The sequence below is a fragment of the Amycolatopsis sp. NPDC004079 genome (genome assembly GCF_040610415.1).
GTDB lineage: Bacteria > Actinomycetota > Actinomycetes > Mycobacteriales > Pseudonocardiaceae > Amycolatopsis > Amycolatopsis halotolerans.
The window spans coordinates 56646-111371 of the sequence record NZ_JBEXMH010000012.1 but is presented as its reverse complement, the minus strand read 5'-3'; the positions used below and the strand labels follow the sequence as shown (position 1 = coordinate 111371).

Sequence of the window (54726 nt, the reverse complement as noted above, 5' to 3'; positions counted from 1 at the left end):
GCCGCCCCGGAGGAAGACGAACTGGCCCGGCGGCCTCGGAGTCACGCTCGGCCTCGCCGCGGCCGGTGTCGCGTTCCTGCCGGATTGGGGTTTCCTCGCCTGGCCGCTCGCCGGCGTCGGACTCGTCGGCGGAATTGCGGGAATCGTACTTTCCTCCCAGGGCACAATGCGCGGATTGGGTGTCGCACTCACCGGAACCGCGCTTTCCGCACTCGCCGTCCTGTTGTGCGGCGCGATGGCGCTGTACCCGTCGATGTTCGGCACCGCACGGGCGGGCGACCTGCACATCCCGCCGCAGCCGGGCGAGAAGCATTCGGTCGACTTCGTGGTGACCTCGGCGGGCGGCGCGACCGTTCGCTACGGCACGCTGAACGACCAGCGCACCGCGTCCACCCCGCCGAGCACCGACGACTGGCACGGGCACGCCTCCTACAGCGGCGGCGCGCCGATCCTTTCGCTGACCGCGGACACCGCCAACGCGGGCGTGACCAACCAGATCAGCTGCCAGATCCTCGTCGACGGCAAGAAGGTCGCCGAGAGCAGCGGCAGTTCGATCGCGCTCTGCACGTCGAACGTCGAATAGAGCCTGGCGGCCGGCCGGCCTACCCCCATCTCGGCCGGCCAACCGCCACCGAGCCGCTCCTGGCGGCTCTTCCAGGTCCGCGCGGTGCTTGCCGCGGTCCCGTCGCCGGCTTCACAGCCTGCCCCTCCCCTAGGGCTCCGCCAGCGTCGCGGCCGACCCTACGCGCGCTGACCGCCCGATGGCTAAGAATCCGCTAAGCGGACGCGATTATTACCATGCAGACCTGCGAAAACACAGCTGAACGTTGTACAAGAGCCGGGCCCGCCGACTGCCCGCTCACTCCCCATGCCAGGAACTTGAGCCGCGCGACGCCGGACCGCTGATCGTCCACAAAGGACGCCAATGGTGGCGGAATGCCCGATTTGTCACCACGTGTCCGGGTCTTGAAGTCCGTGAAGGACTCCTTGAGGGAATCAGATTCCTTCAAGGAGTCCTTCACGGACCACAACCCGGCTTCCGTTCCCAGGTCCGGGGCCCACCGCGACGTGCGCTCAACCGGATCAAGTCAGCTGAGCTGCGGAAACACGCCGGAATCGCGTCCGCATCGCAGCCTTAAGTTCCTGGCATTGACTCTGATTCCCCCACGGACCTGGGGGACGCAGCGCCGCCTTGAGGTCCAGGCATCGCCGCTCACCCCAGGTCGGCCGCTTCCTTCCGCAAGTCCTCGACCTGCCGAGGGTTCATCCGCTCGTACAGCGCCACCGCCCGCCAGTACTGCTCCTTCGCCGGGTCCAGCCGCTCCTGGGCGCGCAGGATCCGGGCCAAAGTCATGCGCAGGATGCCCTCCTGCAGCTCGAACTGCCGCGCGACAGCCAGCGACACGGCCTCCCGCGCGTAGCCTTCGGCCGCGGCCAGATCGCCGATGTCCAGGTGCAGCTCAGCGAGGTTGTTCAGGGACACCACGGCGTAGCTGTCATCGCCGAGTTCGCGATCAATCTTCAACGAGGCCAGTTGGTGGGTGATCGCCTCGGCGGGACGACCGGCGCGCTTCTCCGTCTCGGCGCAGTTGTTGAGCGCCTGGCCGCGCAGTTCGAGGTCACCGGTGCGTTCGGTCTCCGCGACCGCCTCCAGCAGCCGTTCGATCGCCTCGCCGTAGCGGCCGAGCAGGGTCAGCACGCTGCCGAGGTGGATTTTGGCGACGATGAGCGAACGTCCGTCGAGCACCGCCGCCAGACCGACCGCGCGTTCGGCGTCCGCGATGCTGCCGTGGGCCAGCTCGAAGGTGAGCGCGATGGCGCAGCGCGAGATCAACATCCAGCACTGGCCGAGCGGTTCGTCGGCGGCCTCAGCGGCAGCCAGGCCGAGGTCGACCAGCCGGATCCATTCCTCGTACAGCGGGCAGACGACCCGGTAGGTGTGCGCGACCCGGGCGAGCCGCCAGACGTCGGCGTAGCGGCCGTCGGCGTGTGCGGCGTCCAGGACGGCCAGCAGGTTCGGCCATTCCGCGGCGAACCAGTCCTGCGCCTGGGCGAAGGTTTCCAGCGGCGGCAGCGCGTCCGGCGGCACGAGGCCAGTCAGGTCGAGCGGGTCGACGATCCGCAGCATCTTCCGGCGCGCGGTGTCCGAGGCGGCCTGGTGGTAGCGGATCGCCCGGTCGAGCACCGCCGCGCGTTCCGCCGGGTCCAGTTCGGTTTCCGCGAGTTCGCGCAGATAGAGCCGGACCAGGTCGTGCGGGGCGAAGGCGTCGCGCGAGGTTTCGGCGATCAGGTTGTGCGCGGCGAGCGTGCGGAGTTCGCGGCGGGCCTGCGCCACCGGGATCTCCGCGATGGCCGCCGTCAGGTGCGGTCCGGTGTGCCGGGCGGGCACCGCGCCGAGCCGCAGCAGGGTCCGGGCGAGGCTGTCCGGCAGGCCGCGGAACGAGACGTCGAACGCGGCCCGCACGCCGTCCTCGGCTCCGGTGACATCCAGGCCCGCCAGCCGGGTGCGTTCGTTCCCCAGCTCGCCGACGAGGTCCTTGAGTGTCCATTGTGGACTGGCGGCGAGCCGGGCCCCGGCGATCCGCAGCGCGAGCGGCAGGTAGCCGCACAGCCGGGCCAGCGCGTGGTTGAGGTCGAAGTCGGCGGGCCCGGCCAATTCCTCGATCACGCTCACCGCGGCTTCCGGCGCGAGCGTGCCGAGCACGCGCAGCTTCGCCGCGTGGGACACCGCCAGCGCTTCCAGCCGCGACCGGCTGGTCACCACCGTCATCGACCGCGCGCCCGGCGGCAGCAACGGACGCACCTGTTCGGCCGAACGCGCGTCGTCGAGCAGCACGAGCATCCGCCGTCCGGCGATCAGCGAGCGGTACAGCGCGACGCGCTCGTGCACTCGCTCCGGCACCTCGTCGGCGGGCACGCCGAGGCCGAGCAGGAACTGCGACAGCAGATCGCCCGGTTCCAGCGGCGGCTGGTGCGGGTCAAAGCCTTGCAACGCCGCGTACAGCACGCCGTCCGGGAACAGCCGGGCCGCGCGATGCGCCCACCAGATGACCAGCGCGCTCTTGCCGACCCCGGCGGTGCCGGACACGATCACGGTGCTGTCGCCGCGTTCAGCGAGCCCGTCGAGCCACTCCACCTCCGCCTCGCGCCCGGCCAGCGTCGGCAGCGCAGGCGGCAGCTGAGACGGCGCGACGGCCTGCTCCGGCACCGCGCTCTCGTGCGCGGCGAGATCGTCGTTGAGCACCCGCTCGTGCAGCGAACGCAGATCGGCTCCGGGTTCGACGCCGAGCGAGCCGAGCGTGGCCCGCGAGACGGTGCGGTACAGCTCGAGCGCTTCCCCGCGCCGCCCGGCGTGGTAGAGCGCGCGCATCAGCTGCCCGGCGATGCGTTCGGCGAGCGGGTCGGCGCGAACCAGCGGGCTCAGCTCCACGATCAGCTCGTCGTAGCGGCCGAGGTCGAGATCCGCGTTGACCCGGGCGTAGCGGATCGCGTGCCGCAACTCGTCCAATTCGGGCGCCCGCACCGAATCGGGCACGCCGGACAGCGTCGGGCCCTGCCACAGCGAGAGCGCTTCGGCGAGCAGCTTCGAGGCGCTCTCCGGCGGTTCCAGCGCGGCCTGGTCGAGCAGCGCCCGCGCGCGGTGCGCGTCGATCCGCTCCGGGGCGAGGGAAAGCTGGTAGCCGGGCGGGCGGGTGTTGATCACCGCGACCGGTTCGGCCATCTCCCGCAGCAGACGGCGCAGCTGCGACACGTTGCCGTGCACGATGGTGCGGGCGGTGGCGGGCGGATCGTGGCCCCACAGCGCGTCGATGATCTCCTCGAGTGGCACCACCTTGCCCACGCGCAGCGCGAGCAGCGCCAGCAGCCCCCGCACCCCGGGGCCGCCGACGGGAACCGCTTGGCTGCCGTCGAGCAGCCGCACCGGGCCGAGCAGTTCGACCCGCGCGCCGGCATCGGCCATGCTCGCGCGCACCTCCCAGGCTCTCCCCCAGCCAGACAGGCCAACTTACCGTCAGCGGCAGCTCACAGAAACCGCTCTTTCGTGAATTTGCTCATCCGACCAAAGGCAGGCCGTCCCTCACCCCGGCACGTAACCGTTGCTACGAAGCTGTTAGGCCGTGGCTGTGGTCGGATTGGCAACGATCGGCACAGCCGCCCCCTGAACAGACGAGTCCGGCCCCCGCACCATCAGTCCCGATCTGATGGTGCGGGGGCCGGACTCAATGATCGTCGGCCGGGCCGCCAGGGGGCGCGGTCCACCCGTGCATCGCGGCCGTCCGCCCGCGGTTCGGGGGGCTCACCCCGAGCAAGAACCCGGACCGCCGCGGACAACCATGCCTCCGCAGACGAGCTGCGAGGTGGCGACAACGTAACAGGGCGCACATTCTTCGTTACGAGCGACCCGCCGGTTGGCGAAGGTAACGCTGGTCACCGCGCGATCGGCGCGGGGTTGCGGCCCGCGATGAACGACGGCCGCCGCTCGCCGGCGGCGAACGGCTCCTGCAACGCGTTCTCCACGCTGTTGAACACCAGGAAGATGTTCGAGCGCGGATACGGCGTGATGTTGTTCGACGACCCGTGCATGATGTTCGAGTCGAACCACAGCGCCGAACCGGCCGACCCGGTGAACTGGTCGATGCTGTAGTCGGCGGCGAGCTTCGTGATGTCGTCCGGCGACGGCACCCCCACCCGCTGGTCCTTGAGCGAGCTCTTGTAGTTGGCGTCCGGGGTCTCGCCGACGCACTGCACGAACGTGCGCTGGGAGCCCGGCATGACCATGAGCCCGCCGTTGTAGGGGTAGTTGTCGGTGAGCGCGATCGAGCAGCTCACCGCACGCGGCGACGGCATGCCGTCCTCCGCGTGCCAGGTCTCGAAATCGGAATGCCAGTAGAAGCCGGTGCCCTTGAAGCCCGGCATGTAGTTGATCCGGCTCTGGTGGATGTAGACATCCGAGCCGAGGATCTGCCGGGCCCGGTCGAGCACCCGCGGATCTCGGATCAGCTCGGCGATCAGGCCGGAGATCTCGTGCACGTCGAAGATCGAGCGGACCTCACCGGTACGGGACTCGGTGATGACGCGCTCGTCGTCGCGCAGCGACTCGTCCGACGACAGCCGGACGACCTCCTGCCAGTACGTCTGGACCTCACCGGGCGAGAGCAGTCCGTCCACGACCGTGTAGCCCTTGGCGTCGTGATTCGCCAGGGTCGCGGCGTCGATCGGGCCGTCAGCCTCGGTACCCCACACAGTGGGGTGCACGCGCGGAAGGTGCTCCGGCGTACCGGTGATCCGGGTCGGGTAACCGTCGTCGACCCGGGTGTCCATGATCGTCACAGTGGCTCGCCTCCAGTTCTTCTGGCGTTTCTTCTTTCTCGGGGTGGTGGTGGGAGCGGCGCAGCGTCAGGAGTCTTCGGTGACGAGCGGGTAGACCCCGTTCTCGTCGTGCACCTCGCGGCCGGTGACCGGCGGGTTGAACACGCACACGCACTTGATCTCGGTCTTCGGCCGGACCTGGTGCTTGTCGTGGTCGTTCAGCAGGTACAGCGTGCCCGGCTTGAGCGGGTGCACCTCGCCGGTGGCGAGGTCTTCGATCTCGCCTTCACCGGAAGTGATGAAAACGGCCTCGATGTGGTTGGCGTACCAGAAGTCGTTCACCGTGCCCGCGTACAGCGTGGTCTCGTGCACCGAGAAGCCGACGCCCTCCTTCGCGAGGATGATGCGCTTGCTTCGCCAGTTCTCGGTCTTGATGTCGGCGTCGGTGTCGGTGATCTCGTCGAGCGTGCGGACCAGCAAGTGAAGGGCTCCTTCTTGTTCTTCGGGGCGGTTACTTCAGAACGGCGGCGATGGATTCCTCGATGATCGCGAGGCCTTCGCTCAGTTCGTCGTCGGTGAGGGTAAGCGGCGGCAGCAGTTTCATCACTTCGCCGTCCGGACCGGAGGTCTCCATCAGCAGGCCCCGCTCGAAGGCCTCCTTGCAGACCGCGCCCGCGAGGTCGCCGTTCTCGAACTCGAGGCCGCGCGCCAGACCGCGGCCCTTCGCCACGAGATTCGCCTCCGGGTAGCGCTCCACGAGGTCCTTGAAGGTGCTCGCGATCCGCTCGCCCTTGGCCTTGGTGGACTTCTCCAGCTCGTCGTCGCTCCAGTAGACGCGCAGCGCCTCGGTCGCGGTGACGAACGCCGGGCTGATGCCGCGGAAGGTGCCGTTGTGCTCGCCCGGCTCCCAGACGTCCAGCTCGGGCTTGATCAGCGTGAGCGCCATCGGGAGGCCGTAGCCGCCGATCGACTTCGACAGGCAGACGATGTCCGGCGAGATGCCGGCGTCCTCGAAGCTGAAGAACGGGCCGGTGCGGCCGCAGCCCATCTGCACGTCGTCGAGGATGAGCAGGATGTTGTGCCGCTTGCACAGGTCGTCGAGGCCCTTGAGCCATTCCAGGCGCGCGGCGTTGATGCCGCCCTCGCCCTGCACGCCCTCCACGATCACCGCGGCGGGTTCGTTCAGGCCGCTGCCGGAGTCTTCGAGCAGCTTCTCGAAGTACATGAAGTCCGGCATCGCGCCGTCGAAGTACTTGTCGTAGGGCATCGGCGTGGCGTGCACCAGCGGGACGCCCGCGCCGCCGCGCTTCATCGAGTTGCCGGTGACCGACAGCGCGCCGAGCGTCATGCCGTGGAACGCGTTGGTGAAGTTGATGACCGATTCCTTGCCGGTCACCTTGCGCGCCAGCTTCAGCGCGGCCTCCACGGCGTTCGCGCCGCCGGGGCCGGGGAAGACGATCTTGTAGTCCAATTCGCGCGGGGCGAGGATCTTCTCCTGGAAGGTCTCCAGGAAGTCCCGCTTCGCGACGGTGAACATGTCCAGCGCGTGCGTGACGCCGTCGCGCTGGATGTAGTCGACGAGCGCCTTCTTGAGGTACGGGTTGTTGTGCCCGTAGTTCAGCGCGCCGGCGCCGGCGAAGAAGTCGAGGTAGGCCTTGCCGTCCTCGCTGTAGATCCGGCTGCCCTGCGCCCGGTCGAAGACGACCGGCCACCCCCTGCTGTAACTGCGGACTTCTGATTCGAGCTCTTCGAAGATGCTCATAACGATTTCTTTCGCTCCTACTCGGCGAAATTGACGGGTTATTAGCGACGCAACGGCCCGATGCGGTAAAGATCCTCGGGTTCGTGCGCCTCCCCCTGCGGAAAATCAGCGACTTCGAACAACCGGCGGTGTTCCAGATCCGCGTTCCAGCGCTTCGCGAACGACTCGAACAGCCGGATGGAGGCTTGGTTGTCCGGAGTGATCGTGGTTTCCAGGTACCGCACGCCCTCGCCGACCAGACGCGTGTACAGGCTGTCCAGCAACTGCCCGGCCAGGCCTTTTCCGCGTTGCGACGCGTCGACGGCGACCTGCCACACGAGCGCGACGTCCGGTGCGGACGGCCTTCGGTAAGCGATCACGAATCCGACTGGCTCGCCGTCGACGCGGGCCACGACCGAGGTCTCCGCGAAATCCTTGCACCACAACAGGTACGCATACGGCGAGTTGAGATCAAGCTTCTGCGAATCGCGTGCGATTCGCCAGAGAGCGGCACCATCGGCCTTGGTCGGGATTTCGATCAAGTGCTTTCCGGACATACTTTGGAAACGTAACAGAGAATTTTCGCGCCGCCAGCGATCCATGCCACGTCCACCGCCCTCACCAGGGATGACGTGGATACCCCGGTGAGGAGGACCACAAACATGTTTAGCGGCGCCGAGTTCTGGGCACGCGTCCGCCTGGGCCGCACACCTTCGGTATGCCACCTGTGACACCAGACCATGGGCCCTCGTCGGCGCTACCGCAACTCCAGCGCCGGAAATCGTCTTCTACCTGGGGCTCAGCGTGGACTGTCCGCACGCGACCGCCGCTTCTTGCGGCCGCGCCGCCCGAGCCCGGACAGCGGCGTCCACACCGCGGGCAGCAGGAGCAGCGCGACGACGGCGAGCCACCACAGCGGAGCCTGCCCGCGCCGCCATCCGTCCACAACGGCGCCGAGCCAGCCGAACAACGGCTGCGCGATCGGCGGCAGGAAGGCCGCGAACAGCAACGCGGCTATCACCAGCACGCCCAGCACGGTGAGCACCATTCGCCACGTGCGCCTCAACGTCAGCAGACTCACCACAAGGAACACGAGCGCACCGCCGGCGACCGGCAGGCCGAGCCACTGCAGGACGGATCCGCCTTCGCCGCCGAGCACGAATCCGGCGATCGCGGTGATGGCGGCGGCGAGCAGGTTCCAGGGTCGGCCCAGCCGGGTCGCGCCTTGGGTGACCCACCACGAACTACGACTGCTGAGCTGCGCGAATTTCGCCAGCGGCTGGAGGGTTTTCGGGACCCGCGTGGCGGTGGAAGCGGCGTTGAGACCGGCGGCTCCGGCTTTGACAATGGTTTTGGCGAGCAGAGTACTGCCGAGTTCGTCTTCGAAGCGTTCGGCGGAGACCTGGCAGGCTTGGAAAGCGCGCTGAGCCGCGTCCTGCTGACCGGAGTTTTCCGGCTGGGCGGCGGCATTCTGAGTTTCTTGTTCGAGCGGCCGGGAAACCATCAGCTTCCGGAAACTCTCCGACGCTTTTCCGTTGCCCTCCTTCGCGTCCGCCTCGGCCTGGTGCGCGAGCACCGGCAGTTCCTCCCGCGCGATGGCCAGCTGCCGCGACTTCGCCAGCACCATCGACGTCACCGGAAGGCTGGTCGGCGCCTCTTTCCCGAAGTCGACCGGCGACAGATTCGCGTCCAGGCCAAGAAAAGCCAGCTCGTCGCCCAGCTGTGCGAGCAACGCGGGCAGGTCCGCGGGCATCCCGTTGTCCGCCGGAGAAGGCGGCTGCCAGCCGATCTCGCGGAACGTCGTCCGCACCTGCTCCCGGAATTCCTCCGGGCCCACGATGTCGCGCAGCACCCGCAGGCGTTTCGGGTCGAGCAGGCACTGCATCAGCCAGCCCGCGCCGTCGATCCGGCCCCACATCCAGTCGTTCGCGCGCCAGGACGCCTTGTAGAACCCACCGAAGTTGCTCGCCTGCGTGCCGGTCAGCTTGTCCCGGCCGCGCGGCCTCGCCAGATCCAGCAGGGTGCGGCTGTCCGCGCTCATCTGCACCAGGTCGACGCGCTGGTCCACCGCCGGGGCTTCGGCCAGGAGCCCGCGCGTTGCCATGTGCAGCACCAGGAACCGCGCCATCACGAACCCGTCGGCGACGTCCGCGTTGTCCAGGCCGAACCAGTCGAGCAGCGTCGTCACCGTGTCCGCGGCGTCTGCCGACCACTGGTTTTCCTTGCCCGACAACGCTTGCAGCACCGGAGCCGCCGACCGCAGCGCACCGGTCAGCTCCGGCCACGCCTCGCGTACCGCGTCCGATGCTCCGAGATCCGCCCACTCGATGGCGAGCTGGCCGATCCAGTCCGGCATCGCCGTGCCTGCCCGCGGCGGCTCGTGTCGCGCCACCCACGCGGACAGCCGGGCTTCCCGAGCCGCGCTCCGGCGGGCGGCGTGCATCTTCGCGCGCGCCTCGTTGAGCTGAGTCGCCTGTTCGAGATCCGGACCCATCCGGAAGCCCGCGTTGATCAGCTGGATGCCGGTGGCGACCGCGTCCTCCAGCGTCGAGGTGCGGTAGCGGACCATCTCGCCGACCGTGACCGACTCGCCGGGCAGCGTGTCCGGGATCCCGCGACGCAGACCGTCGGCGGCAATGTCTTGCAGCAGCGCCGAATTCCCGGCCGCCCATCCACCGTCCTCATCGGACAGTTCGTAGCGGCGGGTGACCGCTCGCACCAGGTCGGCCGCGTCGAGGGCGACCCGGCGGTCGAGGTACGCGCGGTGCACGCGGTCGTCCACCAGCTGTCCGCCGCGCAGGCCGAGCGAGGCGAGCGCGACCCGCGTGTCCCGGGTGCGCGTGACGGAAGAGTTGTGCCGGCTCAATTCCTCCAGCTCGACGCTGATGGTCTGGCTCATGATCGTCGACGCGACCTTCGCCAGCGCGGTGCCGAGCATCGGCGGCTCGGCCGGATCACAAGCGATCGGCTTGGCCTCCCCGTCGATCTTCGGGACGACGTACAGCAGCAGCCGTCGCACATCCGTCGAGGACGAGCGTTCGAAAATCTCTCGCAGCGCCGGTCGCAGCGGCTTGTTCACCAGCACGCCGCCGTCGGCGAGCCAGTGCGAACGCACCAGCTCCGTGTAGTCGGTCATGTCCGGATGCAGCCGGTCCGCCGCCTCGGGGCCGATCGGCATGCGCGACAGCTCGAAGGCGCCGGGGAAGGACGCGCTCGACCGCGCGGCGAGCGCGAGCGGGCCGTGCACCTGGTTGTTCCACAATGGACCGTCGAAGCGGAACAGCATGCGATGTTCGGTGTCCCGCACGCGGTTTCCGAGCGCGTCGTCGTACTGCGTGGTCTCGCCGTCGATCATGGTCCCGGTGAGCAGCACGGTCACGTCCGGCGGCTCGGTGGGCACGACGCCGGACCCGGTGATGTCGTGCATCGCCTGGACCAGGCCGCTCAGCAGCACCTTGTCGCCGTTCAGCACCGAACGCGGCTGCGACTCGCCGGGGTCGCGGATCAGGTTTTCCAGCGACCCGGCGGAGAACCAGGTGTCGCGCAAAATCGCCGGCGTCGACCGGTACGCCTCCGCCAAGCCGAGGCACGCGGCGTTGATGCCGCCCGCGCTCGTGCCGGTGAGCACGTCGAGGCGCACCGAAGCGTGCAAAAGGTCGAGAAGTTTCCGGTAACCGTTACTCTCGTCCGGCGTGCGCGAAGCGTGCAGCAACGCCGACGTCTCGGTAGCGACTCCCCCCATCCACACTGCCAGGCTGGATCCCCCCACCATGGCCATCGCGATCCGGATTTCCTGCGGCCACGGCACCGCCGTCTCACCCATGAGGGTCAGTCTCCCGGCCGAAGCCGCTCCTCCACAAGGGGGAGGCGTCACACGGCGAGATGCTCCAGCACGAGTACCTGCGCCTCGCCGACCGCGAACCCGAGCACCGCGCCGGTCGCGATGAGAATCCATTCGTCCTGCTGGAAAGCCGGGCGCAGCAGCTGCTCGAACTCCTCGGGCGACAATTCCTTCATCTTGCCGACCAGAACGTTCCGGATGTCCATCGCGTCGGTGGCGTAATCCTCGATGTAGCTCATCGTCTCCGGCAGCCGGGTCATGATCTGCTCCGAGATGGCCAGCTTCATGTCCTGGTAGCGGCGGCTGCCGATGGCGAAGACCAGCAACGGTTTCGCGACGTTCGCCGCCCGGCCCAGCTCGCGGTCGAGCTGCCGCTGGATGAGCGCGAGCACGCGGTCGGAAAGCGGGCCCTGCAGCACCGCCTGGATGACGTTGTGCGGCGTGATGATTTCTTTCGCGATCAGCTCGCCGTAGGCCTCGGCGACCTCCGCGCGCCGCTTGAGGAACAGGCCCTGCCAGGTGACGCCGAAGTATTTCTTCGGCTCCAGCGGGTAGAAAATCATCCGCAGCGCGAGCCAGTCGGTGAACCAGCCGGTGAAGAGACCGAACAGCGGCATGATCGGCGGGAATTTGAACAGCACCCACGCGACCATCTGGATCACGCCGATCAGGCCGCCGAACACCAGTCCGGAGCGGGCGATGAACTTGAACTCCTCCGCGCCGGCTTCCTGGAAGATCCGGTTCAGCAGCCGTTTGTCCTTGACAAGGCTGGTCACCACCATGCCCTTGAGGTCGAACACACTGTCCACATCGGACTGGATGAGTTCGAGCACGGCCTTGACCATGTGCGGCGATTCGGCCTGCACGCGCTGGATCACCAGCCGCTGCACGCCGACCGGCAGCGATTCCCAGAGACCGGGCTGATAGTGCCCGGCCACCTCGCGCACGATGTCCTCGACTGCCGCGAGCAGCGGTTTCTCGATTTCCTTCGCGATCCGGTCGGCGTCGAGCCGGGCGACGACCTCGGCCGGTTTGATCAGCTGCTCGGTCATCGTGTCGCAGGCGATGCTCGCCATCCGCGCGGCCCGTTTGGGCACGATGCCCTGCCAGCCGAAGACCGGCTTGACGCCGATGAACTCGACCGGCTGGAACATCATCCGGATCGCGACCAGCTTCGTGCCGTACCCGATCAGCGCGGCGACGATCGGGATGGAGACATAGAGCGGCCAGTGCCGGACGAAGTCGTCGAGGATGCCCGAGACGAACTCGCCCATCGGGGTCAGCCCAGGCTCGGGTCGCAGGCCTGCCAGAACTGCGCGCCGAGCCGCGAGACGTGGATGGTGTGACGGATGATCTTGATCCGCTTCACCTGCTTCTCCACCTCGCGGACCGACTCGTCGGTCAGCAGGATCTCGTACTGCGTCTCGAGCGAGGGCACCTCCTCGTCGAGTTCGACCAGCCCGAGGCCGATCAGCCGGGTCACGTAGCCGGGCACCTGGTCCGGCAGCGACACCCCGGCCGCCTTGCCGACCGTCGAGGCGTTGCGCAGCACGATCCGGCCGGTCCCGCCCATGGCGCTGCGCTCGGCGACGTCGATCGCGGGGAACGGGGAGCCGTCCGACAGCGCGGAGAGGATGCGCGCCTCGTCGGGGGTGAGCTGGCGGAGAATGATCGCGTACAGGTACTCGCGGGCGCGCTCGCGGCCGAAGCCGATGGAGTGGTTGAGCAGTTCGGCCATCGCCGCGCGCAGCGGTTCGACGTGATCGCGGGCGGGCACCAGCGTGACGGTCGTTTCGACGGCGCGGCTGCCGATGTCCGCCCGATTCATCGCGGACGCCGCGGTGAGCGCCGCGTGATAGGGATCGTCCACCTCGTCGAGGCGGCGGCGCAGCTCGCTCAGCAGCCCGCGTTCGACCTGCTTGAGGCCGCGTTCGGCGGTGTCGATCCCCGGGAGTTTGCGAGTCAGGTCGAAGCCGGTGCGCGCCGCCCATCCGGCGAGCTGGCCGGCCCGGCGGGCCAGGTTGGCCACGTCCTCGGCGGTGCCCCGGCCGTTCGGTCGCTGGTAGTCCACGGGCTGCTCCCCTCACTGTTCGCGCTGATGCTACCTGCGAGTAGGCCGGATGGCCCTGTGATGCCTGGCCGGTGGGTGTTGGATGACGCGCATGACCGCGCCGTGGGGACCGCCGATCGACGTGCTGCCGCTGCTCGTCCGCGAAGAACAGGCGCTGATCGGAGTTCTCTCCGACCTCCGGACGCCGGAGTGGGCGTCGCCCGCGCTGGGCGAATGGACGGTGCACGACCTCACCGCACACATCCTCGGCCTGAAGCTCACGCGGCTCTCTCGCGACCGCGACGGCCACTTCGGCGAGGGGACTTCTTGGGTTTCCGCCTGTCGCCAGCTGTCGCCGGAGGTGTTGTTCGCGATGTTCGTCGACAGCACGACGCAGCTGACCGAACTGTGGAAGCACCGAGACCTGGACGAACCGGCCGCGGCGCCGTTGTGGCTGACGGTCGCTCGCGATTACGCGGAGCAGTGGGTGCACCAGCAGCAGATCCGGGAGGCGGTCGAGGCCCCGCTGCTCGACGAGCCGGAGTTCCGGACGCCGGTGGTGGACACGTTCCTGCGTTCGCTGCCGCAGACGTTGCGGGCAGTTGCGGCGCGGGCCGGGCGTCAGGTGGCGTGCTCGGTGGAGGGGGCTGGGCGGTGGACTGTGCGCGCGACTGCGGTGGGCTGGACGATCGACCGGGGTGCGGCTACGTCACGGTCTCCGCTGGCGTCTCTGGCTACTGACGCTGACTCGTTCTGGCGGTTGTGCAGCGGGACGTTGCCCGCAGCGGAAGTGAGCGCGCGAGTGCAGCTCAGCGGGGATCCCGCGGTGTGCGAGATCCTGCTGGGCCTACGGGCACAGGAATGCGCCTAACGCCGTCGACGAGCCTGCTTCCGCAGCTGCAAGATACGAGCCCCGCCGATCAGCGCGACCAGCGCGGCACCCGCGATGGCGGCGAACAGCATCGCCACCGCGAGCGGCATGCTGCCGGACGCGCCGAGGAAGTGGACGGTCGCCGTGTCCAGGTTCTGCAGGATGAACACCAGCAGGAAGGCCAGCACGACGATCGCCACGATCACGGCGATCCAGGTGCCGCTGATGCGGGTGGACTTGACCTTGCCCCGACGGCCCGCGGGTTTCGCGGCGGGCGGCCGCGGTCCGGGTTCGGCTCCCGGTGCGGTGCCCGGGGCGGCGTGGTCGAGCGCGCCGGGCACCTCGGTGCCCGGCGCCTCGGGAACTTCCGATTTCGCGGCCCCGGTGGGGTCGTCGTTTCGCGCGTGGGACATACCGTGATTGTCCGCCCACTCGCCGTGATGCGCTAATTCAGAGCTTCGCGTCGACCTCGCGCAGCACCCGCAGCGTGTTGCGGCCGGCGAGTTTCGCGCAGTCCTCGTCGCTCCAGCCGCGTTCCATCAGCGCGGCGATGAGCGCCGGGTACGTCGACACGTCCTCGAGGCCCACCGGAAGCTCGCCGACGCCGTCGTAGTCGCCGCCGAGCCCGATGTGGTCGATCCCGGCGAGCTCGCGCGCGTGCTCGATGTGCGCGACGACGTCCTCGATCGTCGCCTTCGGCTTGGGCGGCGCGTCCCAGGTCTCGGCGAACCGGCCGCGCTGGCCGAGGTCGAGGAACTCCTGTCCGGCGGCCGTCATCGCTTCCCGAAGCTGGTTGTCCCATTCGGTGACCGCGGCGGAGATGAAGGCGGGCACGAAGGTGATCATCGCGACGCCGCCGTTGCCGGGCAGCTGGGCGAGCACGTCGTCGGGGATGTTGCGCGGGTGGTCGTTGACCGCGCGGCACGACGAGTGGCTGAAGATCACCGGCGCGCTGGACACCTCGATCGCGGCGCGCATCGTGCTCGGCGCGACGTGGGAAAGATCCACGAGCATGCCGATCCGGTTCATCTCGCGCACGACCTCGCGGCCGAATTCGGTGAGACCGTCGTGCTCGGGTTTGTCGGTTCCGGAGTCCGCCCAGGTGGTGTTGAAGTTGTGCGTGAGCGTCATGTACCGGACGCCGAGCCGGCGCAGAATCCGCAGCACGCCGAGGGATTCCGCGATGCTGTGCCCGCCCTCGGCGCCAAGCAGCGACGCGATCCGCCCGCCGGAGAACGCCGCCTCGGCCTCGTCGGCCGTGGTCACCAGCCGCAGCCGCTCGGGGTAGCGCTCGGCGAGCTGGTAAACCACCTCGATCTGTTCCAGGACCGCGGTGACCGCGCTGTCGCCCTTGAACTCGCACGGGACGTACACCGACCAGAACTGCAGGCCCAGCTTGCCCGCGGCGAGCTTGGGGAAGTCGGTGTGCAGCGTCGGCTGCGACACCGTGAGATCCACGCCCGCTACTGCTTCGACCGGGTTCGGACCGGCTTTGTCGCGGAGCGCCCAAGGCAGGTCGTTGTGTCCGTCGGCGAGGATCGTGGCGGCGAGCAGGTCTTGCGCGCGAGTCAGCTCGGTCATGCCTCGACCCTAGCGAGCCAAGCCCTGGCCGCGCTTACTCCTTCGACGGTCACTTGATGCCCTCCCGGCCAGCGGTGCGTCGCCGCTTCGGCGTGCCGTTCGCGAAGCTGTCGCACGAGTTCGTCGTTGGCGGGCAGCGGAGCCATCGGGTCCTGCTCGCCGTTGGAAAGGAACACGCGAGTGCCGGTGAGATCGAGCCGCGGCGGTTCCGGCAACGGGGACATCGACGAGAACAGAATGGCTTCCTTGAGCGCGTCCGGCCGCGTGAGCGTTACCGCGGCCGCGATGTTGGCCCCGTTCGAAAACCCCACCGCGACGACCCTGCTGAACCCGTACTTTTCGCTTGCTGTGCCGAGAAAATCCGCCAGCTCATCTGCCCGCGCGAGGACGTCTTGGTGATCGAAGACGCCCTCGGCCAACCGACGAAACCACCGCGCCGCACCGTTTTCCGACACCGGCCCGGTCGGCGCGAGCGTCCCCGAACCCGGGCTCAGCTCGTTCGCCAACCCGAGCAGATCGTCCGGGCCGCCGCCGGTTCCGTGCAGGAGAAGAAGCACCGGGAGATCCGGGTCGCCCTCGGTGTACTGGTGGATCATCGTCGCTCCTCGTTCGGCGGCTTCGCTTCCGGGAGTATGCGCTCCCTTCGTTTGTCCGGGTAACTTCTCGCGCGCAAGATGTATTCCGGGTAGACTCCGCGGGGTGACCCCGGATCCGCAGACGGACGACGACGAGATCGTGACGTGGTGGGGCCTCGTGATCGAGGGCTATCTGGCCACGCAGAACGCGCTGATGGGCGAGATCGCCGAGCGATTCGGCCTGGCCCCCGCGTCGTTCGACATCCTGCTGCGCCTGGTGCGCTCCCCGGAACACCGGATGCCGATGACGCGCCTCGCCACCGAAGCCGCCCTGTCGAGCGGGGGTTTCACGAAGGTGGCGGACCGGCTGGTCGCCGCGGACCTGATCTGCCGGATCCCGAGCCCGGAGGACCGCCGGGTCACGTTCGCCGCCCTCACGGAGCACGGGCTTGAAGTGGCGGTCAAGGCGAGGTCCGCTTGCGCGGAGATCTTGCGGCGGATCGTGCTTACCCCGTTGGGCCCGGATGCCGCCGGTCTGGCGGAGGCGATGCGGACGCTTCGTTCAGTGAACGGCTGAGCCCCTACGGCTTGACCGAGGGGCCGGAGTCCGGAACCCCTGCGTAGTCCGGCAGTTCGACGCCGTTGATCGCGCGCCCGACCAGCTCCATGAACCCTTCGCTGGCGAAATCGGGGCTCGGCTCGGCGTCGGGCCCGGGGACGTCGCGGCTGCGCGCGTTCAACCGGCCGATCTCCTGGTTGGCTTCGACGAACGAGCGCATGCGCGCCTCGTAGCGGGAGAACCCGGCGTCGGCGTCCCATCCGGCCTCAGCCAGGTCTCCGGCCAGCAGATAGGCGCCGACCAGGGCCAGCCCGGTGCCCTGCCCGGACATCGGCGACGAGCTGAACGCCGCGTCCCCGAGCAGCCCCACGCGTCCGTTCGACCAGCGGTCCATCACCACCTGGGCGACCTGGTCGAGGTAGAAGTCCGGGGTGTCGTCGAGGTGCGCGAGGATGTCCGGGGTCCGCCAGCCGAGGCCGGCCATCCGCTCCCGCAGCAGCACTTTCTGGGCCGCGACGTCTCGGTAGTCGACGTCGAAATCAGGCGCGGCGAAGTAGAACATCGCCATCGCGCGGGTGGCGTCCTGAATGGGGCGCAGGAGGGCGGTGCGCCCGGACTCCTGGTATTCGAGCAGCCAGCGGTCCAGTCCGAACTCGTTGGGCACGCTGTAGAAGGCCAGCACATGCCCGAGGTGCCGGAGATACCGCTCGTGCGGCCCGAAAACCATCGACCGCAACGACGAGTGCAGCCCGTCGGCCCCGACCACCAGGTCGAACCGCCGCCGGTCGCCGCCCGCGAAGACCACGTCGACCCCGCCGGTGTCCTGGGCGATCTCGGCGATCCGGTCGCCGAAGAGGTACTCGACGCCGTCGCGGGTGTCGTCGTAGAGCACCTGGGACAGGTCTCCGCGCAGGATCTCGATGTCCGCGATGAACCCGTCGCCGCCGTCGTCGTCGGCGCGGAAGGTCTCCAGCACTTTCCCGTCCGCGTCGACGGTGTGCGCGCCCGCGGTGTCGGTGCACGCCGCGCGCACCGCCGCGTCCAGGCCCATGCGCGCGATGACCTCCTTGGCCACCCCGCGCGCGTCCACCGCCTGCCCGCCGGGCCGCAACTCGGGAGCCCGCTCCACGACGGTCACCTCGGCTCCCCGCCGACGCAACCAGTGGGCCAGCGCGGGCCCCGCGATGCTCGCCCCCGCCACCAACACTTTGGTACCGCTCACCGCGTCCCCCATGGTCGCCGTCCCGATGACGGTCCGGATCGTACCGTGATTCGCCGCTCTGACCAGTGATTTCGGCTCGCGGTCACGGATAGCTGAACCCCTCCGACTCCAGCCGCTTGCGAAGCGCCGTCAAACAGCGTTTCCGGATCTTGCTCACGCTCGACTTGGCGATCCCCAATTCCGCCGCCAGCTGGTCGTGCCGCAGCTCCGGACAATGCGCCAGCAGAAGCATCATCCGCCGATGGCGCTCCGGGAACTGCTCGACCGCGCGCCACAACGCGGCCGCCAGCTCACCGGCCAGCGCCTCTTTCTCGGGCGATTCCGCTCGCTTATGCGTCTCCAGTTGTGCGTCGTCGCCAAATGTCGCTCGCGAACGCTTTTCCGCCGCTCGGAGTGCGTGCCTCCGCGCCACCGTCGTCAGCCAACCGGCCAGACGGGTCGAATCCCGCAAGATCGGCGGGCGGCGCAGGAATTCCAGCCATGCTGTTTGGCAAGCGTCATCCGCGTCCGCGCGAAGTCCCGGATTCGCGGCGACAATCCGGATCACTTTCGTCGACAACCGGCGCACCTCGTCCTGGTCCCGCAATCCCGGCTCCCTTCCTCACTCGGGAAGGCTGACGAACCGGGCATCCCGGAGGATCCGCTTTATCAGGGCGAATGCCGAATCGAGTGATCAACTTCCGCGCGAGGTATCCAGGGCCGGACGAGCGCCACGCCCGGGCTGCCGCTGGGCATGGGGTCGGTACCGGACCGCCCCGCAACGCCGATGTGACAGGCTTTCCGGTGCCGCCCCGCAGGTGGGTGGTGGAACGAACCTTCGACTGGCTGACGAGGTGCAGACACTTGGCACGGGACGACGAGCGCAAAACCGCCCGCACCGAGGCCATGATCCAGTTCGCGATGATCCGGCTCATGGCCGCGCGCCTCGCCGACGAACACATCGAACCCCGCGGCCCCATCGAAACCGAAGCAGCCCGTCGCCTGGAAGAAGACCTGAAGGACTGACCGCCCAGGTTTCCCTACCCCCGCTGAGCGACGGCCTCCGCGTAAGCCGCCGCCAGACGTTCCGTCGCCGTCGGCCCGTCGCCGTCAGGCCGGGGAATTCCCAAGTGCCGCTCCCGGAGTTCCGCCATGAATTCCTCCCACAGCGGCGGCCCGCCCGCTTCCAGCAGTTCCGCCCGCACGCGCAATTCCGGCGTCGTCGGGCGGTGCCGCAATCCCCAGCTTCCGAGCTGCACCAAAACCGGAACCAGCTGAATCGCCGCTTCCGTCAAACTGTAAGTCGCGCGCTGGCCGCGGCCGGCCGAGTCGCGCGTGAGCAATCCCGTTTCGGTCAGCGTGCGCAATCGGTCGGCGAGGATATTCGACGCGATTCCTTCCTCGGACCGCGACTGCAATTGCCGGAAATGCCGCCGGTCGCCGAACATGATGTCGCGCAGGACCAGCAGGCTCCACCGGTCGCCGATCACCTCGATCGCGGCGTTGATCGGGCACCCCGAGCGCGGACCGTCCGGCATCGCACACACCTCCTCCGACCACTTGCACTTTACCATCACCTCCGGCATAGTGCTTGCAAAAGACAAGCAGGGGGTTCCGATGCTGGTACGCGTCCAGTGTTTCAACGTTTCCGCCGACGGCTACGGCGCCGGTCCGGACCAAACCCTCGAGCAGCCGTTCGGCCATCCCGATCCGGGACCGCTCTTCGCCTGGGCCGGGGCCACCGCCAGCTGGCCCATGCGCGGCGAACCGGGCGGCACCCGCGGGCTCGACGACTACTTCACCCGCGACATGCACCGCAGCGGCCACGTCGGCGCGGAAATCATGGGACGCAACAAGTTCGGCCCGCACCGCGGTCCGTGGGAGAACCACGACTGGCAGGGCTGGTGGGGTGACGAACCGCCGTTCCGCACCCCGGTCTTCGTGCTCACCCACCACGAACGGCCCTCGATCACCTTGGGCCAGACCACTTTCCACTTCCTCGACACAACCCCGGAAGAAGCGCTCGCGCAGGCGAAGGAAGCCGCTGGCGACAAGGACGTACGGATCGGCGGCGGCGTCAACACCGTGCGCGAATTCCTCGACGCCGGTCTCATCGACACGCTGCACATCGCCGTCGCGCCGGTCGAACTCGGTGCCGGGGAACGGCTTTGGGAGAGCCCCGACGAGCTGACCGACCGCTACCACCTGGAGAAGATCCCCAGCTCCAGCGGGGTCGTGCATCATCTGTTCTGGCGCAAGTAACTCAGCGCAGGCCGGGCATCAGCCGTAACGCGTTGCCGGACAGCACCCCGTCCAGGACGTCAGCGGGCAAACCCAGATCAGCGACCGCGCGGACGTTCACCGCGGTTCCCGGCACTCCAGGCCAGTCAGTACCGAAGATCCATTTCCGCGCCAGCCGCACGAGGTCGAAGCGCGCGTAGTACTCCGGCAGTTTCTTCGGCGGCAGCCCGGCGAGGTCGAGCCACACGTTCGGCCTCGCCTGGGCCATGAACGCCGCGACGTCGTACCACCAGCCTCGGCCGCCGTGCGCGAACACGAAGTTCACCGACGGGAAGTCTTCGACCACATCGGACAGCAACGCAGGATCCCCGTAGCTGGCGCGGGAACCGGGGAAAACCGACAGTCCAGAGTGGAGGATCACCGGGACCCCGCGTTCGGCGCACAAGGCGTACACCGGGTACAACTCCTTGTCCGCCGGGGAAAACGCGCCGTGCACCGGGTGGATCTTCAACGCCACCGCGCCCAGCGCGAGCTGCCGTTCCACCTCGTCGACCAGCGGGTGGTGCAGATGCGGGTTAACGTTCGCCACCAGCCGGAACCGCTCCGGGTTGTAAGCAACCAGCGGCAGATTGTCTTCGATCGCCTGAATGCCAGTAGCCCGTGGACTGTATTCGCAGAACAACAGCACCCGGTCGACGCCCTCGCTCGCCATGAGGTCGTCCATCGCCGCGGGGAGCACCGTGCCGTCCGCGTCGTACACCGTGCGCCACGGGTATTCGCCGGCGAAGTCGCGCGCCCAGTCCAGCCAGGCGGGTTTGAGCGTGGGCAGCCGCGGAGTGTGCACGTGGGCGTCCACCACGAAGTGCTCGTCGATCATGCCGGCCAGTCGATCACGATTGCGGCTGCGGCACGAGCAGCGACTCGCGCACCATTTCGCGGATCACGTTCCGCCGGATCTTCCCGGTCGCGGTCTTCGGCAGCTCGGCCATCTCCACCACGCCGCGCGGCCGTTTGAACGCCGCCAAGCCCTCCCGGCAAAACTCGATCAGCTCCTCAGCGTCCACAGTGGCCGATGGAGCGGCAACGACACACGCCACCGGCTTGTCCAATCCGTCCTCGTCCGGCGCGGCGACCACCGCGACCTCCGCCACCGCCGGATGTTGCAGCAGCCGTTCCTCCACTTCGGACGGAGACACCCAGATCCCGCCCGCCTTCAGCATGTCGCCGAACCGGCCGAGACAGGTATAGGTGCCGTCCGAGTTGCGCACGTAACTGTCCCCGGTCCGCAGCCACGGACCCTGGAAAACCTGTTTCGTAGTCTCGTATCGCGCCCAATACCCTGTCGCGACGGACGGACCGGACACGAACAGCTCGCCCGCCCGGCCCGCTTCCGAAATGACCGCGCCCTGCTCGTCCCGGAGCTCGACGGAGTACCCCGGCACCGCCACCCCGGTGCTGCCCGGGCGCACCGCACCCGGCTGGTTGGACAGGAAGATGTGCAACGCCTCGGTCGACCCGATCCCGTCCAGAATCTCGACCCCGAACCGCGAACGGAACCGCGTGAACAACGCCGACGGCAACGGCTCCCCGGCCGAAACCGCGTACCGAACCGAGGAAAACGAGTCGTCCGGTACGTCGCTGGCCAGCAGCGCCGCATAGAACGTCGGCACTCCGAAGAACAACGTCGGCCGGTCCGCCCGCGCCCGCGCGGCGATGATCCCCGGCGTCGGACGCGCCGGCTCCAGCAGCGTCGTCCCTCCACAAGAGAGCGGGAAGAACGCGGAATTCCCCAGCCCGTAAGCGAAGAACAATTTGGGTACCGACAGGAAGCGGTCCGAAGAGGACACTCCCAGCACCTGCGACGCATAAGTCGAGCACACCGCGCGGATGCTTCCGTGCCGGTGCATCGCACCCTTCGGCTGCCCGGTCGTGCCCGAGGTGTACAGCCACAGCGCGGGCGAATCCTCCCAGGTCGGCGCGGCCACGACGTCGTCCGTCGGGGTCAGCGGCCACCGATGCGTCCGCACCCCGGCCGGGAATTCCGCCGGATCCGCCCGGTCGAGCACGACGTCGGTCACCTCGGGCGCACTGGTCAGCGCGCCGGCCGCCTGCGCGGAAAACTCCCCGGACACACAGAGCACCCGGGCCCGCGAATCGGCGAGCACCTGGCCCAGCTCCAGCCCGGTGACCATAGTGGACACTGGCACCGCGACCGCGCCGACGAGCATCGCGCCGAGGATCCCGCTCAGCAGTTCGACGTCGTCGACCATGCAGAACATCACCCGCTCCTCCGGCCGTACGCCGAGGGCGCGCAGTCCGGACGCGACCCGGTGGGTCTCGGCGGCGAGTTCGCCGTAGCTGAGCGTGCGCCGCGGCGACACGACCGCGAGCGCGTCCGGACGGCCGCGGCCGAGCAGGTACTCCGCGGCGTTGAAGTTCGCGGGAACCGTCATCGGTGCCCCCTCAGGTGAGGTACACGTACTCGTAGTCGAAAGGTTTTCCGTTGATGCCCTGCCTCGGCGGCGCGACCCAGCTGGCGATCTTCCCGCGCTCGTACACCGGGTGCATGAGCGACCGGACGAACGTCAGGTCCTCGGCCGTCGGCAGCCATTTGTGCCGCGCTGCCTCCCACGTCGCCTCGTCGACGATGCTGCCGTCCGGGGTGACGTGGTGGCCGGAGTTTATGCCCACCTCGCGGTTGAAACCAGGGTGCGGCAACGCGAACCGGAAGTCGATCCCGGCGTCGCTCAGGATCTTGTTCCACCGGTTGACCCCGGTCTGGCAGTCCGCCGTGTACTCGCCGCGCAGGTCGAGATTCAGCAGCAGGATGGCCTGCAGTTCATCGGACGTCCAGGTCCCGTCGTCGCGCGGGCGGTCGAGCAGGCGGGCATCCTCGGTGAGTTTGTGGTCGTCCTTGCGCCGCGCCTCCTGCCAGCGGCCCTTGAGCCCGGCGGTGTAGTAGTTCGCCGCGTTCGTCGACGTCTCGCTGCCGAACAGGTCGAGCGACACCGTGTAGTGGAAGTTCAGATACCGCTGGATCACCTCCAGCGGAATCCCACCGTGCGAGGCGATGTCGTACGTGTCGTGCTCGCGGATCAGCTCCGCGCTGCGCAGCACCACCCGGTCGACGCCGGTGGTGCCCACCATCATGTGGTGCGCCTCCTCCTTGAGCATGAACTCACAGGTGCGCGACAGCGGGTCGAACGAGCTTTCCTTCAACGTGCCGAGCTGGTATTTCCCATCGCGGTCGGTGAAGTACGTGAACATGTAGAAGGCGAGCCAGTCGGCGGTCTCCTCGTTGAACGCCCCGAGGATGCGCGGCGCGTCCGGGCTGCCGGAGTTGCGCAGCAACAGGCCCTCGGCCTCGTCCCGGCCTTCGCGGCCGAAGTACGCGTGCAGCAGGTACACCATCGCCCACAGGTGCCGCCCCTCCTCCACGTTCACCTGGAAGAGATTGCGCAGGTCGTACAGCGACGGCGCGGTGAGCCCGAGCAACCGCTGCTGTTCGACCGACGCCGGTTCGGTGTCGCCCTGGATCACGATCAGCCGCTGCAGGTCGGCGCGGTACTCGCCGGGCACCTGCTGCCACACCGGTTCGCCGGCGTGCTCGCCGAACGCGATCCGCCGGTCCTGTTCCCGCTCGGCGAGGAAGATGCCCCAGCGGTAATCCGGCACGTTGACGTGGTCGAAGTGCGCCCAGCCGTCGCGGCCGACGCTCACCGCGGTGCGCAGGTACACGCCCTCGGTTTCCAGCGTGGGGCCCATTTCGCCCCACCAGTTCATGAACTTCGGCTGCCAGCCCTCGAGCGCGCGCTGCAGCCTTCGATCGTCGGCGAGGTGCACGTTGTTCGGGATTTTGGCGTCGTAGTCGATCTTTTCGGGCATCGGTTCAGACCCGCTTCCTGTCGAAGACCGCCTTCTGACCGGTGCCGTAGCGCCGCAGTGCGCCCTCGGGACCGGAGGCGTTCGGTCGGGTGAAGATCCAGTTCTGCCAGGCGGTCAGCCGCCCGAAGATCTTGGTTTCGATCGTTTCCGGGCCGACGAACCGGTGGTTCGCCTCCATCCCGGTGAGCGCGTCCGGCGACAGCGACGCACGGCCTTCCAGCGCGATCCGGATCTCGTCCTCCCAGTCGAGGTCGTCCGGAGCGTCGGTGACCAGGCCGAGTTCGACGGCCTCGGCGGCGCTCAGCGCACGGTCGCGTTCGCGGGCCAGCCACGTCAGGTGGTCGTCGTCGCCGTAGAACCGCGACTCGAGCCGGGTCAGGCCGTTGCCCATCGGGAAGACGCCGAAATTGGCTTCCGACAAGGTGATCGACGCGCGTTCCGGCGAATCTTCGTTGTCGATCGGCGGCCCGTCCAGCAGATACTGCCGATCCGCCGCGAAGGCCAGCTCCACCAGCGAGCCCGCGAAGCAGCTGCCCGGCTCGATCAACGCGATCAAGGTGCGGCTGGTGACGTCCAGCCGCTTCAGCGTGCGCTTGTAGTAGTGCAGGATTTCGTTGCTCAGCCAGTCTTTCCCGCTGAGCACGACCTCCTCGTGCGCGAGCACCGCCTCCGGATCGCCCTCGGTGCGCAACACCCAGGTGCCGAGGTCCGGTTCGTTCGTGCGCAGCCGCAGGATCGCGTCGTCCAGCTCGCGGGTCAGCCGCAGCAGCCAGCCGTCGAGCCGCGGTTCGCCTTCCGGGCCGAGCACGGTGAGCGTGACCAGCGAGTTCGGCCGGTCATACGCGACACGAACGTGCCGGTACTCGATTCCGTCGTCGGTGATCGACGGCTCCAGCGGCGCGAGTTCGATTCCCTGTTCGGCAGGAAGCCGGTCGGATTCGGCGGCCAGGTCGTGCGCCCGTGACAGCACCTTCTCGCGGAACCCGACGCGCGGCACCAGCTCGTCCACCAGCCGCCAGTCGACCGCGGTCCGGCCTTTGACCCCGTCCGGCCGCGTGGCGAACACGTCCGCGAGGTCCCGGCGGACGCGCCGTTTGTCGACCACCCGGGTCAGCCCGCCGGTACCGGGCAGCACGCCGAGCAGCGGCACCTCGGGCAGCGCGACGGTGGACGAGTTGTCGTCCACCAACAGGATCTTTTCGCAGGCCAGCGCGATCTCGTAACCACCGCCGGCGCAGCTGCCGTTCACCGCCGCGACGTAGGTCTGGCCGGAGAACTCGGTCGCGTCCTCGATGCCGTTGCGGGTCTCGTTGGTGAACTTGCAGAAGTTCACCTTCCACTCGTGCGGCGACGCGGCGAGCATCCGGATGTTGGCCCCGGCGCAGAACACCTTGTCCTTGGCGCTCGTCACGATCACCGCGCGCACCTGCGGATGTTCGAACCGCAGCCGCTGGGTGGCGTCGTAGAACTCGATGTCCACGCCGAGGTCGTACGAGTTCAGCTTCAGCTCGTACCCGGGCACGAGGCCGCCTTGTTCGTCGACATCCATCTCCAGCCAGGCGACCTCGCCGTCGACGGTCAGCCGCCAGTGCCGGTAAGTGTCCGGATGCCGCTCGAAGGTGACGGGTGTGGTGGTGGTCACGCCTCCGAGTGTCTACACAGTTTCAACGAACGTCAATGTTGTGTAGACATTTGCCCGGCGACGCTCACCCGGTTGAGCCGCATGGTCGCCCAGCACGCGAATACCCACAGCGCGATCGCCGCGAACGTGTCGGTGAAGATCGTCGCGAACCAGAACGCCGGGACCCGCGGGACGCCGACGAGGAAGTGCCCCGCGCTCGCCAGCCCGGACAGCGAGTAGACCAGCAGGAACGCCAGCGACCGCCAGTACCGGCCGCGCACGTAGGCGCGATAACCGAGCGCGCCGAACGCGGTGAAGACGACCCAACTCAAGGCCACCACGACCTGCGCGACCGGCACGCTGATGCCCGGCACCTGCGGGTAGTCGGCGGCGCGCACGAGGTTGTGGGTGTAGTGCAGGACCGTGCTGACCAGGGTGAACGCCAGAATCACCCGCAGCGGGCCGAGTCCCTTCTCGTGCAGAACGTCCATGCCGCTCGCCCCCTTGCGATTTGATAGATCGCTCTAGCGGGAGAGTACTACCCGCGCTCCGCTCAGACCAGATCGCGCAACGCGCGAAGTGTGCGCAGGGTCGTCTCGATGTCTTTCTCGGACAGGCCTGAAGCGACGCCGTCCGCCCATTCGGCCTGCCTCGAGCCCAGGATTCGCAGCGCGGCCCGCGCTTTGGCGGTCAGCCGCAGCAGGGGCGCGCGGGCGTCCGCCGGATTGTCGGCACGGGAGAGCATTCCGTCTCGCAGCAGGCGATTCACCGTCTCCTGCACGCTTTGCCGCCGCAGTCCGCGCCGCCGGGCCAGCTCCGCCGCGGTGGCGGGACCGTCTTCGAGGAAGCCGACGACCTGCCATTGCGCAGCAGTCAAGCCCGCTTCCGCGGTGAGTGCGTCGCCTGCGGCCAACAGCGCGCCGTTAGCCACGAAGACCTCATTGACGAGCTGGGTAAGGCTTTCCGCGCGGGGCGTCCTCGATGGCATGCGTGCTAGTGTTCCACTTCGACAGGTACCTGTCGAAGCCTAGGGGGACACTCATGGAAATGCCCGTCGTCGGCGCCGCGCACGAAGCCCTTGCCGCACTCGTCGGAGACTGGTCGGGCACCGAAGAACTCGCCGCCGCGCCCTGGGCTCCCGCCGCGACCGCCACCGCGACCTGCAGTTACCGCCGCGCGCTCGACGGATTCGCCGTGCTGGAGGACTACGTCCAGACCCGTGAAGACGGCACACGCATGCTGGGACACCACGTCTTCACCGTCGACCCGGCGACTGGCGACACGCTGTGGTTCGGCTTCGACAGCTACGGCTTCCCGCCCGCGTCTCCCGCACGCGGCGGCTGGCGCGACGGCACCCTGCGCCTCGAAAAGCAGACCGAACGCGGCGTCGCGATCCACCGGATCACCCCGGAAGGGGACGTCCTCACCCACGAAATCGACGTCTGGCTCGGGTCCGACGACGATTTCCGCCCGTTCCTCCGTGCCCGCTACCTCCGGAGTGCGCGAGACTGACCCCATGACCGAGCAGACCCTCGAAGCAGACGGCATCACCCTGTGCCACGAATCGTTCGGCGATCCGTCCGCGCCGCCGTTGCTGCTGGTGATGGGCCTCGCCGCGCCGATGATCTGGTGGGACGACGAGTTCTGCGCCCAGCTCGCCGAGGCCGGCTTCCACGTGCACCGGTTCGACAACCGCGACGTCGGGCGCTCGCAGTGGTGGACCGGCCGGGCCAGCCTTCCGCTCGCGTACCTCCTGCGATCCGCGCCGTACTCGCTCGGCGATCTGGCCGACGACGCGGGCAAGCTGCTCGACGCACTCGACATCGAGAGCGCGCATGTGGTCGGCACGTCGATGGGCGGGATGATCGCGCAGGAGTTCGCGATCCGGCACCCGCGGCGGGTGCGGACGCTGACCTCGATCATGTCGACCACCGGCGCGCGCACCGTCGGCCTGCCCAGCCCGCGCGCCGCGCTCGCGATGCTGGCCCCGGGGCCGCGTACGCGCGAGGACTACGTGACTCAACTGGTGCGCACGTCGAGGCTGATCGGCTCACCCGGTTACGTGTTCGACGAGGACCATTTCCGCCAGCGCGCGGAACGCACGTACGACCGCGGCCTCAACCCGGCAGGCGTGTTCCGGCAGCTCGCCGCGATCCTGTCCTCCCGCGACCGGACCGCCGATCTGCGCCGGCTTTCCTTGCCGTCCTTGGTGATTCACGGTACGGCCGACCCGCTGGTGAACGTGTCCGGCGGCCGCGCGACCGCCCGCGCGCTGGGTGCCGACCTCGACCTCGTGCCCGGCATGGGACACGACCTGCCGCGCGAGGTGTGGCCGCGCGTGATCGCCGGGATCAAGCGGCTCGCTACCCGCTGATCGTCACCGAGCCCAGGTTCGAGAAGTGCGCGGCGACGCGGGATCCGGGGCGCAGTTCGACGGCGTCGGTCATCCCGCCGGTCAGCACGAGCCAGCCCGGTTCCAGCGCCAATCCGCGCGCGGCCAAGGAATTCGCCGCCAACGCCAACGCCTCGGCCGGGTGTCCCTGTACGGCGGCACCGGTCGCGGTGTCGACGATCTGACCGTCCACTTCGAGCAACGCGGCTTCCAGCGAAAGGTCCAAAGAGGACGGTGTACGGCCGACCGAGCCGAGCCCGAACAGCGCCGAGGAGCCGTTGTCCGCGACGACGTCCGGCAGCGTGAAGCGGTAGTCGCGGTACCGGCTGTCGATGATCTCGATTCCGCCGTATACCTGGGAAACCGCGCCAAGAGCGGTAGCCGCGGTGACACCCGGACCGGCGAGCCGCTCGCCGAGCACGAACACCAGTTCCGGCTCCGCGCGCGGGTGGATGAGCTGCGGCGTCGGCGCGCCCGCGGGCAGCACCATCGCGTCGGTCAGCCACGCGAGCAGGGGTTCCACGACGCCCATCCGCTGCTGTTTCGCCCGCGACGTCAGCCCGAGCTTCACCCCGATCAGCGTCTCGCCGCGTTCCTGACGCAGCCGCAGGGCTTCGTCCTGGATCGCGTAGGCGGTGGCGAGGTCGAGGTCCGGCCAGGTGTCGGTGAGCTGCGCGCTCTCTTCCGTCCGGTTGAGCAGTTCCTGCGCTGCGGCAACGATATCGGCGGTCACTTTTCCTCCTCCGGAGCGAACACCGCGGTCACGCTGCCCAGGCCGGCCATGGTCGCCACGACGGTGTCGCCGGGGCGGACGGTCTGCGCGGCGGTCATCGAACCGGGCAGTACGACGTGGCCGGGCTCCAGCGTCACGCCGAGCGGGCCGACGGTGTTGGCCAGCCACACGAGTGCGTTGATCGGCGAACCCAGCACCGCGCCGCCCGCGCCGGTGGCCGCGAGCCGGCCGTTGACGTGCAGCGTGCAGCCGGCGAGCCGCAGGTCGACGTCGCGCAGGTTGGTCGGGCTGCTGCCGAGGATGACGCCGCCGGACGACGCGTTGTCCGCGACGGTGTCGAAGATCGAGATTTTCCAGTCGCGGACCCGGGAATCGACGATCTCCAGCGACGGAAGCACGAAGTCGACCGCGCGGACGGCGTCGGCGACGGTCACGCCCGGACCGCGCAGCGGCGCGCCGAGCACGAACGCGATCTCCGGTTCGATGCGCGGCTGCAGGAACCGCGTCGTCGGGATCGGCTGGTGTTCGAGCAGGAACATCGAGCTGGTGAGGTGCCCGAAGTCGGGCTGGTTCACGCCCATCTGGCGCTGCATCGCGGCGGAGGCGAGGCCGACCTTGTGGCCGCGCACCACGTCGCCCGCCGCCACCCACGCGCGGACTTGCTCCTGCTGAACGCGGTAGGCGTCTTCGATGGTGCCGTCGGGGAAGGTCTTCACGAGCGGATCGATCGGCTCGTGGCGCTCGTACGCGCTCGTCAGCAGCGCGACGGCGTCCTGCAGCTCAGCGGGTTCCACGGGACGGACTTTGCCTGACCGCGCCGCTTGAGCCAACCCGTTCGTTCCATTCACCGGTACGGATTACTTCTCTCGCTCGCTAACCTCTTGCGCGCGAGAGTTTGTCGGCGTACCGTTCCCCGTGTTGGCTCCCAGAGAGGACGTGACCCGAAATGGCACCCACCGAGACCGAAGTCGCCCAGCTCGCGCAGGCCCGCGACCGGCTGCGGGACCAGCACCTGCACCCCGCCGCGGAGCGCCCGGCGACCGTGGGCCGCGGCATCCACCACACCGCGCTGCTGTCCAGCGACGTCGAGCGGACGATCACCTTCTACCAGGACATCCTCGGGTTCCCGCTCACGGAGCTGATCGAAAACCGCGACTACCCGGGGTCGAGCCACTTCTTCTTCGACGTCGGCAACGGCAACGCGGTCGCGTTCTTCGACCTGCCCGGCCTCGACCTCGGCCCGTACGCGGAGGTGCTCGGCGGGCTGCACCACCTGGCCCTGTCGCTCACCCCGGAATCCTGGGCGGGCGCGCGCTCCCGGCTCGACGCGGCCGGCGTGAAGTACCAGGAAGAGAGCGGCACGTCGATCTACTTCGCCGACCCGGACGGCGCCCGGATCGAACTGATCGCGGACGACCTCGGCGAGATGTACGGGTCGAAGATCGGCTGAACCACTGGACTCGATGCGTCGCCGGGTTCAGAGTGTGGGCCCATGGGCGACTGGGCGGCTTCGCGGCGGAAAGCACGGCTCGACCGGCGGGAAGCGATCGACGAACTGATCGCGCAGGCCCGCTTCGAGGTGCGGCTGCATCTGGCGGAGCCGACCGCGGTGAGCCGGTACGACGACCTCGCCGAGGTTTTCGCCCTCGGCCACGGCGAGTGTGCCGCGTTGCTGGCTCACCGCCGCTTGCTGCCCTGGTGGGAGCGACGGCTGCTCACGCGATTCGCGCGTCGGCTGCACGGCCGCGCGATCGCGGGCAGCGTTGCCGATGTACCAGCGGGTACGGCTGTTGTTCAGGCTTTCCGAGTCGAAATCGCCCGTCTCCTTCCCGACCCAGGGGACACCGGTGCCCGCTATGACGTGCAGGGACGCGGTCTGCTGACGGTCTTTCGCCTCGCGCTCGGCGCCCGCGGCGAAGCATGGCCGGACCGGCACGAGGTCGCGTCCACCGTCGCACGCAATGTTCTGGTGTGCAGTTCCGCATTTCTGCGACGGTCGCCGTGGCAGGTGCTTTGGCCGGTCTATCGCGTCCGCGGCCTGCGGTTGTGGCGGCTGTGACTGTCGTGGAATCCCTGGCTGTGCTGGGATGTTGAGGAGAGTATGAAGCCCGAAGAAATCCTTGCCAGCGCACGCACGATCGCGGTTGTCGGACTGAGCCGCGACCCGAGCAAGGCCGCGCACGGCGTACCGGCTTCCCTGCAGGCGCACGGGTTCCGGGTCATTCCGGTGCATCCGTCGGCGACCGAACTGCTCGGGGAGAAGGCGTACCGGTCGCTGGAGGAGATTCCGGAGCCGGTGGATTTGGTGGACGTCTTCCGTCCGGCCGAGGAAGCGCCGGACATCGCCCGTTCCGCGGTTGCGATCGGGGCTAAGGCGTTGTGGTTGCAGCAGGGGATCGTGTCGGCGGAGGCTCGGCAGATCGCTTCTGACGCCGGGTTGGAGTATGTCGAGGATCGGTGCACTGCCGTGGTCCGAGCGGTGGCGGCGATTTCACTGGTTTAACCGGGGAAGTCCGCGATGATTTGTGCGCATTCCCTGGAACTGTGCACTGACGTTTCGCATTCGAGGTCGTAATCGCAGCGGGCGTGCACCGAGCCCCTGGATACCGAGAAATACGTCCCCGGCAGCAATTCCAGCAACTCCGTCGCGATACTCGATTTGCCGGAACTGGACGTGCCATTGAGGAAAACGACGTGCCCGCTCATCCGACGAGCCGATACCCCACCCCGCGCACTGTCTCGATCGTCCGCGTCCCGAACGGCGCGTCGATCTTCCGCCGCAAATATCCGACGTAAACCTCGACCACGTTCTCGTCGCCCTCGTAATGCGCGTCCCACACGTGACCGAGAATCTCGTTCTTGGTCAACGCCGCCCCCTGCCTGCGCAGCAAGAATTCCAGCAACCCGAACTCGCGGGCGGTCAACTCGATGCGCGTCTCTCCCCTGTGGACAGTGCGCGCGGCCGGGTCGAGCTGCAGATCCCCAGCGGTCAGCACCGCCGGACGAGCGGGCGCACCCCGGCGAAGCAGCGCCCGCAGCCGAGCCAGCAAAACGACGAACGAGAACGGTTTCGAAAGATAATCGTCCGCGCCGAGGTCGAATGCGTCCGCCTCGTCGTACTCGCCGTCCTTCGCCGTGAGCATCAGCACCGGCGTCCAATTCTCCGCCGCCCGCAAGCGTTTCAGCACCTCATAGCCGGAAAGCTCGGGAAGCATGATGTCGAGCACCACGGCGTCGTAATCGTGCTCCATCGCCGACCAGAGCCCGTCCCGGCCGGTGTGCGCGACGTTCACCGTGAACCCCTCGGCGACCAGGCCGCGGCGAAGGGTTTCGGCGAACTCCAGCTCGTCCTCCACGATCAGCAACCGCATGCTCAGTCCTCCTCGATCCGGGGCAGTTCGATGCTCGGCAGTTCGATCACGAAGTGCGCGCCCGGGTAGCTCGGGTCGGCCACGTCGACGTACCGCGCGCGGCCGCCGTGCCGGGCCGCGATACCGGCCACGATCGACAGGCCCAGTCCGGTGCCGCCGCGCCGGCGTGACGCGTCCAGCCGCACAAACCGCTCGAACACTCGCTCCCGGTCCTCCTCGGCGACGCCCGGGCCGTCGTCGCTCACCTCCACGACGACCATCTCATCTTGCACCGAACTCGCAATCCGGATCCGCTCGCGCGCGTGCCCGCACGCGTTGTCGACGAGGTTGCGTACGGCGCGACGCAGTTGCGCCTCGCTGCCGCGCACCTTCGCCGGTCGTGCGCGCACTTCGATCTCGACAGCCGCTTCGCCGCGTACGCGTTCAGCTTCGGCACGGACGATGTCGTCTAGATCGACTTCAGTGCGCGCGGGCCGATCCGTGGCGTCGTCGGTGCGCGCGAGCATCAGAAGGTCGTCAACCAGCTCTCGCAGGCGCGCAGTCTCGCGAGTGATCACGGGTACCAGTTCGTCGGTGGTCTCCGGGTGCTGGTTCGAAACGTCGAGCGCGGTGCTGATGGTCGACAGTGGTGAGCGCAGCTCGTGACTCGCGTCGGCGACGAAACGGCGTTGCGCGGCCTGCGCCGACCCGAGCCGTTCGAGCATCTCGTTGAGCGTGACAGCGAGCCGGTGCACCTCGTCGCCGCCAGGAGGCAGCGGTACGCGCAATGCGAGGTCGCGCGTCGAGATCTCGGCGACAGTGCGCCGCATCCGCTCTACCGGTCGCAGTGCGGACCCGACAGAGCGGTACACCGCGAAGCCCGCGATACCGAGCAGTGGCAGCGAAATCAGCCCTAGTAGCAGCGTAAGCCGCGCAGACGCTTCGGTGACTGGCTCAAGCGATCGTGCCGAGATGACGGTGAACGGTCCGCCCGGCCCGTTGACGCCCTCCGAGACCAGGCGGTAGTCGCTGCCGTCGCCGTCTAAGCCGAGCGGCAGCGTTTCGACGGTTTCCTGCCCGGGGGCCGGGCGCGCAGCGGTGATGGCCGGACGGCCGACAATCGCCGGGTCGCTCGCGATCGGTGTGCTTCGCGGCCCGAGGACCTGTGTGACGGCTTCAGTGTCGCCAGTGCTCGCGACGTCGCTTGGCGACAGGTCTCGCGCGCCCGCGCGCACGAGTTGGACGGCAACCTGCCGCGCGGTACTGCGCGCGCTTTCGGTGACGCTTCGGTCGAGCGACTGCTGCAGCAGGAGCACCACGACGACGCACGCGGTCGCGATGGCAAGCGCGAGCGCGAGGACGGCAACCCCGGTTGTCCGCATCCGGACGCCTGCTGCAGCGAGAATTCTCACGCACGCAGCGTAACGAGCGCGGAGTGACGTCATCGGGCGCGGCGTGCGGCCAGCCGTTCCGTGCGCAGCGTGTCGACCTCAGACAGGTCCAACGGCTTCAGCGCGTGGCCCAGCACCCACGACAACAGCAGGTCAGCGAGCTCGGGGTTGCGCGCCAACGCCGGGCCGTGCAGGTAGGTGCCCACGACGTGGTCGGTGACCGCGCCCTCGGTGCCGTCGCCGTTGCCGGTGCCCCGCACGACACGGCCGAGCGGCGCGCTGCCCGGACCGAGCACGCTCGAACCCTGGTGGTTCTCGAAGCCGGTCAACGGCGTCTCGAGCAGGTTCGGTTCGACGATCAGCTCGGCCACCGCGCGCTGCTGAGACGGCCCGGTGACGAGGTCGAGCAGCCCCAGCCCGGCGTGGTCGACGCCGTCGACGCCGCGGAAGCGCGTGCCCAGGATCTGCAGGCCAGCGCACACCCCGAACACCGGACGGCCCGCGTCCGCCGCACTCCGCAGCCCCGCCGAGTCGCGCAGGAAGTCCGCGGCCAGCACCTGCGCCATGTCCTCGCCGCCGCCGAGCAGGTAAAGGTCCAAAGTGGACGGTACTTCGGAGTCGAGCGAGACCGGCACCACCTCGGCGTCGTAACCCCGCCACTGCAAGCGTTTGCAGAGCACCTGTGCGTTGCCGGAATCGCCGTACGTCCCCAGTACCTCGGGCAGCAGCAGGCCGATGCCGACGGTCGAATCAGACATCAGGCAACCGGTCGACCAGGTCACGGAAGGCGGTGTAGTTCGCGACGAGCTCGACCCCGCCCGGCGGCAGCGTGTCGATCGCGCTGACCGGGTCCGGGGCCGACCAATGCGGCACCTCGGCGTAGCAAAGCCGCACGGCGAGGTCCGCGCACCGCTCGCCGGCGACGACGACCTGACGGCCGCGCAAGCGCTCGAAGTGCACGTCCCAGAGCCACGACAGGTCGCGACCGTCCGCCTCGTGCGCGTTGACCGCGACAACGACCGGGGTGTCCTCGTCGAGCACACGCAACGTTTCGGCCCATCCAGCCGGATTTTTCGCAAGCATGAGCCGTACCGAGTGCCGGGTGCGGCGAATCGTGCGGTAGCGCCCGCCGATGTCAGTGATGGTGCGGAGCCGGGCCGCGGCGGTGTGCGGCGGCACGCCGACGCAGTGCGCGGCGGCGAGCGCGAGAGCGGCGTTGGCCCGGTTGGCCTCTCCGGGAAGCCGCAGGTCGAGGTCCACTTGCCGGCCGCCAGGAGTGTGGACCAGGTCGCCGTCGAGGTTCCAGGTCGGCTCCGGGCGGGCGAAAGCGCAGACCGCACAGCGCCATTCGCGATCGGTGTGGGTGATCGCGCCGCCGCAGCGGGGACAGGAGACGGAATCGCCCGACCAGCGCCGTCCGGTGCCGACCCACACCGGGCGGGCCGCCGCCGAGGCCGCGGACGTGACCAGGACGTCGTCGCAGTTCGCGACCACGACCGTGCGCGACAGCCCGGCGAACGCGGCGCGGAGATCGCGCTCCATCATCCGGACCTCGCCGACCCGGTCGAGCTGGTCCCGGCTGAGATTGAGCAGCACGAGCGCCGCGGGCTGCACCTGCTCGGCCACCCACGGAACGTAGGTTTCGTCCACTTCCAGCACCGCGTACGGCGCTTCCGGGGCGGCGGCGAGCGCGGCCACCAAACCGTCGGGCATGTTCGCGCCGTCGCCGTTGTGCGCGACCTCGGCGAGCGCTTCGAGCGCCCGGGTCAGCATCAGCGACGTGGTGGTTTTGCCGTTCGTACCGGTAATGATCACGACCGTGCGATCGCGGCCGAGCCTGCGCAGCGCCTTGGGGTCGAGCCGCAGCGTGACGCGGCCGCCGATCACCCCGCCGCGGCCCAGCCGGGCGGTACGGGAAAACCACGCGGTCAGCCGCCCGGCGGCGACCGACGCCCGGGTGCGCAGACGTGTTGGCATCACGACAAACCGTGCGGCACGAGCGCTGTGATTTTCCTGAGAGGGTGACTCCAGTCTCCGTTACCCTTTGTAAGCAGTCTTACCGATCGGAGGTTGAACCATTCGGCGCAACCTTGACCTTGCCGAATGACAGAGATCGGTCAAGATCTTCCGTCTATACATCGGAGGTGTTAGCGTCCAACCCCGCTTGATGGCACCACGCACCGGTGACCGGGAACGCAGAGCGACAGGCGGAGGGCGAACGTGGACGCAGCAGTACGCGGGCTGGACCAAAGCGGCACCCTGGAGCGCGGGCTGGCGGTGCTCGAACACGTCGGGCAGCACCAGGAGATCTCCACGAACGCGCTCGCCCGGCAACTGGGCCTTTCGCGCAGCGCCGCGTACCGGATCGTCGGCACCCTGAAGCGGCTGGAGTACCTGGAGGCGGACACCGTCACCGGACGCGTGCGGCTCGGCACCCGGCTGGTCGAACTGGGCGCCCGCGCGATGGCGGCGACCGACCTGCACCGCTGCGCGCCGCGGTATCTCACCGCGCTGGCCGAACGCTCCGGGGAGACGACGTACCTCGCGGTGCCGGACAACGACGCGATGGTCTACGTCGCGACCGAACGCAGCGCCAGCGCGGTAACGCTCTCCTGCCGCCTCGGCACTCGGCGGCCGCAGCACGCGACGTCGCTGGGCAAGGCCTGGCTGGCCGCGTTGCCGGAGGCCGACCGGGTGGAGCGCGTGCGCCGGATGAAGCTGGACAGCCTCACCCTCAAGACCATCAACGACCCGGTCCGGCTGCTGGACGAGCTGGCGCGCACCCGGCGTCGCGGCTGGGCCGTGGACGACCTGGAGAACGAGCCGGACGTCGGCTGTGTCGCGGCGGCCGTGCGGGACCATTCGGGCCGTCCGATCGCGGCGATCAGCGTCGCCGGGCCAGCGCCTCGGGTGATGCGCCGGGCGGACGAACTGGGCGCGACGGTGGCCGGGACGGCGGCGGCGTTGTCGATGCGGCTGGGGTACGTGCGCAACCGCTGAGTCTTTCACCGGATCGGGTTTTCTTGGCGGTTGTTGCGGCTCCTGCCAGCGGAAACAGGTTATCCACAGCCGTGTCGACTTGTGGACAACCCTGGGGATGGCTGCCTGCGGTCCCGGGAATTGTCGGGCCGGTGGTGGACCGTTCCCGGCATGGAGATCACCCTCGCACCGCACGGTGCCGCCCAGTTACCTCGTTCCCGCTTCCAGCTTGCTGCACGACTCGGCCCGCTCCAGAAGCAGCGCGCGCTCCCGCTCGTTGCCGGTCATCTTCGCCGCGCGCTCGAACTCGGCGCGCGCCTCGTCCCGGCGGCCGAGCTTGTACAGAAAGTCGCCGCGCACGCTCGGCAGCAGGTGGTAGTTCTTCAGCGCGGGCTCCGTCAGCAATTTGTCCACCAGCGCCAGCCCGGCTTCCGGTCCCTCGGCCATCGAGACCGCGACGGCCCGGTTCAGCTCGATCACCGGAGACGGCGTGAGCTGCGCCAGTCCCGCGTACAGCGCCGCGATGCGCGCCCAGTCGGTCTCGTCCGGCGTGACCGCCACGGCGTGGCACGCGGCGATCGCGGCCTGCGCGGAATACGGCCCGTACGTGCCGTCCGCCAGCCGTTCGGACCGGGCCAGCGCGGTGAGGCCGCGCTGGATCAGCAGGCGGTCCCAGCGGCTGCGGTCCTGGTCCATCAGCAGCACCGGTTCGCCGTTCGGACCGGTGCGCGCCGCCGAGCGAGACGCCTGGATCTCCATCAGCGCCACCAGGCCGTGCACTTCCGGTTCGGCCGGCATCAGACCGGCCAGCACCCGGCCGAGCCGCAATGCGTCCTCGCACAGCGCGGGCCGCATCCAGTCGTCGCCGCGCGTGGCGGAGTAGCCCTCGTTGAAGATCAGGTAGATCACTTCGAGCACGGCGGGCACCCGCGCGACGCGCTCGTCGCCGACCGGTGTCTCGAACGGCACCTTGGCCTCGGCGAGCGTCTTCTTCGCCCGCACGATGCGTTGCGCGACAGCGGATTCCTTCACCAGAAAGGCGCGGGCGATCTCGTCGGTGCTGAGCCCGCCGAGCATGCGCAGCGTGAGCGCCACCCGCGCCTGGGTGGACAGCACCGGGTGACACGCGGTGAACACCAGTCGGAGCAGGTCGTCCTCGATCTGCTCGTCGTCGAGCACGGCGTCGAAGTCGGGCAGCACGCCCTCGCCGAGCTGTTCGGCCTCCCGGCCGATTTCGTCGAGCTTGCGGCCGAAGGTTTCGTTGCGCCGGAACAGGTCGATGGCCCGCCGCTTCGCGATCGTCATCAGCCAGGCGCCCGGGTTGCGCGGCACGCCGGTCTCCGGCCACTGTTCGAGCGCGGCGACGAGCGCGTCCTGGGCCAATTCCTCGGCGAGGCCCACGTCGCGGGTCATCCGAGCGAGGCCAGCGATCACCCGCGCCGACTCGATCCGCCAAACGGCCTCTACCGCACTTCGCGTGTCCACCGGCCCATCAGACCGGGCCGGCCCGCCCGAGGCAACCCTCGGGCGGGCGCGGAGTCAGAGCTCGCCCGCCATCGGGCGGATCTCGACGGTGCCCGCCTGCCGGTCCGGGTTGGGCGCCCGCTTCATCAGCTCGACGATCTCGGCGAGCGACTCCCCCTCCAGAATCCACACGCCCGCGACCAGTTCCTTGGTCTCGGCGAACGGACCGTCGACGACGCTGGGCTCCGCGTCCCCGTCGAACCACAGCAGCCGGGCGCCGGCCGAGCTGGGAGTCAGCCCGGCGGCCTGCACGAGGTGGCCGGATTCGGCGAGTTCCGTGTTGAACTGGCCCATCTGCTCGATCAACTCGGCGCTGGGCGCGGCTCCCGCTTCGGATTCCTTGCTGGCTTTCACCAGCACCATGAACCGCATCAGTTCTGCGCAGCCTGCTCGCGCAGCTTCGCTTCGGCCTCCCGCAGTTCCGGGGTGAGGTTGTCGCCGAAGTCGTCGGCCTCGAAGATCCGCCGGATCTCGATCTCGTGGTGCGCGCCGTCGGTGTTGGGCACGCGCTTGATCCACTCCACCGCTTCCTCGAGCGAACGCACCTGGAGGATCCAGAACCCGGCGATCAGCTCCTTGGTCTCGGCGAACGGACCGTCGACCACGCTGGGCTCGCTGTCGCCGGAGAACTTCACCCGGGCACCCTGGGAGCTGGGAGCCAGTCCCTCGCCCGCGAGCATCACGCCGGCCCGCACGAGTTCCTCGTTGAACTTGCCCATCTCGGCGAGCAGTTCGGTGCTCGGCATCTGGCCCGCTTCGCTCTCTTCGCTGGCCTTCATGATCACCATGAATCGCATCTTCGGTACCCCTTCGCTCTCGGCTTGCCTTCACCCCTGCGTCGAACGGGCCGCGGCCGGATCGACACCGTCCCCAAACTTTTTTCCCGGTCGCGAAACTAGCAGGTCAGGCGAACTTCGGCGGACAAAACAGGCGTGGGAGAATCGTCGTCCGTGGCAGTACTCCCCGAACCTCTCCGCGCCGCCCTCGACGAAGAGCTCGGCCGGTTCCCCGAATCCCGGCTCGCGCAGGCCGTGGACCGGCTCAGCAAGCGTTATCGACAAGGCGACTCGGCAAGCTCGCCGATCCTCTCTTCGGAGCTGGATGTCGCCGCGTACGCCGGGTACCGGATGCCAGCGACGTACGCGGCAGTCAGCGCGGTGCTGGGCGAGGTGGCTGCCGCCGCGCCCGGGTTCGCTCCGAAGACGCACGTCGACATCGGCGGCGGCACCGGAGCGGCGGTGTGGGCAGCGGCCGACGTCTGGCCGTCGCTGGAGAAGTGCACTGTCCTGGAGCAGGTGGCGGCCGCGCTGGCACTGGGACGCAAGCTGGCGGCCAAGTCCGACGAGCCGGCCGTCCGCACCGCGGTCTGGCAGCGCGGGCTGGTCGATTCCGCGTCAGCCGCACCGGAAGCCGACTTGGTCACTCTCTCGTACGTCCTCGGCGAACTGCCCGAACGCGGCCGGGCCGACGTCGTTCGATGGCTCACCGCGAAAGCCGGAACCGTCGTGCTCATCGAGCCCGGAACGCCGGCCGGATTCGAGCGGATCCGCGAGGCTCGCGAGGTGCTGCGCGAGATGGGCCGCAGTGTGGTGGCGCCATGCCCGCACGACGACGCCTGCCCGATCAAGCCGGGAGAAGACTGGTGCCACTTTTCCGCCCGGTTACCCCGAAGCGGGGTGCACCGGCGGATCAAGTCCGGCACGCTGGGCTTCGAGGACGAAAAGTATTCGTACGTGGCGTCCACGTCGGCACCGGTCGACCGTCCGTCGGCCCGGATCATCCGGCATCCGCGCAAGCACAAGGGGTTCGTGCAGCTCGACCTCTGCACAGTCGACGGGCTCGCGCCCGGCACTGTCGTGTCGAAGCGGCACGGCGTGCGCTACCGCGCCGCTCGCGACGCGGAATGGGGAGACGCCTGGAGCGTGGAGTAACCCGGGTTCTTCCGCTGCGGTGTCTGGATGGCCGCGTCGGCCCCGACTGTCGGGTGTCAGCGAAACTGAACCGGAGAGGACACCCGATGGACTTTCACGAGCGTTGCGCGGAGATCGTGCGGCAGACGGAACTGCTCGCCGCGGCCGTCGAAGGCGCGGACCGGACGGCGCGGGTCGCGGCGTGCCCGGCGTGGAACCTCGGGCAACTGCTCGATCACGTCAGCACCGGTCACCGGTGGGCGGAGGAAACAGTGCGCACGCGGGCCGACCATTGGCTGCCGGACGACGAACTGCGGAATCCGGTGGACACCCCGCGCCCGGCGTCGTGGCTCGTGGACGGGGCCAAGACGTTGGCCGCGACGCTGCGCGAAGCAGGGCCGGACGCGGAGGTGTTCACGCCGGTCCCGAACGGCCCGCCGCGAGCAGCGTTCTACGCACGCCGGTTCATGAACGAGACGCTGATCCACCGCGCCGACGCGACGTTGGCCGCGGGCGGGGAATTCACCGTCACGCTGGAGGTCGCGCACGACGCGATGGAGGAATGGCTGGAACTCGGGTCGCTGCCGCAGTTGCTGGAGTACGTCCCGGAACGCCGCGAACTGCTCGGCCCGGACCGCACGATCCACCTCGCGCCGACAGACCACGCGGAGTCCTGGACGGTCGATCTCACCGGCGATCAGCTGGCCTGGCACCCGGGCCCGCCGGCGGACGCAGCGGTCACCGTGGCCGCGCCGCTTGGCGATCTCCTGCTGATGGTCTACGGCAGGCTGTCGTCGGAGACCGCGCACCGCAGCGGCGACACGGGGTACCTGGACCGTTGGCTTTCGCTCGTCGGCTTCGGCTGAGCCGGTCAGTCCCAGCGGATCGGGAGGCTTTTGAGCCCGTTCTGGAAGTTCGACCGCAGCCGGCGGGGTTCGCCCGCGAGCCGGACCTCGCCGAGCTGGTCGAACACCGCCGCGAACAACGCGCGCACCTGCATCCGCGCGAGGTGCGAACCGAGGCAGAAGTGCGGGCCGTGGCCGAACGTCAGGTGTTCGCTCGGCGCGCGCGTCACGTCGAAGACATCAGGATCGGGAAAGACCGTCTCGTCGCGATTGGCCGAGGAGAACCACACCACCACCTTGTCCCCGGCCTTGATGTCCACATCGGACAGTCGGGTGTCCTGCGTCGCGGTGCGGCGGAAGTGCATCACCGGCGTGTGCCAGCGCAGCATCTCTTCGACCGCGCCGGGCAGCAGGCTCCGGTCGTCGAGAAGCTTGCGGTACTGCTCCGGATGCGCGAGCAACGCGGCCATCCCGCCGGGCAGGCCGTTGCGCAGGGTTTCGTTGCCAGCTACGGAAAACAACCAGAAAAGGTTCTCGAACTCCTCAATCGACACGCGGCCGCCGTCGTCGTCCACGTGCTGCATCAGGTTGCTCATCACGTCGTCGCCGGGGTGCTCGCGTTTGTGCTCGCCCAGCGCGTGCGCGTAGGCGTAGAGATCCGGCATTCCGGCGCGGCTGCGCGGATCCGGCATCCGGCCGTCCGGGCCGGGTTCCGGACGCACGGCCAGCGCGGCACGGGCGAGGTCGGTGACGTCGTCGGCTTTGACGGTCGCGCTCACCGCGTATTCGGCGTCCTGGAAGCCGATCACGCGGTTGCTCCAGTCGAACATCAGCCGACGGTCCTGCTCGGGAACGCCGAACACCTCCGCGAGCGTAAGCAGTGGCAGATCCGCGGCGATGTCCTTGGCGAAATCGCATTCGCCGCGATCGGCCACCGCCGCGACGAGATCATGTGCCCAGCCTTCGATCCGCTCCGCGATCCGGCCGACCGCGCGCGGGGTGAACGCTTTCGTGAGCAGCCCGCGCAGCCTGCCGTGCTCGGGCGGGTCCATGTTGAGCATCATCCGGCGCACGTACCGCAGGTCCTCGGCGCTGGCCGGGTCGCGGATCTGGGTGCCGCCGAGCTGCGACGAAAACACCGCCGGGGTGCGGAGCACGTGCCGCACGTCGGAGTGGCGCAGCACCGCCCAGAAGTCGCCGATCCGCGTCACCGGCGTTTCGCGGCGCAGACGGGCAAGCAGGTCGTAAGGCACGCCCGTGACGTAGGTGTCCGGGTCGGCGATGACAGCACTCGACACGTTCCGACCCTAGCCCCGAGACCGCCGCCTGCGGAAAGATCCGTCCGGTGGAAAAGCTGAAGCTGCGCGTCACCGGACAAGGCGAACCGCCGGTCCTGCTCCTGCACGGGCTCGGCGCCACCGGCGCGGTCTGGGACGGCTTGACCGGCCAACTCGACCGGCGGCTGCTCGCGCCGGACCTGCCCGGACACGGCGGCTCGCCGCGGCTGCCCGAGTACACGTTCGAGGCGCTCGCGGCAGCAGTCGCCGACGCTCTCGACGAGCCCGGCCAGGTCTCCGTTGTCGGCCATTCGCTCGGCGGTGTCGTCGCGCTGGAGCTGGCGAGCGGCCGCTACGGCCTCGATGTCAGCAGCGTGCTGGCGGTGGGCATCAAGGTCGAGTGGAGCGAAGACGACCTTGCCCGTGCCGCCGCGATGGCAGCCCGACCGCCCCGGCTGTTCGAAACCCGAGAGGAGGCCGAAACCGCCTATCTGAAGATCGCCGGACTGACCGGCCTGGCTCCGGCGGACCCGGACGGCGTCACCGAAACCCCGGACGGCTGGCGGCTGGTCCTGGACCCGCCCGCCTTCGGCGTCGGCCGCCCGGACCTGCCGAGACTGCTGGCGGCCGCACGCTGCCCGGTGGTGCTCGCCACCGGCGAAAACGATCCGGTGTGCCGTCCCGAGCAGCTGCGCGCCCTTGTTCCCGAGGCGGTGGTCCTGTCCGGGCTCGGGCACAACGCGCACGTCGAGGATCCGGCCGCGGTGGCGGCGCTGCTCACCCCGCGGAGCAGCTGAGCAGGCGCTTAGACTGGCCGGGTGACGACGATCGATCCTGCCCGGACCGGGCTAGACCAGCTGCTGAAGCTCGAACCGCTCGAGCTGAACCTGTTCCGCGGCTGGTGCCACCAGGGTTCGCCGCAGCGGGCGTTCGGCGGTCAGGTCGCGGCGCAGGCGCTCACCGCGGCCGGCGCGACCGTGCCCACCGCGCGGCACGTGCACTCGCTGCACGGCTATTTCATCCGTGGCGGGCGTACCGACATGCCGATCATCTACGAGGTCGAACGCACCCGCGACGGCGGTTCGTTCACCACGCGCCGGGTCGTCGCGATCCAGAACGGCGAGAGCATCTTCAGTCTGTCGGCGTCGTTCCAGACCGAGGCGGAAAGCAGCGCGCACCAGGCGCGGATGCCAGACGTCCCCGCTCCGGACGAGGCAGGCGTCGTCGAACAGGACCGCTCGCCGATCGTCCTGTCCGCCATCGAAGTCCGCTTCGTCAGCAACCCGGAAACCGGCCTGCCCGACACCGGCCGCGGCCCGCGTCAGCAGATCTGGGTGCGAGCGAAAGACGCACTGCCGGACGCCCCGCTGGCGCACGTCTGCGCGCTCACCTACATCTCCGACATCCGCCTGGCAGGCACCGCCCTGCTGCCCCACCGAGACGACCCGGGCGAACCGCAACTGACCTCACTGGACCACGCAGTGTGGTTCCACCGCCCGTTCCGCGCGGACGAATGGCTGCTGTTCGACATGGAAAGCCCCAGCTACGCGAACACCCGAGGCCTGACTCACGGCGAATTCTTCACCACCGACGGACGGCTAGTCGCCTCAGTCACCCAAGAAGTACTGCTGCGCAGGCGCTGAGTTAGTCCGATGTAGACAGTCAGCCGAGCCGAACCCGCACCGGCCCCGCCGGTTCCGCGGCGGCCTCGGCCACGGGCGCACGCAGGATCTTCGACAACTGCCATGCCTCAAGCCCCGCGAGGACGGTGTTGGCGACCACGAGCGCCAAATACAACCCGGCCTGCACCGAAAGCTGGAACGGATGCTGGTCAGAAGCCCCCGCCAGCAACGAAATATGGCACGCGACAACGACCGCCATCGACACCGCGGACAACCCGCCGAGCACGATCAGCAACGCCCGCGACACCCGGGTGCGCCGCCAGTTCAGGTACCCGGTCTGGACCAGGCCCGGCGTGCTGACCATGACCAGCCCGCAGCCGTAACCGGAAAACCCGCCGACCACCCCGCCGCCCGCGACCAGCGCGGTAGTCAGGTGATACGAAACCGGAACCCGGTAGGCGGCGAGGATCGCGGCCACGCAGACCAGCAGCCCCAACGGCAGGTGCGGCCAGCCGTACCAGGGAAGCCGGCGCTCCATGCGAAGAATCGTCGGCAGGTCGATGTCGCGGTACGCCTCGGGGTCGCGCAAAGCCATTCGCACCGTTCCTCTCGTCCCGGAAACCCCCGGTGTGTGCGCGGTGACCGGCGAAGCCTAGGGCAGGCCGCCTGGCGGTGCAAAATCCACCTGAACCCGGCTGTGCGAGAGACCGGTTAACCTGGCCCTTGCCTTTCGCACCCGGCCACCGGATTCCGCCGCTGACCGGGGAGACCGCGTGACCCACGCCACCCGGCAACTCGCTCGTATCCTCCCGACCAGCAGGAACCATCGCCGAACCCGCATTCACTCCTTGCGCTTCCTGCGGGGTTGTCCCGGGATGTCCGGTAGAGCGATTTTCTGTCGGTGGTGCAAGTTAGGCTGCAGGCATGAACACCGAGGCACCGACCGTCGCCGCCGAAGATCTCTCCCAAGGCCAGTGGTTCTGGCACGAACCCGCTCCCGGCCTGCGTTCCTGGCCCCTGCAGGTGGCCACGGCCGAGATCCTGGAAGACGCAGTCCGCATCATCACCACCGACGAGGTCCGAGAACTGGTCTCGTACGCCCGCGACCGCCGGGTCCGCCTGGCCGTCGCCTCCTGAACCGCACCACCAACAGCACCACCACTGGGGAACTCTGGGGGACCGGGCCGACCGCACCCGCGAGCGGCCCGTCCAATATGGACACCACAGCCCACGCCGCGGCCGTCGGCCGAATCGGGCGCTGAATTTCGGTAGCTTTTAAACGACTCTTGCCACTCTGCGCTCGCCATGTCACTCAACTGCGCATCGCGCCTCGGCTGCCACGTCGCGATCATCGCCGGTCGCGCGTGAATCCGTTGTCCTGCAAGCTGGTCTCGTCCACGCCGATCTTCCAGCCGTGCCGCGCCTCTCTCCGCCGACCGGTCAGCGGGAAAGAACTCCCTGCAACAGCACGTCCAAGAGATGCCGAGCACGGGAATCCCACTCGTCCTCGTCCAGGCGGGTCAGGTAGCCCGACAAGATGAAAAAGTCGCGAGCGTCGATGTCGGGGCGGATGGTCCCCTCGGCTTTTCCGGCGTCGAGCAACAGGGTGATGGCGTCGCCAAGCGGGCCATGGCTTTCTTCCGACAAGCCTTTCCACACCGCGGTTTCCAGCGCCGCGAAGACGCCGCGCTTGACTCGCGCGTATTCGGCGATCCGGTCGAACCACCGGGACAAGGCTTCGACCGGCCCTTGCGAGGACAGCAATTCCGGAGCCAGCGCGACCAGCTCCTCCACCTCCTGCCGATACACCTCGGCAAGCAGGTCCTCGCGCGTCGGGAAGTGCCGGTAGAGCGTCCCCTGCCCGACACCAGCTGACTTGGCCACCGCGTTCAGCCGCAATTCCCCCGAACCGGCGATCGCCTCGCGAGCGATCTCGACGATCCGCTCCCGGTTCTCCCGAGCGTCGGCCCGCTGAGCCGCACTCATCGCCGACGCCCGGCACCAGTGGAAACGCACATGCCTCAACGTTATCGCGGACCAGCCGAGTGCCGCATAATCCGCGCGGCAGGATGCGGCATCCTCAGCCACCGGCTGTTCGCCGACGAATGGCGAAGAGGCGGCGGAACCGAGCGCCGCCACGATGTTTCCGCTGAGCCGCTACCGTCGCGATGCTTCCGCCGAACCGGTACCGCCGCGATGTCTCCGCCGCACCGGCAGCGCCACGATGTCTCCGCCGAGCCAGTGCCGCCGCGATGCTTCCGCCGCACCGCCACCACCACGATGCTTCCGCCGCACCGGCAGCGCCACGGTGCTTCCGCCGCACCGGCAGCGCCACGATGCTTCCGCCGAACCGGTACCGCCGCGATCTCTCCCCCGAGTCGCCACCATCGCGATGTCTCCGGTGAACCGGTGCCGCCGAGGGAGGCACCCGAGCCAAGAATCAGGCAGCGTTCCCGCCCCGGCGATATCCGCCCAAGCCTGTCCACCCGTGCCTTCGCCTCAACAACCCCGTACGAGAGGAGCTGCGGCAACCTCACCAGAAAACAGCGCATCCTCAGCCCCGCCAGGGGACGCATGCGGGCCGTGCGGCGCGTCAGACGCGACCCCAAAGGCGTTATCCAGCAATCCCGCCATTGATAACCGCCACCCCCGGTTTGAAACACGCCCCGCATAACTCACCGATCCGATTGACAACCCTTCCGAACGGGGCAGAGGCTGGGCACAAGCTGCCAACGCCCGGCGCGGTCCGGTCCGGTTACCCTGTCAACGAGCCGAAAACCGCATCGAAAGGCCAACCCCGGCACTGAAGCGCCATCCGTCACGACTTCTCTGGTGAGGAAAACGATGTCTCTCGACCACCCCGCACCCGCCAACCCGGCCACGGACCGGCGGATCGCCGCGCTCGAGGAGACTGTCGCGGGGCTGGTGCGGCGGGTCGGGACGCTCGAGGCCGAGGCGGAGATCCGCCGGGTGCAGGCGCGCTACATGTTCCTCTGCGACACTCCCTGCCCGGAGTTCGGCGTCACCAGCGACGACGAGCGGATCGACCTCATCATGGCGCTCTACACCGACGACGCCGTCTGGGAAGGCGTCGGCGAGTACTACGACGGACAGTTCGGGCGGGCCGAAGGCGCAGACGCTATCCGAGCGCATTTCCAGCGGTTCTGGGGCGAGAAAAAAGACCCCGAACTTCTGCTGAACGCGCATTATCTCACCTCCGAGCAGATTCACGTCGACGGCGACGAGGCCACCGGGCAATGGATCCACATGCAACCGTGGCTGTTCTCCGACGGGAAGGCGCTCCTGCGGTCCAGCCGGTTGAACAATGCGTTCCGTCGCGTCGGCGACACCTGGCGGATCACCCGCACCCGCACCGAAAACGTTTTCATCGCACCCCTGCCGGAAGGCTGGGCCAGCGACTATCCCTCGGCCTCGGTGCTGATGAAGCCATGAGCGACGACCCGGTCGTGCACGTGGTGGACGACGACGAGGACCTCCGGCAGTCCCTCGTATTCCTGCTGGAGAGCGTCGGCGTGCAGGCGTTGACCTATCCGGACGCCCAGACCTTCCTCGACGAGTTCGACCCGGCCGAGCCCGCGGTCGTGATCGTCGACGTGCGAATGCCCGCGATCAGCGGTTTTCAGCTGCAGGAAAAGCTCGCGGAAATCGACTGTCCGGCTCCGCTGATTTTCTGCTCCGCGCACGGCGACATTCCGATGTCGGTCCGTGCGCTCACCGCGGGGGCGGTCGATTTCCTGGAGAAGCCTTATCAGGCCCAGCGCATGGTCGAGGTGGTCCAGACCCAGCTCATCGAGGCCCGTCGGCGGTTCGCGGAGCACGCGGAGCGGCAGGCGGTCCGGGCCCGGCTCGACACGCTGACTCAGCGCGAGCGCGAGGTGCTGCGGCTGGTGGTCGACGGGATGCCCAGCCAGGCGATCGCGCACCGGCTGGGCACCAGCGTCAAAACTGTCGACGTGCATCGGGCGCGGATCAAGGCGAAGACGTCGGCGGACAGCCTCGGGACGCTGGTCCGCGACATCCTCACCCATCGCGTCACCGTTTAAGCGCGGTCTCCGTCCAGCGGCCGGTGGCCAGCAAAGCAGTCTCGCGCAAAGGACTGCCGACCAGCTGCAATCCCAGCGGCAACCCGGCGTCGTCGCGCAGGCCGGGAATGGCGATGACCGGCAGGCCCAGCGCCTGCCAAGGGCGGCTGAGCACGGGATCTCCGGTCGCGGCCAGGCCGGAAGGGGCCGAGCCGAGCGCGGCGGGAGCGAGGACGGCGTCATAACCACCGGCGATCTCAGCCAGCCGTGAAGCACCGGAAGCGACGACGGCCAGCGCGGCTTCGTAATCCGCGAGCGGCAGCTCCGCGCCGGTACGCAGCAGTTGCGCCAGCGGAGCGCTGAGCCGGTCCGCGGAAGCAAGCTCAACGGAACGTTCCCGCGCCGCTTCGTAAGCCATCACCACGGGGTGCGCGGCGGTCAAAGCGGGGACCACCGCCGGGTCTGGGAATTCGTCGACCACGGCACCGGCGGCTCGCAGTCCAGCGACCGCGGAACCAAGTGCGTTCCGCATCGCTGGAGTCGCGTCCTCGGACGACCACACGAGCAATCGCGGAGGAGAAGAAACCGCGGCCTCCGGCTCTCCCGACAACGCTGACCAGGCCAGGGCCAGATCGGAGACCGTCGCGGTGAACATGCCGTGGCTGTCGAGGCTCGGGCTCAGGCCGGTGACGCCGTCGACCGGGAACCGGCCCCGGCTCATAACTAGCGAGGCAACTCCACAGAACGCAGCTGGGCGCGTAACCGAGCCAGCGGTTTGGGAACCGAGCGCCAGCGGGACGTGTCCAGCGGCGACGGCAGCGGCGGAACCGCTGGAGGAACCGCCAGGCGTATGGCCGGGCGCGGCGGGATTATCCGTGGGGCCGGGAGCGAAGAAAGCGAATTCCGTGGTGACCGTCTTGCCGATCGGCACTGCTCCGGCGCGACGCCATTCCTGGACGATCGAAGCGTCCACAGTGGCCGGTGGAGCGTCCGCGCGCAGGACGGAGCCGCAGCGAGTCGGAAGCCCCGCCAAGTCGATGATGTCCTTGACGCCCAACGGAACTCCGCCCAGCGGGCCCGTCGACGCAGGCACGAAAGCCGACGAAACCCAGGCGTCGAACGAAGCCGCGGCGATCCGCGAGCGAGCCTCGGCGACAGCTGCTTCCGGCGTCGTCCGGCCAGCGGTCAGATCGGCGACCAGGGCGCGCAGCGACCACGGGGCGGTCACGGCTGGGTCCAGGCGGCGTCGGCGGTCCAGTAGTCCATGCCGCTCGCGCTGACCGAATGCCGCCAGCCGGACGTCCGGCGCAGCAGCGGTTCGACGCGGGCGGTGGCCTCGTCGGCGGCGTCCGGGCCGTCGGCCGGGGCCTGCCAGTGCACCCAGTCCAGTTCGCGGCCGTGCTCGTCGTGCACGAAGAGGTCGACGTGCCGCCAGCCGTAGCCGTGCGTGTCGTTGTAGCAGGTCAGGGTCATCCGGTCCACGGGTTCTCCTCGATCAGGCGCTGAGTGCGGCAAGCCGGTGGAAGCGGCGCTGGAAGTACACCAAAGCTCCGCTGTCCGGCGCGGTCAGCACCTTTTCGATCTCGACGAACAGCACCGAATGCGACCCGTGTTCCTGTTCGGCGACGATCCGGCCGACCAGCGAGGCCGCGGCACCGCGCAGGACCGGGGCGTCCTCGCTGTCGAGGTCCCAGCAGTCCTCTCCGAACCGTTCGGCGGTCGGCACCTTCGTCGCGCCAGCGAAGTGCATGGCCAGGTCCTCCTGGCCGGGGCCGAGGACGTTGACGCACACCTGGCCGTTGCCGACCAGGATCGCGTGCGACCGGCTCGACCGGTTGACGCACACGAGCACGGTCGGCGGGCTGTCGGTGACCGAGCAGGCGGCGCTCACCGTCATCCCGGCGAGGCCGTGCGGGCCCGCGGTGGTGACGACGTTGACGGCCGCGGAGAGGTTGGCCATCGCGGTGCGGAATTCGCGCTGGGTCCGGGTCAGCTCGGACACGGTGCCTCCTAGGACTGGGGCCGGGACTTCTCCGACCGTACAAAGCCGCACCGGTCGCGGGATATCGAGAACTTCCCCGGCACAGCTGAAGAATTCCTAACCCGGGCCGGTCGCGGGCAGTGCGAAGCCGAAGCGCGAGCCGCCGCCCGTGCGGTGTTCGGCCCAGATCGTCCCGTGCTGGCGGGTGATGATGCGGTGGCTCAGCGCCAGTCCGATGCCGCTGCCGCGCTCCTTCGCGGTGAAAGACTCGTCGAACGGGTTGCGCGGGAAGCCGCGACCGCGGTCGTCCACGGTGACCACGCCGGTGTCACCGTCGCGGCGCGTGGTCAACACCAGGCTGCGCCGCTGCTGCGGGCACTGTGCCATTTCCTCGATCGCGTTGAAGCACAGGTTCAGCACGACCTGGCCGGTCAGCACGCGTTCGCAGTGCACCGGCACGGCCTCGGCGGACTGATCGAAAGTCACCTCGATCGCAGCCGGTTCGGCCCGCAATCGCACGAAATACAGGCATTCCTCGACGATCTCGTTGAGGTCAGCCACCTGCTCCACATGCTCCAGATGCCCGACGAACGCCCGCACGGACGACACGATCTGACTCGCCCGCTCGATCTGCCGGACGGCGCTGTCGATGCCGTACACGACCGGCGCGGCGTCGAGCGTCCGCGACCGAACCCCGGCCAGGAAATTGCCCGCGGCGGCGAGCGGCTGGCTCAGTTCGTGCGCGATCGCCATCGCCATGTCGCCCATCGCGGTGTAGCGCGCCAGGTAGTTCTCCCGGTGCAGCTCCCGCTCGCGCCGGACCTCGCCGCGGACGCGTTCGGACACGTCGTAAAGCAGCATCAGAAACGCGTCTCCACCAGGCTCTCGAAGCCGTTCGACGCTCCCCTCCAGCCACACGCGACCCTGGATTTCCAGTCGCACCGGCGTACCCGGCGCGGCCCGCTCGCGGACCTCGTCCCAAGTGGCCGGACGGTCGTCGAGACGCAGGCCAGCGTGGTCGGTCAGGCAGCCGAGCGGCTCGTCCGGGGTCGCGCCGAACAGCTCCGCCGCGGAGTCGGTGACGAATCGCAGCGCGCCCGAGGCGTCGAGCATCACCGCGAGTGCGGACGTGTGCCGGGCGAGCGCGTCGACCCAGGACGTGGTCAACCGCAGCTCACGCTCGATTTCCTGCTCGCGTTCGATGTCGCGGAACTGCACCATCACGGCTGGGCCTTGCGCCAGTTCAACTCGGGTGGCCACCGCGTCCGTCGGGATCACCCGGCCGGACTTCGTGCGGTAATGCCATTCGATCCGGCTGACGCCCTTGTCGACCGCCTCCTGCAGCCACGCCCGGCCGATCACCCGGTCGTACTGCTGCGCGGAGCTGCTCATGTGGTTCGCCTTCAACGGCCGCAGCTCCGTGACACTCCATTCGAGCATCTCGCACGCGGCCGGGTTGGCCCACAGGATGTTCTTCGTCGCGCCGTCGTGCACGAGCACGCACGTACGGCTGGCGTTGAGCATCGCGACGAAATCGTGCGTCGTCAGCTCGGGCGCGCGCGGGTCTGCCTCCATCGGCTCAGCGTAAAGCCCCTGGCTGGCGGCCCGCACTGAAGAAATCCCCTACGCCCGCTCAGGCACTACCAATTCCCGTGCGGCGGCGAGGTTCGTACCGTCGGCAGGACCGCACCGGCATTCTGAGGAGCAGCGATGAGCGAAGTCACCATGGAGGAGGTGCTCGCCGAGCTCGCCACGCGCAAGGACGAGTTCCAGCAGCAGCGCTACGTTCCGCGGGACTTCATCGACCGGCTCAAGCAGCTCGGCATCTACCGGGCCAGCACCCCGGCGAAGTTCGGCGGCAACCCGCTCCCGCCCGCCGAATTCCTCCGCCTGATCGAGCGAATTTCCACAGTGGACGGTTCGACCGGATGGGTCGCCAGCTTCGGCTCGTCGCTGATCTACCTCGCCGCGCTCCCGCTGGACACGCAGGCCGAGCTGTACTCCGGCGGCCCGGACGTCGCGTTCGCCGGCGGTCTCTTCCCGGTCCAGCCCGCCCCGGCGACCGAAACCGGCTTCCGCGTGGACGGCCGGTGGAAGTTCGCCAGCGGCTGCATGGGCGCGGACATCCTCGGCGTCGGCATCCCCGGCGACGAATCGACCGGCGGGAAACCGCGCACCGCGCTGCTGCGGCCTGAGCAGGTCGAGATCGTCCAGGAATGGGACGTCGTCGGCATGCGCGGCACCGGTTCGTTCGACCTGGTCGTACGCGACGTCGAGGTCCCGCGCGAGTGGACGTTCATCCGCGGCGGCGCACCCATGGTCGACGAACCGCTCTACCGCTACCCCACAATCGCTTACGCCGCACAGGTTCTCGCCATCGTCGGTGCGGGTGTCGCACGTGCCGCGCTCGACCACGCCCGCGAGGTCGGCGCTGGCTACACCGGCGTCACCGGCGCGCCGAAGCTCGCCGACCGCGGCTACTACCGCACCGGGTACGCCGACGCCGAGGCCGCGCTGCGGTCCGCCCGCGCCTGGTTCTACGAGGTCAGCCACGAGGTCTGGGACACCGTCGTCTCCGGCGACGAGGCCACCGACGAGCAGAACGCCCAGCTGCGGCTTTCGTCCGCGCACCTGGCCAAGACGTCGTCCGAGGTCGTCTCGAAGCTCGTCGAGATTTCCGGCACCGCGCCGATCTACTCGACGCACCCGCTGCGTGGACTTCAGGGCGACGCACTGGTACCCAAGCAGCATGCGTTCCTGGGCCCGGCCATCCACGACGCCGCCGGCGCGGTTCTCATGGGACAGCCGCCGACCAGCCCCGGCTTCCGCTGACCAGCCACCACCACGACGAGGAGTCTCCGACTGTGAGCACGCAGCCCCTGCGGGTGCTTTTCTGCATCGGCATCAACCAGAACTTCTTCGACCTGCCCGCCGACGGCATCACCATCGGCGACGTCTGGCAGTCATTCGTGTCCATGATGGACCAGCTGAAAGCGTTGCCGGGCATCACTTTCATCGGCGACATCGACGATGACGCGCACATGGTCGGCCCGTCTGACGGCTGGCCGTGGACCTGTTACCTCCTGGCCGACGCCGACAGCCAGGAAACCGTCAAGGCCGGGGTAAACCTGCTGCGCACCGTCGAGGTCGGCGGCAACGGCGTCAAGTTGTGGCGCTTCGCCAAGATGGAAGCCCGGATCGGGCGTCCGCTGACTGTCCGCGAAGACGTCGAACTGCCCGACTGAACCGGAGACCTCATGACTGAGAACGCAAGCGTTCCCGCCGATTTCGCCGAGAGCGACCGCGTAGCCGCCCGGCTTTACACTGACCCGGAAATCTTCGAACGCGAGATGACGCAGATCTTCGAGCGTTCGTGGGTGTGGGTCGCGCACGAAAGCGAATTGGCGCAGCCGGGGAACTTCAAATCCACTTATGTCGGCCGCCAGCCGGTGATCGTGACGCGAGACCGCAAGGGCACGCTGCACACGATGCTCAACCGTTGTCGCCACCGCGGCGCGAGCCTGTGCGAGAAACCGAGCGGCAAGGCCAACGGCTTCACCTGCCCGTACCACGCCTGGAGCTACGGCCTCGACGGCAAGCTGCGCGGCATCCCTTATCCCGACGGCTACGAAGGCGTGCTGGAAAAGGGCGAGCTGTCGCTGAAGAAGCTGCGCACCGAGTCGTACGGCGGAATGGTTTTCGCGACCTTCGACGAGGACGCTGAGTCCCTTGAGGACTTCCTCGGCGACGCGAAACTGTGGATCGACCGCTTCATGAAGCAGGGCGGCGGTTATCCGATCAAGGTGCTGGGCAAGCACCAGTTCAAGTTCCGCGGCAACTGGAAAATCCAGCTGGAGAACACCACTGACGGCTATCACTTCCCGATCGTGCACCGGTCGTGGATGGCTTCGGTGGACGCGGAAACCGCCGACATGATGTCGTTCATGACCGATCCGTCGGCGATCACGCATTCGCTCGGCAACGGGCACAGCGTCATGCAGATGGTGCCGGAACACTCCGACCTGGACGTCGACGACGGCTCCGAACCGCTGCAGGGCCGCTTCGACCACGTCGTGGCCGAACTGTCGAAGACGCTGGACGAGGCGCAGGTGCGCAAGGTCGTCCGGGCCATGCACGGCACCGGGTTCAACCTCAACCTGTTCCCGAACGTCTCGATGTCCGCGGCGTTTTTCCGCGTGCTGCGGCCGATTTCGGTCAACGAGACCTTGATCGAGCACGTCGCGATCGGGCCCGACGGACCGCCGGAGCTGGACATCGTGAACCGCGAACGGCTGCGCATCCACGAGCACTTCCAGGGCCCGTTCGGGTTCGGCACGCCGGACGACGCCGAGGGCTGGGACCGCGTGCAGCGCGGTGCGCACGGCGGCCCGGACCTGCCGATCCTGGTCAACCGCGGACTCGCGCGGGAGAAGGCGAGCCCCGAAGGCTGGCCGACCTCGCACGTCACCGACGAAACCGGCATGCGCGCCGCGTACGCCCAGTGGAAGGAGATGATGGGCGATGACTGAAACCATCCCCGTCACTGACCTGCGGGTCGCGCGCGCCGTCGACCTCGTCAACCGCGAGGCGGAACTGCTGGACCGCACGGAATACCACGTGTGGGAAAAGCTGTTCACCGACGACGGCATTTACGTCATCCCGATCGACCGGGAAACCGACGATTTCGCCGGCTCGCTGAACATGGTCTACGACGACGCGCGGATGCGGCAGATGCGCATCGCGCGGATGACCGAGGGCTACGCGCTCGCGGCCGTCGATTCCGCCCGCACCGTGCGCACAGTGTCGCGATTCGTGCCGGAATCCGTTTCAGACCACGAAGTCGTGCTGCGTTCGGCGCAGATCCTGGTCGCCTACAAGCGAGGCAATCACGACCTGTGGGCAGCGGATCTGGTGCACCGCATCCAGTTGTCACCGGAAGGCCCCGAAGGCGACCGGATCGCGTTGAAGGTCGTCCGGCTGGTCAACAGCGACGAAGCCGTTCCTGCCGCGGGATTCCTGCTGTGAGCGCGCCGGTGGAACCGCACGTCGCCGTTGTCACCGGTGGCGCGAGCGGTCTCGGGGAAGCGATCGTGCGGCAGCTGCACGCCGAGGGCTATCGCGTCGCGATCGCGGACGTCAACGGCGAGGCGGCCGAAAAGCTGGCGGCAGCCCTTGGCAACTGCCGTGGCTACGCGGTCGATGT

The 54726-nt window shown here is 68.7% G+C and carries 59 protein-coding genes and 1 pseudogene (2 of these 60 running past the window's edge); 23 read left to right on the top strand and 37 right to left on the bottom strand.

Annotation, left to right across the window (positions count from 1 at the left end):
* Positions 1–583, top strand: partial view of a hypothetical protein gene (locus tag ABZX37_RS15660; protein ID WP_354739942.1) — the 3' portion only. It extends 113 nt beyond the left edge of the window; only the last 583 of its 696 coding nucleotides appear in the window; the start codon falls outside the window, past its left edge; its stop codon occupies positions 581–583.
* A gap of 630 nt (positions 584–1213) precedes the next feature.
* Here ABZX37_RS15660 and ABZX37_RS15655 read toward each other — a convergent pair.
* The 8 genes from ABZX37_RS15655 to ABZX37_RS15620 form a co-directional block, all read right to left on the bottom strand.
* On the bottom strand, positions 1214–3961 hold the full coding sequence (locus ABZX37_RS15655; RefSeq protein WP_354739940.1) for a BTAD domain-containing putative transcriptional regulator: 2748 nt from the start codon (positions 3959–3961) through the stop codon (positions 1214–1216).
* Between the two features lie 467 nt (positions 3962–4428).
* The gene (thpD, locus tag ABZX37_RS15650; protein WP_354739938.1) at positions 4429–5331 is read right to left on the bottom strand and encodes an ectoine hydroxylase; all 903 of its coding nucleotides are present in this window, start codon (positions 5329–5331) and stop codon (positions 4429–4431) included.
* A gap of 66 nt (positions 5332–5397) precedes the next feature.
* A complete protein-coding gene (locus ABZX37_RS15645) occupies positions 5398–5790 on the bottom strand; it encodes an ectoine synthase (protein WP_354739936.1) in 393 nt (130 codons plus the stop codon).
* Positions 5791–5821: 31 nt separating this feature from the next.
* Positions 5822–7072: a diaminobutyrate--2-oxoglutarate transaminase gene (ectB, locus tag ABZX37_RS15640; RefSeq protein ID WP_354739935.1), complete on the bottom strand. Its 1251-nt coding sequence runs from the start codon at positions 7070–7072 to the stop codon at positions 5822–5824.
* Positions 7073–7113: 41 nt separating this feature from the next.
* Positions 7114–7608, bottom strand: a complete 495-nt coding sequence (gene ectA / locus ABZX37_RS15635) for a diaminobutyrate acetyltransferase (protein WP_344265107.1) — start codon at positions 7606–7608, stop codon at positions 7114–7116.
* Positions 7609–7850: 242 nt separating this feature from the next.
* Entirely contained in the window at positions 7851–10874 is a 3024-nt protein-coding gene (locus ABZX37_RS15630; RefSeq protein ID WP_354739933.1) for a patatin-like protein, read from the bottom strand.
* Positions 10875–10921: 47 nt separating this feature from the next.
* Entirely contained in the window at positions 10922–12166 is a 1245-nt protein-coding gene (locus ABZX37_RS15625) for a DUF445 domain-containing protein (RefSeq protein ID WP_354739931.1), read from the bottom strand.
* 5 nt (positions 12167–12171) lie between these two features.
* Positions 12172–12963, bottom strand: coding sequence for an Abi-alpha family protein (locus ABZX37_RS15620; protein WP_354739929.1), 792 nt, complete (start codon positions 12961–12963; stop codon positions 12172–12174).
* Between the two features lie 82 nt (positions 12964–13045).
* On the opposite strand from ABZX37_RS15620, the gene ABZX37_RS15615 reads away from it, so the two are divergent.
* Positions 13046–13813 (top strand): hypothetical protein, encoded by a 768-nt coding sequence (locus ABZX37_RS15615; protein ID WP_354739927.1) that lies wholly within the window; start codon positions 13046–13048, stop codon positions 13811–13813.
* Here the strand turns inward: ABZX37_RS15615 and ABZX37_RS15610 are convergent.
* Genes ABZX37_RS15610 through ABZX37_RS15600 form a run of 3 tightly spaced genes read right to left on the bottom strand, consistent with a single transcriptional unit; the run spans position 13810 to position 15990 of the window.
* Positions 13810–14226 (bottom strand): lipopolysaccharide assembly protein LapA domain-containing protein, encoded by a 417-nt coding sequence (locus tag ABZX37_RS15610; protein ID WP_354739925.1) that lies wholly within the window; start codon positions 14224–14226, stop codon positions 13810–13812. The genes ABZX37_RS15615 and ABZX37_RS15610 overlap by 4 nt on opposite strands.
* A gap of 37 nt (positions 14227–14263) precedes the next feature.
* Entirely contained in the window at positions 14264–15394 is a 1131-nt protein-coding gene (locus ABZX37_RS15605; RefSeq protein WP_354739923.1) for a dipeptidase, read from the bottom strand.
* Positions 15391–15990, bottom strand: a complete 600-nt coding sequence (locus ABZX37_RS15600) for an alpha/beta fold hydrolase (RefSeq protein WP_354739921.1) — start codon at positions 15988–15990, stop codon at positions 15391–15393. The genes ABZX37_RS15605 and ABZX37_RS15600 overlap by 4 nt, the downstream gene beginning before the upstream one ends.
* Before the next feature lie 103 nt (positions 15991–16093).
* Between ABZX37_RS15600 and ABZX37_RS15595 the strand changes: the two genes are divergently transcribed.
* The gene (locus ABZX37_RS15595) at positions 16094–16546 is read left to right on the top strand and encodes a MarR family transcriptional regulator (protein ID WP_354739920.1); all 453 of its coding nucleotides are present in this window, start codon (positions 16094–16096) and stop codon (positions 16544–16546) included.
* A 4-nt stretch (positions 16547–16550) separates the two neighbouring features.
* Here the strand turns inward: ABZX37_RS15595 and ABZX37_RS15590 are convergent, their stop codons facing one another.
* Positions 16551–17750: an FAD-dependent monooxygenase gene (locus tag ABZX37_RS15590; protein WP_354739918.1), complete on the bottom strand. Its 1200-nt coding sequence runs from the start codon at positions 17748–17750 to the stop codon at positions 16551–16553.
* A gap of 82 nt (positions 17751–17832) precedes the next feature.
* On the bottom strand, positions 17833–18336 hold the full coding sequence (locus tag ABZX37_RS15585) for a sigma-70 family RNA polymerase sigma factor (RefSeq protein WP_354739916.1): 504 nt from the start codon (positions 18334–18336) through the stop codon (positions 17833–17835).
* A 188-nt stretch (positions 18337–18524) separates the two neighbouring features.
* On the opposite strand from ABZX37_RS15585, the pseudogene ABZX37_RS15580 reads away from it, so the two are divergent.
* Positions 18525–18755, top strand: a pseudogene (locus ABZX37_RS15580) (transposase); the annotation flags it as partial.
* 14 nt (positions 18756–18769) lie between these two features.
* Here ABZX37_RS15580 and ABZX37_RS15575 read toward each other — a convergent pair.
* A complete protein-coding gene (locus ABZX37_RS15575) occupies positions 18770–19267 on the bottom strand; it encodes a helix-turn-helix domain-containing protein (RefSeq protein WP_354739915.1) in 498 nt (165 codons plus the stop codon).
* A 79-nt stretch (positions 19268–19346) separates the two neighbouring features.
* Here ABZX37_RS15575 and ABZX37_RS15570 point away from each other — a divergent pair, with 79 nt between their 5' ends.
* Positions 19347–19991, top strand: coding sequence for a dihydrofolate reductase family protein (locus tag ABZX37_RS15570; protein WP_354739913.1), 645 nt, complete (start codon positions 19347–19349; stop codon positions 19989–19991).
* A 1-nt stretch (position 19992) separates the two neighbouring features.
* Here ABZX37_RS15570 and ABZX37_RS15565 read toward each other — a convergent pair whose 3' ends face one another.
* The 6 genes from ABZX37_RS15565 to ABZX37_RS15540 form a co-directional block, all read right to left on the bottom strand.
* The gene (locus ABZX37_RS15565; RefSeq protein ID WP_354739911.1) at positions 19993–20847 is read right to left on the bottom strand and encodes an amidohydrolase family protein; all 855 of its coding nucleotides are present in this window, start codon (positions 20845–20847) and stop codon (positions 19993–19995) included.
* A gap of 13 nt (positions 20848–20860) precedes the next feature.
* Positions 20861–22423, bottom strand: a complete 1563-nt coding sequence (locus ABZX37_RS15560) for a benzoate-CoA ligase family protein (protein WP_354739909.1) — start codon at positions 22421–22423, stop codon at positions 20861–20863.
* Positions 22424–22433: 10 nt separating this feature from the next.
* Complete coding sequence (gene boxB, locus ABZX37_RS15555; protein ID WP_354739907.1) at positions 22434–23855, bottom strand: benzoyl-CoA 2,3-epoxidase subunit BoxB; 1422 nt, start codon at positions 23853–23855, stop codon at positions 22434–22436.
* 4 nt (positions 23856–23859) lie between these two features.
* Positions 23860–25497 carry a 2,3-epoxybenzoyl-CoA dihydrolase gene (gene boxC, locus ABZX37_RS15550; RefSeq protein ID WP_354739906.1) on the bottom strand — a complete coding sequence of 546 codons (1638 nt, stop codon included), beginning with the start codon at positions 25495–25497 and terminating at the stop codon, positions 23860–23862.
* 32 nt (positions 25498–25529) lie between these two features.
* Entirely contained in the window at positions 25530–25967 is a 438-nt protein-coding gene (locus tag ABZX37_RS15545) for a hypothetical protein (RefSeq protein WP_354739904.1), read from the bottom strand.
* 62 nt (positions 25968–26029) lie between these two features.
* Positions 26030–26464 carry a MarR family winged helix-turn-helix transcriptional regulator gene (locus ABZX37_RS15540; protein ID WP_354739902.1) on the bottom strand — a complete coding sequence of 145 codons (435 nt, stop codon included), beginning with the start codon at positions 26462–26464 and terminating at the stop codon, positions 26030–26032.
* A 59-nt stretch (positions 26465–26523) separates the two neighbouring features.
* Here ABZX37_RS15540 and ABZX37_RS15535 point away from each other — a divergent pair, with 59 nt between their 5' ends.
* Positions 26524–26988, top strand: a complete 465-nt coding sequence (locus tag ABZX37_RS15535; RefSeq protein WP_354739900.1) for a DUF1579 family protein — start codon at positions 26524–26526, stop codon at positions 26986–26988.
* 4 nt (positions 26989–26992) lie between these two features.
* Complete coding sequence (locus tag ABZX37_RS15530) at positions 26993–27850, top strand: alpha/beta hydrolase (RefSeq protein WP_354739898.1); 858 nt, start codon at positions 26993–26995, stop codon at positions 27848–27850.
* On the opposite strand, the gene ABZX37_RS15525 is transcribed toward ABZX37_RS15530, so the two are convergent.
* On the bottom strand, positions 27840–28601 hold the full coding sequence (locus ABZX37_RS15525; RefSeq protein WP_354739896.1) for a fumarylacetoacetate hydrolase family protein: 762 nt from the start codon (positions 28599–28601) through the stop codon (positions 27840–27842). The two genes, ABZX37_RS15530 and ABZX37_RS15525, sit on opposite strands and share 11 nt — an antisense overlap.
* The gene (locus ABZX37_RS15520; RefSeq protein WP_354739894.1) at positions 28598–29395 is read right to left on the bottom strand and encodes a 2-keto-4-pentenoate hydratase; all 798 of its coding nucleotides are present in this window, start codon (positions 29393–29395) and stop codon (positions 28598–28600) included. The genes ABZX37_RS15525 and ABZX37_RS15520 overlap by 4 nt, the downstream gene beginning before the upstream one ends.
* Positions 29396–29547: 152 nt before the next feature.
* Here ABZX37_RS15520 and ABZX37_RS15515 point away from each other — a divergent pair, with 152 nt between their 5' ends.
* Genes ABZX37_RS15515 through ABZX37_RS15505 form a run of 3 tightly spaced genes read left to right on the top strand, consistent with a single transcriptional unit; the run spans position 29548 to position 31104 of the window.
* Positions 29548–30051: a VOC family protein gene (locus tag ABZX37_RS15515; protein ID WP_354739892.1), complete on the top strand. Its 504-nt coding sequence runs from the start codon at positions 29548–29550 to the stop codon at positions 30049–30051.
* A 42-nt stretch (positions 30052–30093) separates the two neighbouring features.
* Positions 30094–30660, top strand: a complete 567-nt coding sequence (locus ABZX37_RS15510; RefSeq protein ID WP_354739890.1) for a hypothetical protein — start codon at positions 30094–30096, stop codon at positions 30658–30660.
* Between the two features lie 42 nt (positions 30661–30702).
* The gene (locus tag ABZX37_RS15505) at positions 30703–31104 is read left to right on the top strand and encodes a CoA-binding protein (protein WP_354739888.1); all 402 of its coding nucleotides are present in this window, start codon (positions 30703–30705) and stop codon (positions 31102–31104) included.
* On the opposite strand, the gene ABZX37_RS15500 is transcribed toward ABZX37_RS15505, so the two are convergent.
* From ABZX37_RS15500 to ABZX37_RS15480, 5 genes are read right to left on the bottom strand one after another with little or no spacing between them, the layout of a single operon-like run.
* Positions 31101–31307: a hypothetical protein gene (locus ABZX37_RS15500; protein WP_354739887.1), complete on the bottom strand. Its 207-nt coding sequence runs from the start codon at positions 31305–31307 to the stop codon at positions 31101–31103. The two genes, ABZX37_RS15505 and ABZX37_RS15500, sit on opposite strands and share 4 nt — an antisense overlap.
* Positions 31304–31972, bottom strand: coding sequence for a response regulator transcription factor (locus ABZX37_RS15495; protein ID WP_009084133.1), 669 nt, complete (start codon positions 31970–31972; stop codon positions 31304–31306). The genes ABZX37_RS15500 and ABZX37_RS15495 overlap by 4 nt, the downstream gene beginning before the upstream one ends.
* Before the next feature lie 2 nt (positions 31973–31974).
* Positions 31975–33363, bottom strand: a complete 1389-nt coding sequence (locus ABZX37_RS15490) for a HAMP domain-containing sensor histidine kinase (protein WP_354739884.1) — start codon at positions 33361–33363, stop codon at positions 31975–31977.
* A gap of 29 nt (positions 33364–33392) precedes the next feature.
* Entirely contained in the window at positions 33393–34100 is a 708-nt protein-coding gene (locus ABZX37_RS15485) for a glutamine amidotransferase (RefSeq protein WP_354739882.1), read from the bottom strand.
* Positions 34093–35319, bottom strand: coding sequence for a MurT ligase domain-containing protein (locus ABZX37_RS15480; protein WP_354739880.1), 1227 nt, complete (start codon positions 35317–35319; stop codon positions 34093–34095). The genes ABZX37_RS15485 and ABZX37_RS15480 overlap by 8 nt, the downstream gene beginning before the upstream one ends.
* A 243-nt stretch (positions 35320–35562) precedes the next feature.
* Between ABZX37_RS15480 and ABZX37_RS15475 the strand changes: the two genes are divergently transcribed.
* Entirely contained in the window at positions 35563–36342 is a 780-nt protein-coding gene (locus tag ABZX37_RS15475) for an IclR family transcriptional regulator (protein ID WP_078870254.1), read from the top strand.
* Between the two features lie 186 nt (positions 36343–36528).
* On the opposite strand, the gene ABZX37_RS15470 is transcribed toward ABZX37_RS15475, so the two are convergent.
* Genes ABZX37_RS15470 through ABZX37_RS15460 form a run of 3 tightly spaced genes read right to left on the bottom strand, consistent with a single transcriptional unit; the run spans position 36529 to position 38642 of the window.
* The gene (locus ABZX37_RS15470; protein WP_354739878.1) at positions 36529–37806 is read right to left on the bottom strand and encodes an RNA polymerase sigma factor; all 1278 of its coding nucleotides are present in this window, start codon (positions 37804–37806) and stop codon (positions 36529–36531) included.
* A 54-nt stretch (positions 37807–37860) separates the two neighbouring features.
* Positions 37861–38217, bottom strand: coding sequence for a YciI family protein (locus ABZX37_RS15465; RefSeq protein ID WP_354739876.1), 357 nt, complete (start codon positions 38215–38217; stop codon positions 37861–37863).
* Positions 38217–38642: a YciI family protein gene (locus tag ABZX37_RS15460; RefSeq protein WP_354739874.1), complete on the bottom strand. Its 426-nt coding sequence runs from the start codon at positions 38640–38642 to the stop codon at positions 38217–38219. The genes ABZX37_RS15465 and ABZX37_RS15460 overlap by 1 nt, the downstream gene beginning before the upstream one ends.
* A 153-nt stretch (positions 38643–38795) precedes the next feature.
* Here ABZX37_RS15460 and ABZX37_RS15455 point away from each other — a divergent pair, with 153 nt between their 5' ends.
* The gene (locus ABZX37_RS15455; protein WP_354739872.1) at positions 38796–39776 is read left to right on the top strand and encodes a small ribosomal subunit Rsm22 family protein; all 981 of its coding nucleotides are present in this window, start codon (positions 38796–38798) and stop codon (positions 39774–39776) included.
* 86 nt (positions 39777–39862) lie between these two features.
* Complete coding sequence (locus tag ABZX37_RS15450) at positions 39863–40621, top strand: maleylpyruvate isomerase family mycothiol-dependent enzyme (protein WP_354739870.1); 759 nt, start codon at positions 39863–39865, stop codon at positions 40619–40621.
* Positions 40622–40626: 5 nt separating this feature from the next.
* Here ABZX37_RS15450 and ABZX37_RS15445 read toward each other — a convergent pair whose 3' ends face one another.
* On the bottom strand, positions 40627–41898 hold the full coding sequence (locus tag ABZX37_RS15445) for a cytochrome P450 (protein ID WP_354739868.1): 1272 nt from the start codon (positions 41896–41898) through the stop codon (positions 40627–40629).
* 47 nt (positions 41899–41945) lie between these two features.
* On the opposite strand from ABZX37_RS15445, the gene ABZX37_RS15440 reads away from it, so the two are divergent.
* Entirely contained in the window at positions 41946–42674 is a 729-nt protein-coding gene (locus ABZX37_RS15440) for an alpha/beta hydrolase (protein WP_354739866.1), read from the top strand.
* A gap of 21 nt (positions 42675–42695) precedes the next feature.
* Positions 42696–43520, top strand: coding sequence for an acyl-CoA thioesterase II (locus tag ABZX37_RS15435; protein WP_354739864.1), 825 nt, complete (start codon positions 42696–42698; stop codon positions 43518–43520).
* Positions 43521–43539: 19 nt separating this feature from the next.
* On the opposite strand, the gene ABZX37_RS15430 is transcribed toward ABZX37_RS15435, so the two are convergent.
* Positions 43540–44094 carry a hypothetical protein gene (locus tag ABZX37_RS15430; RefSeq protein ID WP_354739862.1) on the bottom strand — a complete coding sequence of 185 codons (555 nt, stop codon included), beginning with the start codon at positions 44092–44094 and terminating at the stop codon, positions 43540–43542.
* Positions 44095–44423: 329 nt separating this feature from the next.
* Here ABZX37_RS15430 and ABZX37_RS15425 point away from each other — a divergent pair, with 329 nt between their 5' ends.
* On the top strand, positions 44424–44636 hold the full coding sequence (locus ABZX37_RS15425; protein ID WP_344265227.1) for a hypothetical protein: 213 nt from the start codon (positions 44424–44426) through the stop codon (positions 44634–44636).
* Positions 44637–44939: 303 nt separating this feature from the next.
* Here the strand turns inward: ABZX37_RS15425 and ABZX37_RS15420 are convergent, their stop codons facing one another.
* The gene (locus tag ABZX37_RS15420) at positions 44940–45485 is read right to left on the bottom strand and encodes a TetR/AcrR family transcriptional regulator (protein WP_354740062.1); all 546 of its coding nucleotides are present in this window, start codon (positions 45483–45485) and stop codon (positions 44940–44942) included.
* 858 nt (positions 45486–46343) lie between these two features.
* On the opposite strand from ABZX37_RS15420, the gene ABZX37_RS15415 reads away from it, so the two are divergent.
* Positions 46344–46952: a nuclear transport factor 2 family protein gene (locus ABZX37_RS15415; RefSeq protein WP_354739860.1), complete on the top strand. Its 609-nt coding sequence runs from the start codon at positions 46344–46346 to the stop codon at positions 46950–46952.
* Positions 46949–47563, top strand: a complete 615-nt coding sequence (locus ABZX37_RS15410; protein ID WP_009084166.1) for a response regulator — start codon at positions 46949–46951, stop codon at positions 47561–47563. The genes ABZX37_RS15415 and ABZX37_RS15410 overlap by 4 nt, the downstream gene beginning before the upstream one ends.
* Here ABZX37_RS15410 and ABZX37_RS15405 read toward each other — a convergent pair.
* The 4 genes from ABZX37_RS15405 to ABZX37_RS15390 all read right to left on the bottom strand — a co-directional run bounded on the left by ABZX37_RS15405 (position 47553) and on the right by ABZX37_RS15390 (position 51098).
* A complete protein-coding gene (locus tag ABZX37_RS15405) occupies positions 47553–48770 on the bottom strand; it encodes an amidase (RefSeq protein ID WP_354739858.1) in 1218 nt (405 codons plus the stop codon). The genes ABZX37_RS15410 and ABZX37_RS15405 overlap by 11 nt on opposite strands.
* Positions 48767–49015 (bottom strand): hypothetical protein, encoded by a 249-nt coding sequence (locus tag ABZX37_RS15400; protein ID WP_354740060.1) that lies wholly within the window; start codon positions 49013–49015, stop codon positions 48767–48769. The genes ABZX37_RS15405 and ABZX37_RS15400 overlap by 4 nt, the downstream gene beginning before the upstream one ends.
* Before the next feature lie 22 nt (positions 49016–49037).
* On the bottom strand, positions 49038–49544 hold the full coding sequence (locus ABZX37_RS15395) for a flavin reductase (RefSeq protein WP_354739856.1): 507 nt from the start codon (positions 49542–49544) through the stop codon (positions 49038–49040).
* Between the two features lie 96 nt (positions 49545–49640).
* Positions 49641–51098, bottom strand: coding sequence for a PAS domain-containing sensor histidine kinase (locus tag ABZX37_RS15390; RefSeq protein WP_354739854.1), 1458 nt, complete (start codon positions 51096–51098; stop codon positions 49641–49643).
* Positions 51099–51233: 135 nt separating this feature from the next.
* Between ABZX37_RS15390 and ABZX37_RS15385 the strand changes: the two genes are divergently transcribed.
* The 5 genes in view from ABZX37_RS15385 to ABZX37_RS15365 are tightly spaced (at most 32 nt apart) and all read left to right on the top strand, a layout consistent with a single transcriptional unit that may run on beyond the window.
* Complete coding sequence (locus ABZX37_RS15385) at positions 51234–52355, top strand: acyl-CoA dehydrogenase family protein (protein ID WP_354739852.1); 1122 nt, start codon at positions 51234–51236, stop codon at positions 52353–52355.
* Between the two features lie 32 nt (positions 52356–52387).
* Entirely contained in the window at positions 52388–52768 is a 381-nt protein-coding gene (locus ABZX37_RS15380; protein ID WP_354739850.1) for a hypothetical protein, read from the top strand.
* A gap of 12 nt (positions 52769–52780) precedes the next feature.
* Positions 52781–54052, top strand: a complete 1272-nt coding sequence (locus ABZX37_RS15375; protein ID WP_354739848.1) for an aromatic ring-hydroxylating dioxygenase subunit alpha — start codon at positions 52781–52783, stop codon at positions 54050–54052.
* On the top strand, positions 54045–54548 hold the full coding sequence (locus ABZX37_RS15370; RefSeq protein WP_354739846.1) for an aromatic-ring-hydroxylating dioxygenase subunit beta: 504 nt from the start codon (positions 54045–54047) through the stop codon (positions 54546–54548). Before ABZX37_RS15375 ends, ABZX37_RS15370 begins: the two co-directional genes overlap by 8 nt.
* A protein-coding gene (locus ABZX37_RS15365; RefSeq protein WP_354739844.1) for an SDR family oxidoreductase crosses the window boundary here: on the top strand, positions 54545–54726 show its 5' portion. The gene runs 562 nt beyond the window's last position; the window shows 182 of its 744 coding nt (coding positions 1–182); its start codon is at positions 54545–54547; its stop codon lies beyond the right edge, outside the window. The genes ABZX37_RS15370 and ABZX37_RS15365 overlap by 4 nt, the downstream gene beginning before the upstream one ends.

Coding starts and splice junctions, on each gene's coding strand:
- ABZX37_RS15570 (WP_354739913.1), top strand. CDS start 19,347: ATGCTGGTACGCGTCCAGTGTTTCAACGTTTCCGCCGACGGCTACGGC.
- ABZX37_RS15510 (WP_354739890.1), top strand. CDS start 30,094: ATGGGCGACTGGGCGGCTTCGCGGCGGAAAGCACGGCTCGACCGGCGG.
- ABZX37_RS15375 (WP_354739848.1), top strand. CDS start 52,781: ATGACTGAGAACGCAAGCGTTCCCGCCGATTTCGCCGAGAGCGACCGC.
- ABZX37_RS15495 (WP_009084133.1), bottom strand. CDS start 31,972: ATGCGGTTGCTGATCGTGGAGGACGAGCTGGAGTTCGCCGAAACCCTT.
- ABZX37_RS15505 (WP_354739888.1), top strand. CDS start 30,703: ATGAAGCCCGAAGAAATCCTTGCCAGCGCACGCACGATCGCGGTTGTC.
- ABZX37_RS15655 (WP_354739940.1), bottom strand. CDS start 3,961: ATGGCCGATGCCGGCGCGCGGGTCGAACTGCTCGGCCCGGTGCGGCTG.
- ectA (WP_344265107.1), bottom strand. CDS start 7,608: ATGTCCGGAAAGCACTTGATCGAAATCCCGACCAAGGCCGATGGTGCC.
- ABZX37_RS15515 (WP_354739892.1), top strand. CDS start 29,548: ATGGCACCCACCGAGACCGAAGTCGCCCAGCTCGCGCAGGCCCGCGAC.
- ectB (WP_354739935.1), bottom strand. CDS start 7,072: ATGAGCATCTTCGAAGAGCTCGAATCAGAAGTCCGCAGTTACAGCAGG.
- ABZX37_RS15600 (WP_354739921.1), bottom strand. CDS start 15,990: ATGATCCACCAGTACACCGAGGGCGACCCGGATCTCCCGGTGCTTCTT.
- ABZX37_RS15560 (WP_354739909.1), bottom strand. CDS start 22,423: ATGACGGTTCCCGCGAACTTCAACGCCGCGGAGTACCTGCTCGGCCGC.
- ABZX37_RS15605 (WP_354739923.1), bottom strand. CDS start 15,394: ATGACCGAGCTGACTCGCGCGCAAGACCTGCTCGCCGCCACGATCCTC.
- ABZX37_RS15500 (WP_354739887.1), bottom strand. CDS start 31,307: ATGAGCGGGCACGTCGTTTTCCTCAATGGCACGTCCAGTTCCGGCAAA.
- ABZX37_RS15425 (WP_344265227.1), top strand. CDS start 44,424: ATGAACACCGAGGCACCGACCGTCGCCGCCGAAGATCTCTCCCAAGGC.
- ABZX37_RS15565 (WP_354739911.1), bottom strand. CDS start 20,847: ATGATCGACGAGCACTTCGTGGTGGACGCCCACGTGCACACTCCGCGG.
- ABZX37_RS15465 (WP_354739876.1), bottom strand. CDS start 38,217: ATGCGGTTCATGGTGCTGGTGAAAGCCAGCAAGGAATCCGAAGCGGGA.
- ABZX37_RS15535 (WP_354739900.1), top strand. CDS start 26,524: ATGCCCGTCGTCGGCGCCGCGCACGAAGCCCTTGCCGCACTCGTCGGA.
- ABZX37_RS15370 (WP_354739846.1), top strand. CDS start 54,045: ATGACTGAAACCATCCCCGTCACTGACCTGCGGGTCGCGCGCGCCGTC.
- ABZX37_RS15530 (WP_354739898.1), top strand. CDS start 26,993: ATGACCGAGCAGACCCTCGAAGCAGACGGCATCACCCTGTGCCACGAA.
- ABZX37_RS15545 (WP_354739904.1), bottom strand. CDS start 25,967: ATGGACGTTCTGCACGAGAAGGGACTCGGCCCGCTGCGGGTGATTCTG.
- ABZX37_RS15485 (WP_354739882.1), bottom strand. CDS start 34,100: ATGTCTGATTCGACCGTCGGCATCGGCCTGCTGCTGCCCGAGGTACTG.
- ABZX37_RS15400 (WP_354740060.1), bottom strand. CDS start 49,015: ATGACCCTGACCTGCTACAACGACACGCACGGCTACGGCTGGCGGCAC.
- ABZX37_RS15390 (WP_354739854.1), bottom strand. CDS start 51,098: ATGGAGGCAGACCCGCGCGCGCCCGAGCTGACGACGCACGATTTCGTC.
- ABZX37_RS15610 (WP_354739925.1), bottom strand. CDS start 14,226: ATGTCCCACGCGCGAAACGACGACCCCACCGGGGCCGCGAAATCGGAA.
- ABZX37_RS15575 (WP_354739915.1), bottom strand. CDS start 19,267: ATGCCGGACGGTCCGCGCTCGGGGTGCCCGATCAACGCCGCGATCGAG.
- ABZX37_RS15450 (WP_354739870.1), top strand. CDS start 39,863: ATGGACTTTCACGAGCGTTGCGCGGAGATCGTGCGGCAGACGGAACTG.
- ABZX37_RS15410 (WP_009084166.1), top strand. CDS start 46,949: ATGAGCGACGACCCGGTCGTGCACGTGGTGGACGACGACGAGGACCTC.
- ABZX37_RS15460 (WP_354739874.1), bottom strand. CDS start 38,642: ATGCGATTCATGGTGATCATGAAGGCCAGCGAAGAGAGCGAAGCGGGC.
- ABZX37_RS15615 (WP_354739927.1), top strand. CDS start 13,046: ATGACGCGCATGACCGCGCCGTGGGGACCGCCGATCGACGTGCTGCCG.
- ABZX37_RS15480 (WP_354739880.1), bottom strand. CDS start 35,319: ATGCCAACACGTCTGCGCACCCGGGCGTCGGTCGCCGCCGGGCGGCTG.
- ABZX37_RS15625 (WP_354739931.1), bottom strand. CDS start 12,166: ATGGGCGAGTTCGTCTCGGGCATCCTCGACGACTTCGTCCGGCACTGG.
- ABZX37_RS15420 (WP_354740062.1), bottom strand. CDS start 45,485: ATGAGTGCGGCTCAGCGGGCCGACGCTCGGGAGAACCGGGAGCGGATC.
- boxB (WP_354739907.1), bottom strand. CDS start 23,855: ATGCCCGAAAAGATCGACTACGACGCCAAAATCCCGAACAACGTGCAC.
- ABZX37_RS15385 (WP_354739852.1), top strand. CDS start 51,234: ATGAGCGAAGTCACCATGGAGGAGGTGCTCGCCGAGCTCGCCACGCGC.
- ABZX37_RS15540 (WP_354739902.1), bottom strand. CDS start 26,464: ATGCCATCGAGGACGCCCCGCGCGGAAAGCCTTACCCAGCTCGTCAAT.
- ABZX37_RS15415 (WP_354739860.1), top strand. CDS start 46,344: ATGTCTCTCGACCACCCCGCACCCGCCAACCCGGCCACGGACCGGCGG.
- ABZX37_RS15630 (WP_354739933.1), bottom strand. CDS start 10,874: ATGGGTGAGACGGCGGTGCCGTGGCCGCAGGAAATCCGGATCGCGATG.
- ABZX37_RS15430 (WP_354739862.1), bottom strand. CDS start 44,094: ATGGCTTTGCGCGACCCCGAGGCGTACCGCGACATCGACCTGCCGACG.